At 41.7% G+C, this 57,101-nt stretch carries 61 protein-coding genes and 1 pseudogene (2 of these 62 running past the window's edge); 16 read left to right on the plus strand and 46 right to left on the minus strand.

Annotated elements, in window-relative coordinates; genetic code table 11:
* The 7 genes from EJL04_RS04650 to EJL04_RS04675 all read left to right on the plus strand — a co-directional run.
* Positions 1-67 carry the final stretch of a hypothetical protein gene (locus EJL04_RS04650; RefSeq protein ID WP_125104213.1) on the plus strand. It extends 131 nt beyond the left edge of the window, so only the last 67 of its 198 coding nucleotides appear in the window; the start codon falls outside the window, past its left edge; it ends in the stop codon at positions 65-67.
* Positions 64-186 carry a hypothetical protein gene (locus EJL04_RS16695; protein ID WP_262898532.1) on the plus strand — a complete coding sequence of 41 codons (123 nt, stop codon included), beginning with the start codon at positions 64-66 and terminating at the stop codon, positions 184-186. Before EJL04_RS04650 ends, EJL04_RS16695 begins: the two co-directional genes overlap by 4 nt.
* A gap of 20 nt (positions 187-206) precedes the next feature.
* Complete coding sequence (locus EJL04_RS04655; RefSeq protein WP_125104214.1) at positions 207-1,388, plus strand: hypothetical protein; 1,182 nt, start codon at positions 207-209, stop codon at positions 1,386-1,388.
* Positions 1,389-1,400: 12 nt separating this feature from the next.
* Entirely contained in the window at positions 1,401-1,610 is a 210-nt protein-coding gene (locus EJL04_RS04660; RefSeq protein WP_125104215.1) for a hypothetical protein, read from the plus strand.
* Positions 1,611-1,706: 96 nt separating this feature from the next.
* Positions 1,707-2,186, plus strand: coding sequence for a DUF7659 family protein (locus EJL04_RS04665; RefSeq protein ID WP_125104216.1), 480 nt, complete (start codon positions 1,707-1,709; stop codon positions 2,184-2,186).
* A gap of 214 nt (positions 2,187-2,400) precedes the next feature.
* Complete coding sequence (locus tag EJL04_RS04670; protein ID WP_125104217.1) at positions 2,401-2,724, plus strand: hypothetical protein; 324 nt, start codon at positions 2,401-2,403, stop codon at positions 2,722-2,724.
* A 351-nt stretch (positions 2,725-3,075) separates the two neighbouring features.
* Positions 3,076-3,300, plus strand: a complete 225-nt coding sequence (locus EJL04_RS04675) for a hypothetical protein (protein WP_125104218.1) — start codon at positions 3,076-3,078, stop codon at positions 3,298-3,300.
* Here the strand turns inward: EJL04_RS04675 and EJL04_RS04680 are convergent.
* The 24 genes from EJL04_RS04680 to EJL04_RS04800 form a co-directional block, all read right to left on the minus strand.
* The gene (locus EJL04_RS04680; protein WP_125104219.1) at positions 3,280-5,115 is read right to left on the minus strand and encodes a toxin glutamine deamidase domain-containing protein; all 1,836 of its coding nucleotides are present in this window, start codon (positions 5,113-5,115) and stop codon (positions 3,280-3,282) included. The two genes, EJL04_RS04675 and EJL04_RS04680, sit on opposite strands and share 21 nt — an antisense overlap.
* Before the next feature lie 220 nt (positions 5,116-5,335).
* Positions 5,336-6,724 carry a phage portal protein gene (locus tag EJL04_RS04690; RefSeq protein WP_125104221.1) on the minus strand — a complete coding sequence of 463 codons (1,389 nt, stop codon included), beginning with the start codon at positions 6,722-6,724 and terminating at the stop codon, positions 5,336-5,338.
* 31 nt (positions 6,725-6,755) lie between these two features.
* Complete coding sequence (locus EJL04_RS04695) at positions 6,756-8,351, minus strand: hypothetical protein (protein WP_241209938.1); 1,596 nt, start codon at positions 8,349-8,351, stop codon at positions 6,756-6,758.
* 100 nt (positions 8,352-8,451) lie between these two features.
* Entirely contained in the window at positions 8,452-9,042 is a 591-nt protein-coding gene (locus EJL04_RS04700; RefSeq protein ID WP_125104222.1) for a hypothetical protein, read from the minus strand.
* Positions 9,039-9,323, minus strand: coding sequence for an S-adenosylmethionine decarboxylase family protein (locus tag EJL04_RS04705; protein WP_125104223.1), 285 nt, complete (start codon positions 9,321-9,323; stop codon positions 9,039-9,041). The genes EJL04_RS04700 and EJL04_RS04705 overlap by 4 nt, the downstream gene beginning before the upstream one ends.
* On the minus strand, positions 9,250-10,815 hold the full coding sequence (locus tag EJL04_RS04710; RefSeq protein ID WP_125104224.1) for a site-specific DNA-methyltransferase: 1,566 nt from the start codon (positions 10,813-10,815) through the stop codon (positions 9,250-9,252). Before EJL04_RS04710 ends, EJL04_RS04705 begins: the two co-directional genes overlap by 74 nt.
* An 84-nt stretch (positions 10,816-10,899) precedes the next feature.
* A complete protein-coding gene (locus tag EJL04_RS04715; protein ID WP_241209939.1) occupies positions 10,900-11,214 on the minus strand; it encodes an endonuclease domain-containing protein in 315 nt (104 codons plus the stop codon).
* Positions 11,215-11,400: 186 nt separating this feature from the next.
* Positions 11,401-11,766, minus strand: coding sequence for a hypothetical protein (locus EJL04_RS04720; RefSeq protein ID WP_125104226.1), 366 nt, complete (start codon positions 11,764-11,766; stop codon positions 11,401-11,403).
* Between the two features lie 183 nt (positions 11,767-11,949).
* Complete coding sequence (locus EJL04_RS04725; protein WP_125104227.1) at positions 11,950-12,147, minus strand: hypothetical protein; 198 nt, start codon at positions 12,145-12,147, stop codon at positions 11,950-11,952.
* A 1-nt stretch (position 12,148) separates the two neighbouring features.
* Positions 12,149-12,700 carry a hypothetical protein gene (locus EJL04_RS04730; protein WP_125104228.1) on the minus strand — a complete coding sequence of 184 codons (552 nt, stop codon included), beginning with the start codon at positions 12,698-12,700 and terminating at the stop codon, positions 12,149-12,151.
* Between the two features lie 34 nt (positions 12,701-12,734).
* Positions 12,735-14,549: a bifunctional DNA primase/helicase gene (locus tag EJL04_RS04735; RefSeq protein WP_125104229.1), complete on the minus strand. Its 1,815-nt coding sequence runs from the start codon at positions 14,547-14,549 to the stop codon at positions 12,735-12,737.
* Positions 14,546-14,731, minus strand: coding sequence for a hypothetical protein (locus tag EJL04_RS04740; protein ID WP_125104230.1), 186 nt, complete (start codon positions 14,729-14,731; stop codon positions 14,546-14,548). Before EJL04_RS04740 ends, EJL04_RS04735 begins: the two co-directional genes overlap by 4 nt.
* A complete protein-coding gene (locus EJL04_RS04745) occupies positions 14,728-15,714 on the minus strand; it encodes a Lin1244/Lin1753 domain-containing protein (protein ID WP_125104231.1) in 987 nt (328 codons plus the stop codon). The genes EJL04_RS04740 and EJL04_RS04745 overlap by 4 nt, the downstream gene beginning before the upstream one ends.
* A gap of 13 nt (positions 15,715-15,727) precedes the next feature.
* Positions 15,728-17,101, minus strand: coding sequence for a putative quorum-sensing-regulated virulence factor (locus EJL04_RS04750; protein WP_125104232.1), 1,374 nt, complete (start codon positions 17,099-17,101; stop codon positions 15,728-15,730).
* A 163-nt stretch (positions 17,102-17,264) separates the two neighbouring features.
* Positions 17,265-18,206, minus strand: a complete 942-nt coding sequence (locus tag EJL04_RS04755; protein WP_125104233.1) for a YqaJ viral recombinase family nuclease — start codon at positions 18,204-18,206, stop codon at positions 17,265-17,267.
* Complete coding sequence (locus EJL04_RS04760) at positions 18,199-18,546, minus strand: hypothetical protein (protein WP_125104234.1); 348 nt, start codon at positions 18,544-18,546, stop codon at positions 18,199-18,201. Before EJL04_RS04760 ends, EJL04_RS04755 begins: the two co-directional genes overlap by 8 nt.
* Positions 18,547-18,574: 28 nt before the next feature.
* Positions 18,575-19,168 carry a hypothetical protein gene (locus EJL04_RS04765; protein ID WP_125104235.1) on the minus strand — a complete coding sequence of 198 codons (594 nt, stop codon included), beginning with the start codon at positions 19,166-19,168 and terminating at the stop codon, positions 18,575-18,577.
* An 8-nt stretch (positions 19,169-19,176) separates the two neighbouring features.
* Positions 19,177-20,100: a hypothetical protein gene (locus EJL04_RS04770; RefSeq protein ID WP_125104236.1), complete on the minus strand. Its 924-nt coding sequence runs from the start codon at positions 20,098-20,100 to the stop codon at positions 19,177-19,179.
* 43 nt (positions 20,101-20,143) lie between these two features.
* Positions 20,144-20,377 (minus strand): helix-turn-helix domain-containing protein, encoded by a 234-nt coding sequence (locus EJL04_RS04775; RefSeq protein WP_125104237.1) that lies wholly within the window; start codon positions 20,375-20,377, stop codon positions 20,144-20,146.
* A 5-nt stretch (positions 20,378-20,382) separates the two neighbouring features.
* Positions 20,383-20,673, minus strand: a complete 291-nt coding sequence (locus EJL04_RS04780) for a helix-turn-helix domain-containing protein (RefSeq protein WP_125104238.1) — start codon at positions 20,671-20,673, stop codon at positions 20,383-20,385.
* Between the two features lie 3 nt (positions 20,674-20,676).
* Positions 20,677-20,970: a hypothetical protein gene (locus EJL04_RS04785; protein ID WP_125104239.1), complete on the minus strand. Its 294-nt coding sequence runs from the start codon at positions 20,968-20,970 to the stop codon at positions 20,677-20,679.
* A 3-nt stretch (positions 20,971-20,973) separates the two neighbouring features.
* Positions 20,974-21,213: a hypothetical protein gene (locus EJL04_RS04790; RefSeq protein ID WP_125104240.1), complete on the minus strand. Its 240-nt coding sequence runs from the start codon at positions 21,211-21,213 to the stop codon at positions 20,974-20,976.
* Positions 21,200-21,559: a hypothetical protein gene (locus EJL04_RS04795; RefSeq protein ID WP_125104241.1), complete on the minus strand. Its 360-nt coding sequence runs from the start codon at positions 21,557-21,559 to the stop codon at positions 21,200-21,202. Before EJL04_RS04795 ends, EJL04_RS04790 begins: the two co-directional genes overlap by 14 nt.
* Before the next feature lie 4 nt (positions 21,560-21,563).
* A complete protein-coding gene (locus tag EJL04_RS04800) occupies positions 21,564-21,770 on the minus strand; it encodes a hypothetical protein (protein ID WP_125104242.1) in 207 nt (68 codons plus the stop codon).
* A gap of 178 nt (positions 21,771-21,948) precedes the next feature.
* Between EJL04_RS04800 and EJL04_RS04805 the strand changes: the two genes are divergently transcribed.
* Genes EJL04_RS04805 through EJL04_RS04815 form a run of 3 tightly spaced genes read left to right on the plus strand, consistent with a single transcriptional unit; the run spans position 21,949 to position 23,175 of the window.
* Positions 21,949-22,383, plus strand: a complete 435-nt coding sequence (locus tag EJL04_RS04805) for a helix-turn-helix domain-containing protein (RefSeq protein ID WP_125104243.1) — start codon at positions 21,949-21,951, stop codon at positions 22,381-22,383.
* 55 nt (positions 22,384-22,438) lie between these two features.
* Positions 22,439-22,915 (plus strand): hypothetical protein, encoded by a 477-nt coding sequence (locus EJL04_RS04810; RefSeq protein WP_125104244.1) that lies wholly within the window; start codon positions 22,439-22,441, stop codon positions 22,913-22,915.
* Complete coding sequence (locus tag EJL04_RS04815; RefSeq protein ID WP_125104245.1) at positions 22,888-23,175, plus strand: hypothetical protein; 288 nt, start codon at positions 22,888-22,890, stop codon at positions 23,173-23,175. The genes EJL04_RS04810 and EJL04_RS04815 overlap by 28 nt, the downstream gene beginning before the upstream one ends.
* 19 nt (positions 23,176-23,194) lie before the next feature.
* Here EJL04_RS04815 and EJL04_RS04820 read toward each other — a convergent pair whose 3' ends face one another.
* The 5 genes from EJL04_RS04820 to EJL04_RS04840 all read right to left on the minus strand — a co-directional run bounded on the left by EJL04_RS04820 (position 23,195) and on the right by EJL04_RS04840 (position 27,854).
* Complete coding sequence (locus EJL04_RS04820) at positions 23,195-24,370, minus strand: site-specific integrase (protein ID WP_125104246.1); 1,176 nt, start codon at positions 24,368-24,370, stop codon at positions 23,195-23,197.
* 213 nt (positions 24,371-24,583) lie between these two features.
* Positions 24,584-26,035: a tRNA uridine-5-carboxymethylaminomethyl(34) synthesis GTPase MnmE gene (gene mnmE, locus EJL04_RS04825; protein ID WP_125104247.1), complete on the minus strand. Its 1,452-nt coding sequence runs from the start codon at positions 26,033-26,035 to the stop codon at positions 24,584-24,586.
* 181 nt (positions 26,036-26,216) lie between these two features.
* Positions 26,217-26,675, minus strand: coding sequence for a DUF4293 domain-containing protein (locus EJL04_RS04830; RefSeq protein ID WP_021855320.1), 459 nt, complete (start codon positions 26,673-26,675; stop codon positions 26,217-26,219).
* The gene (locus tag EJL04_RS04835; protein WP_021855321.1) at positions 26,672-27,010 is read right to left on the minus strand and encodes a DNA-directed RNA polymerase subunit omega; all 339 of its coding nucleotides are present in this window, start codon (positions 27,008-27,010) and stop codon (positions 26,672-26,674) included. Before EJL04_RS04835 ends, EJL04_RS04830 begins: the two co-directional genes overlap by 4 nt.
* 16 nt (positions 27,011-27,026) lie before the next feature.
* Positions 27,027-27,854, minus strand: a complete 828-nt coding sequence (locus EJL04_RS04840; RefSeq protein WP_021855322.1) for an outer membrane protein assembly factor BamD — start codon at positions 27,852-27,854, stop codon at positions 27,027-27,029.
* A 167-nt stretch (positions 27,855-28,021) separates the two neighbouring features.
* Between EJL04_RS04840 and uvrB the strand changes: the two genes are divergently transcribed.
* The 5 genes from uvrB to EJL04_RS04870 all read left to right on the plus strand — a co-directional run bounded on the left by uvrB (position 28,022) and on the right by EJL04_RS04870 (position 35,967).
* A complete protein-coding gene (uvrB, locus tag EJL04_RS04845; RefSeq protein WP_125104248.1) occupies positions 28,022-30,058 on the plus strand; it encodes an excinuclease ABC subunit UvrB in 2,037 nt (678 codons plus the stop codon).
* A gap of 132 nt (positions 30,059-30,190) precedes the next feature.
* A complete protein-coding gene (locus EJL04_RS04850) occupies positions 30,191-30,832 on the plus strand; it encodes a DUF4468 domain-containing protein (RefSeq protein WP_021855324.1) in 642 nt (213 codons plus the stop codon).
* Between the two features lie 257 nt (positions 30,833-31,089).
* Positions 31,090-33,423 carry a putative porin gene (locus tag EJL04_RS04860; protein WP_125104250.1) on the plus strand — a complete coding sequence of 778 codons (2,334 nt, stop codon included), beginning with the start codon at positions 31,090-31,092 and terminating at the stop codon, positions 33,421-33,423.
* Positions 33,424-33,517: 94 nt separating this feature from the next.
* Positions 33,518-34,723 (plus strand): pyridoxal phosphate-dependent aminotransferase, encoded by a 1,206-nt coding sequence (locus EJL04_RS04865; RefSeq protein ID WP_021855327.1) that lies wholly within the window; start codon positions 33,518-33,520, stop codon positions 34,721-34,723.
* Positions 34,720-35,967, plus strand: a complete 1,248-nt coding sequence (locus EJL04_RS04870) for an ABC transporter permease (RefSeq protein WP_021855328.1) — start codon at positions 34,720-34,722, stop codon at positions 35,965-35,967. The genes EJL04_RS04865 and EJL04_RS04870 overlap by 4 nt, the downstream gene beginning before the upstream one ends.
* A 469-nt stretch (positions 35,968-36,436) precedes the next feature.
* Here EJL04_RS04870 and EJL04_RS04875 read toward each other — a convergent pair.
* The 13 genes and pseudogenes from EJL04_RS04875 to pyrB form a co-directional block, all read right to left on the minus strand.
* A pseudogene (locus tag EJL04_RS04875) lies at positions 36,437-37,595 on the minus strand (IS256 family transposase).
* Between the two features lie 250 nt (positions 37,596-37,845).
* The gene (locus EJL04_RS04880; RefSeq protein ID WP_125104251.1) at positions 37,846-38,667 is read right to left on the minus strand and encodes a carboxylesterase family protein; all 822 of its coding nucleotides are present in this window, start codon (positions 38,665-38,667) and stop codon (positions 37,846-37,848) included.
* Positions 38,668-38,687: 20 nt separating this feature from the next.
* Positions 38,688-39,569, minus strand: a complete 882-nt coding sequence (locus EJL04_RS04885; protein ID WP_021854330.1) for a nucleoside phosphorylase — start codon at positions 39,567-39,569, stop codon at positions 38,688-38,690.
* Positions 39,570-39,588: 19 nt separating this feature from the next.
* Complete coding sequence (locus EJL04_RS04890; RefSeq protein ID WP_125104252.1) at positions 39,589-40,797, minus strand: hypothetical protein; 1,209 nt, start codon at positions 40,795-40,797, stop codon at positions 39,589-39,591.
* Between the two features lie 147 nt (positions 40,798-40,944).
* A complete protein-coding gene (locus tag EJL04_RS04895; protein WP_021854332.1) occupies positions 40,945-41,679 on the minus strand; it encodes a PP-loop family protein in 735 nt (244 codons plus the stop codon).
* A gap of 31 nt (positions 41,680-41,710) precedes the next feature.
* Positions 41,711-42,079: a DMT family protein gene (locus EJL04_RS04900; protein WP_021854333.1), complete on the minus strand. Its 369-nt coding sequence runs from the start codon at positions 42,077-42,079 to the stop codon at positions 41,711-41,713.
* Positions 42,079-44,436 carry a bifunctional dihydroorotate dehydrogenase B NAD binding subunit/NADPH-dependent glutamate synthase gene (locus tag EJL04_RS04905; protein ID WP_125104253.1) on the minus strand — a complete coding sequence of 786 codons (2,358 nt, stop codon included), beginning with the start codon at positions 44,434-44,436 and terminating at the stop codon, positions 42,079-42,081. The genes EJL04_RS04900 and EJL04_RS04905 overlap by 1 nt, the downstream gene beginning before the upstream one ends.
* Before the next feature lie 104 nt (positions 44,437-44,540).
* A complete protein-coding gene (gene serS / locus EJL04_RS04910) occupies positions 44,541-45,830 on the minus strand; it encodes a serine--tRNA ligase (RefSeq protein ID WP_125104254.1) in 1,290 nt (429 codons plus the stop codon).
* Between the two features lie 142 nt (positions 45,831-45,972).
* A complete protein-coding gene (gene rpmA, locus EJL04_RS04915; RefSeq protein ID WP_021854336.1) occupies positions 45,973-46,236 on the minus strand; it encodes a 50S ribosomal protein L27 in 264 nt (87 codons plus the stop codon).
* Positions 46,237-46,255: 19 nt separating this feature from the next.
* A complete protein-coding gene (gene rplU, locus EJL04_RS04920) occupies positions 46,256-46,573 on the minus strand; it encodes a 50S ribosomal protein L21 (RefSeq protein ID WP_021854337.1) in 318 nt (105 codons plus the stop codon).
* Positions 46,574-46,916: 343 nt separating this feature from the next.
* Complete coding sequence (gene glyA, locus EJL04_RS04925) at positions 46,917-48,197, minus strand: serine hydroxymethyltransferase (RefSeq protein ID WP_021854338.1); 1,281 nt, start codon at positions 48,195-48,197, stop codon at positions 46,917-46,919.
* Positions 48,198-48,293: 96 nt separating this feature from the next.
* Positions 48,294-48,749, minus strand: a complete 456-nt coding sequence (gene pyrI, locus EJL04_RS04930) for an aspartate carbamoyltransferase regulatory subunit (protein ID WP_021854339.1) — start codon at positions 48,747-48,749, stop codon at positions 48,294-48,296.
* A gap of 26 nt (positions 48,750-48,775) precedes the next feature.
* Positions 48,776-49,723, minus strand: coding sequence for an aspartate carbamoyltransferase (gene pyrB / locus EJL04_RS04935; protein WP_125104255.1), 948 nt, complete (start codon positions 49,721-49,723; stop codon positions 48,776-48,778).
* 112 nt (positions 49,724-49,835) lie between these two features.
* Between pyrB and EJL04_RS04940 the strand changes: the two genes are divergently transcribed.
* Positions 49,836-52,136: a transglycosylase domain-containing protein gene (locus tag EJL04_RS04940; protein ID WP_125104256.1), complete on the plus strand. Its 2,301-nt coding sequence runs from the start codon at positions 49,836-49,838 to the stop codon at positions 52,134-52,136.
* A gap of 303 nt (positions 52,137-52,439) precedes the next feature.
* Here EJL04_RS04940 and EJL04_RS04945 read toward each other — a convergent pair whose 3' ends face one another.
* The 4 genes from EJL04_RS04945 to EJL04_RS04960 all read right to left on the minus strand — a co-directional run.
* A complete protein-coding gene (locus tag EJL04_RS04945) occupies positions 52,440-54,986 on the minus strand; it encodes a carboxypeptidase-like regulatory domain-containing protein (protein ID WP_164511722.1) in 2,547 nt (848 codons plus the stop codon).
* A gap of 60 nt (positions 54,987-55,046) precedes the next feature.
* Positions 55,047-55,862, minus strand: coding sequence for a GLPGLI family protein (locus EJL04_RS04950; RefSeq protein WP_125104258.1), 816 nt, complete (start codon positions 55,860-55,862; stop codon positions 55,047-55,049).
* 168 nt (positions 55,863-56,030) lie between these two features.
* On the minus strand, positions 56,031-56,828 hold the full coding sequence (locus EJL04_RS04955) for a GLPGLI family protein (protein WP_125104259.1): 798 nt from the start codon (positions 56,826-56,828) through the stop codon (positions 56,031-56,033).
* A gap of 129 nt (positions 56,829-56,957) precedes the next feature.
* Positions 56,958-57,101: the final stretch of a hypothetical protein gene (locus EJL04_RS04960; protein ID WP_125104260.1), read on the minus strand. Its footprint extends 279 nt past the window's final position; the window shows 144 of its 423 coding nt (coding positions 280-423); the start codon falls outside the window, past its right edge — the gene reads right to left on this strand; its stop codon occupies positions 56,958-56,960.

Below are 57,101 nucleotides of genomic sequence, written 5' to 3' on the forward strand. Positions count from 1 at the left end.
CCCTAAGACCGCCCTGTTATTTGACTACGTTCTGTCTCAGGACTTGGCAGAGGAGGTTCAGTTATGAGTGAAAGAAGCACGATCATAGAGGCGGCTTACCTCTCAGGCTTCGAGCCAAGCTCTGAGAGCCTGACCCCTGATGAACTCTTTGAAGAAGCAGAAGAGTTTTTATCGAATATTCAATAACCATATAAATTTTCAAAATTATGACAGCAACAACAGACTTACAGAAAGGTTTGAACGAGGTAGTAATGAACAAAGTTCACAGAATGATAGACGGCAAGGCTGCGGGTGTTAAGGCTACAATGGAACGCCTTATCAATGAGGGCAAAATCGCTCAGGATTATATCGCACCTATCGGCGTGAACCTGAAAGCGAAGAGCCACACGCCCGTTATCACGTTCTCGGGCGGTCAGCCGACAGACGGCTTCACAGAGGTTGAAGAGATAAGTTCACAGCCTCTGACGATGAACATGCCTGACGGTCAGTTTTCTCTCCACGACAACGCAATCGGACAGCTCGCCGAGCGCATGGGTATACCGCAGCGTTATCTCAGAGGGCTTGCAAGCGGCGAGCCCTGGGCAATAGCCCTCGCTGCACATCTTCTGAACCAACATAGCGATTGGACGCAGCGCAGCCGTGTTCTTGTCAGAACCGTAGGGCAGCAAGTGAGGGGCGTTCTCTCTGACAGTTATCGCCGCCTGAACTCAGTTGAAATTCTCACGGCGTTTGTTCAGGAGGCAGCGGGTCAGGGCGCAGTCATTTCTGACGCTTATATGAACGACACAAAGGTATGGGCGGAGACAATTCTTCCGACACCGATTGAGATACCGACCGTGAAGAACGGAACTGTTACAATCTTTGCGGGCGCACGCTTCTCAACCTCTGACTACGGGGACGGGGCTGTTGATATGAGAGCCTTTCTCCTGAACGGGGCTTGCCTTAACGGTATGGTCAGGGAGAGCGTTATGAAGCAAGTTCACTTGGGTTCAAAGCTGCCTGACAATCTGCAGCTATCTAACAAGACTTATGAACTCGACACGAAGACAACCGTCTCGGCTGTCAAAGACCTCACAAAGGGTCTGTTCAGCAAGGACAATCTCATGCAAAAGGCGATTGAGATACAGGGGGCTTCGGAGATTGATGTTGACTTCGACCACGAACTGAAACGCCTGACAAGCAGCGGCGGTCTTCTGAAACAAGAGAGCAAGGAGGTCGAAAAGATATTGATGCGCAACGACCCCGAGGACGGCGTTCAGGGCGGGGCAACCCTTTGGAAGCTCACTCAGGCGATAACGGCTCACGCCCGTGAACTCACGCCTGAAAGAAGCCGTGAGCTGCATGAACTCTCAGGACAGTTGATGAACCGAGTAAAGTTGAACAAATAAATCAAAGACACAATGGAGACAATGAACAGCAATCAAGAGAACCTGTATCAAGAAGTTCTGAAAGTTCTTCAAGCGAGAACAAACGACCCGTCAGTCATCATGACAGCCCTCGGACGGGCGATGTTGATAATTCTTCAAGCCGCTCAGAAGTTCTACGGAGACCCTAAAGGCGTGAAAGAGACAGCAGAAAAGGCTTTCAATGACATTCTGCGAGAGTTATAAGAATGAACAACAAAAGCCCGTCAGAGAGCCACAGAAAGCCCCTGACGGGCTTCACAAGTCGAAAGGCAATAAATTAATCAAAACAAAGTTTATATTATGAGCACAGAGAAATTTGAAGTTCGTCAGGATTGGGACAATGACGGCATGTTGGTCTATAAGAACGCAAAGACCCTGAAACGCTACCATGAGTTGTGTGAAGAGCGTGACAAGACAGACGCTAAGAAATACCGCTGTTTCTACGCTTTCTCAAAAGAACAGTTTGAACAGGGTCAGAAGTCTATCAGGCTGAAACCCAACGAGCGGCTTGTCTCTTTCGGCGGCGGGGGCTACGGCACTCAGGACGGCATAAACAAGATGTTCGCCCACCTGAATGAGGTTCAGAACCGCATCAGAACAGAGTGTGACCCTCAGGAGGTTTACTGCTACGAGTTCAACAATTATGAGAGTTTCATCGCCTTTGACGGGGATGTGGACGCTATCCGTCTCATAGCAGCGATATGGGGTCAAGAAGCCGCCTCACGCATCAAACGCTTCTCGCCGTTCTATTCACTCAAAACTCTTTTCGGGGAAAAGTAGTTTTAATTGTTAAAAATTTTAATTTTCTCGTAGATAACGGGTGGTTATCTCTGAGAAAACCCAAGTTTTCTGCGAGAAAATGCGCTACCTGCGCGCGTATAAAGGAGAGCAAAGAAAAGGAGAGAAAAAGTACTAACGTACTCTGCGATTTCGCCCTCTTGAATTGAAGTTAAATTTTCGCCTCAGACAGTCAGGCGAGCAAAACGAAAAACAAATGACAGACAACAGACAGACAACAGGCGGGGAAGAGAAAGACAAAGCCCGCTGCGGGTTCATCTACCGAGTGACATTCAAAGAGCCGCCCGAACAGACGGGGGAACGGGACTTCTTCTTCACGTCTCTCTCGGCTATCTATGAGCGTTTCAGCCCTGAACAAATCGGGTGCAAGGTCAGCCGCCTTTGGAACATCGGCGTTTCAGACGGCAACCCATACACGGGGGCGAAAACAACCGTGACCCGTGAGCCGCTTCACACGAAAAGACAAAATAAAGCCCGTACAGCGTGTTTTATCTCGTCAGATGATAAACTACACCAATGACGAGAGAAAAGCCGTCAGCGGGGCTAAAAACGGGCAAATCGGGCTTGTTTCAGGTTTGAGCGTATCTGCACTTGCAGCCTGAACGCCCGTTTTGACCCTCCGAGACAATAAATCGGGCTTTTTGCCGTTATCTCAGCAAAAGGGCTTATCTTTGCCCCGTGACCTGATAAAATCAGAACTTAGTTTCGATTTCAGGGTTAAAAGACGATTGCGGCTCTCTGTCGGGCGATAATTTTCTAAGTGAATAATTACACCAAAGAGAAAACCAAAGCCCGTGTGCGTCAAATTCGAGAAAAATAACTTATAACGGGATATTCTACGAGAAAACCCGTGTTTAATCAGAGAAAACGTATGAAAATACCAAAAATCGTAAAACAGACAGCCGAAGAAAACGGCTGCAACAGCGTGAATTTTGTCGGGGTTCTTGATGGCTTTCAGGTGTTCGGCTGTTCAAATATCGGCAAGAATGGAATTGCCGTCCCTCAGGGGTTGCCAACGCTCATTCTCCTGAAAGACGGCAAAACAAAATTTGTGAGTGGCGAAGAGGGCTTAGAATTAGCGGGACGCTTTCAATAACCTTGAAGCGAACTTCGGATTGATTATTTTATCGTCAATTCTGAGAACCCCAATTTGCTCTTTAATCATCAAAGCCAACGAATCATTGAAAGACTTACCACGGCGGGCTGTCTGAGGGTCAAACCAAAGCAGTTCGCCGTTCTTCTGTCTCTCAACAATGAAAACATGGGCGTTACCCGTCTTCCATGCGCAATAAACCTCATACCGCCCATGAGCTGCTGTCTGCGCCTCTATGAACGCATTCTTTGCTGTTACCGTGTCTTCTGTCAGGCGATGAGACCAAGCGTAATCTGCGGCTTTCCCGTCAGCGGTCAAATATCTGTCAGTCCACTCTATGCCGTTGCGGGCACAGAATTGTGAAAAATCTCTCATGTTCTTATACCCGTCCGCTATCGGGTTCGGTACGGCTTCAACTGGAAAACCTCTGCGCCTTAATTCATAAGCCATTGTGCAAGTCTGACAATTATCATGATAGCCCGCCTCTTTTGAATTAGCCTCAGGAAAGTGTGGGTTTGCGTGACCTCTGTCAGCATCTGTGAAATTCATTATCTTGCCTTGCATCACGGGGAGAGCTTGGTCTAAATCTCTGATGTTCTTCAAGACCTCAGGCGTGAAGTCAGCGTGCTTCTTGTTATATCTCATGGCGGCTTCATATTCAGCATAAGTTTCATACGGCGTTTTCATGGCGTACAAGTTCTTGTAACCTTTTGGCAAGTATTTCTCGTTGTCGCTGATGAAATAAGGCACAGACGTGCTTCTTTTCGCCCTCTCTTTATTGTCTTTTAGCCAATCTTTGAACTCCTGAGGTACGTCCGTGACCGTGTTCACGCTTTCTTTCAGAGGTTCTTCGCCTTTGAGCTGCCTTTCGTTGTCATGCATCATTTCTTCCTCTGTCTTCAAAATTGTTTCAGCGTGACAGCGGCAATGAGGGTGCCACCCCGTGAACTTGAAGTCCTTTGGGTAGCAGCCCTGACCCTTGACAGCCTTGCTCCCAACGGGTGCGCTCAGTTCATCGCAGATGTCTGTAAATTTGTGAGGTTTCCCGTCAGCCCCTAAAAGTGTGTGGTTATTGCTCACAACAACACGAATACCGACAACAAAGTCAAGGTCTTGCCAACGGGCAAAGTCAGCCGAGCGATATGCGATGTTCGTCTCTGTGGCGACGAGGCGGCGGGCGTTCTTATATGAGCTTCGGTACACGCCACGCCCAGGGTGGTAAGCAGCCGCACGCTTGGACAAGACCAACTGCCCGTGTTCGTCTCTGACACGGCGAAAGAGCATGTCAGGGTGTTGAAGAAACAGTTGCAAGTCCTTTTGAAGACGTTCAGCCGCCTTGCCGCTTCTCAGACCGATATCAAGCCCAAGTTCGATTTCCTCTTTGAACTGATTTGTATATTTCCAAACTCTGTCAGAGAGGTTCAACCCCTGAACCTTGCGGGCGAGAAATGCGTCACGGGCTTCTTCGTTGTTCTTGAAGTATCGGCGATATTGGGCGTTTGAGAGCTTGCCCACGTTATCGCCGAAGACCTGACGGCACAGCTCGTTGTTCTTGTTGTTGGCGAGCGTCCATTCATGGTTCACGCCGTTCACTATGACAGCCGACAACCCGCTTTTTAGGCTCTCTAAGAGACTTTCGAGCCTTTTGCGTGTAATTGGATAGTCTGAGAAAGAAAAGAGCCGTGTCGGGTCTAAATCACGAATAGAAAGCCCAAGGGCAGCGGCTTCCTTGACCGCCGCCCTGTATATAGCGTCAACCTGACGCTCGTAGGCTGTCAGGTTGCGCAGATGCTGTTTGTCGTATTTATTGAGTGCCATTGTCTCTCAGAATAAATTTATCACATTGAAAGTCATTCAGAAATTTGCACCACCGCCCGTGTTCTGTCTTTTCATCATGAGGGCAGCGGCACAAAATCAAATGACCGTCAAGAGCCTTGCTGTGCCAATCATAACTGTGACGGCAGTCACGGCAGCGGTATTTCGGCTGCTCAGGCTTCTTTCTGTTCGGGGGTCTTCTTGTTGGTGTCATGCTCTCACGTTATTCAGTCGGTTCAAACACGTCCACCGTCTTCTGATCCTGAATTTCTTTCAGGGTGGTGTCCACATCGTCACTCTCGCCGAGACGTTCAATGCTCTCACGTTGTGACATGATAGGCTCGCCACCGTTCACAGACATGAGGTAGTTCGCCAAGTCTTGTTTGTCTGTGATGGCGAAAGGCGTGACAACGGTCTCAACGGGGAGAGCGTCAATGTCGGCTGCGTAAGCCTCTCCAAGAGCAATCTTCAAGAACGCTTTCACGACATTTATTTCACGGTCAAAGAACTCAATCAAACGACCGCTTTCGTCTTTGACTTTGAGCTGCGCATCAATGAACATTTGCTTGCGGCTCTCACCTGAGAGGGCTTGCTGCGACATCTTCTCGTATGACCAATCAGGCAACTGCAGCTGAGTGAAGAAAAGATTTCTCAGGGTGTCAACATGGTATTTCAGGCTTTCAGTCGCCTGTTGCCATGTAACGTATTGAGCCGTTGAGCCTTTCGGATATTGCATAACGCTCTTCGCCTCTTCATTTGAACTTTTCTCATCGCCGAACTGAATAATATCATCGGCGAGAACAACGAAGATAGGCTTTGAGTTCTCACGGAGATAATTTCCGTTTCTTGACAGCGACCACTCAATCTCATAGACGGTCTTTGACGTATCCTCCCATATCGGGGTCGGTCTCCACATATAGATGCACGGTATCTTTAACAAAGTTATCTGTTCATCTTCAATGACAGCCCATTCGCCGCTCTCTGTTGACCATTTGATGTGGCGGGTCGCCATATAACAGTCAAAGTACTGAACGGTCTTCTTGCCGCTCTTACGGGTGTAAGCCACTGACATGGCTATCATGTCGCCGTATTCATCAAAGAGCGGGTAAAGGTCATCGCCGAGCATAGGGGAGAAGTTGCGGCAGCGGAATTTCAGGTTTGAAGAGAAACCGTAGGTCGTGTGCTTCTGTTCAACGGCGTACCATAGCGTCATAACTTCACATCCCGCAAAGAGCATGTTGCAGCGTTCGATGTTCACGCTGTCAATGCGGTTCTTGTCAAATATCTTTTCAAGATAGTTTGCCACTTCTTTCTGACGGTCATTCTCAGGGCTGTAAACACGTTTCACGGGTATGCCCGTAACAAGTTCTGTCATGCGCTTCACGGCGAGCCGCTGCAAGTCACACGTCACACGGGTTACCTCCTGAATGCCGCTGTCCGTGACAATATCAGGGTATTTGGCTTTGTTCATAACAGGGTGCTTTGTCGGGTCAAATTCTTGAATGAGACCAAAGCGACCACGCCACAATGGGACGTTGATAGTCTTCTCTTTCAGAAAGGCTATTTTCTGAGCCTCTGTCCTGAGTGAGGCAAGGATTTCTTCGATAGTCATTTTCTTTGATGATTTATTTGTTAAACTTGAATTATCTGTGTACCATACGGGCGATACGGTTCAGGTCAATACGGCGGCTTCCTCTGAGCGGATAGAACGTGTTCGCGAAAGCGTCAAATTTATCGGGGCTTCGTCCGAGCCTCTTCTTGATGTCTTCTTTCGGCTCAATGTATATGCGCCCGTCTGACCTGAAAGACCATTTTATTTCTGTCGCCTCTTCATCAAACTGAGGGTCAGGCGGCAGCATGGCACCCGTCTCATTCTTCGGGTTCAGCCAATCACGCACAGCCCAAAAGAGATACGCCCTCATGTTCAGGAACTCATACTGACCCGTTGTGTCGGTCAGGTTCTTGCCGTTGAAGCCTTTCGCTCCCTCTGAGTATTTGCAACTGATGATGTAATGAGAGTTCTCACGCCGTTCATTCTCAACACAACGGGAGAACACGCCCGCACCCTCGCCGATTGTGTCAATGCTGACGTACATTTCAATCTCATGTCGGCGGCGGTCTGTGATAGCCCCCGCAATCTTCATGTGGTCAGCCGAGCCGCCGCTGTTGTGTGTCTTAAACTCAGAAGCCCAACAGCCCTGACGCTCAACAAAACAAGTGCAGTCTCGTCCCATGCCCGCAACGTCAACGCCCATGATCCGTGGCTCTGTTGTGACGGGTTGCCGCCCGTGAGCCTCTTTCCAACGCTGATGTGCGATTTCCAACCACTGTTCAGGGATAAGAACGTCTTCGCCCACTTTGGGGAACTTGCCCAAGACTTTCTTTCTGAACAGGTCTTCGGGGCGATACCACACGCCGTCAAACTGAAAATCGTCAAACTCTGCCGTGGCTTCTTCTTCTCTGATTTCAGTACACCAGTTCGCCAACTTGTCTTGAACCCACTCATAGTCAACCTGACCCGCAATGACGGTCTTTTTCTGAACGATGTTCGGGGCTGTCAGACTGTTCAGGCGGTATTTGTGCCAACGGTCTCCTTTCTGAGAGCGGGCAGCGTAGCCGACTGTTGTGTTGGGGTTGAAGACAATCAAGATGCGTGAGTCGCCTTGCAAGTTACCCTCAATAGCCCCAAACGTATCATCGCCGATACCCGTTGCCTCGGTAACAACAAACATTGTATGAACGGCGTGAAAGCCTGACCACGCTTCATGATTGTTCTCGTCAGCCTTGAAGCCCGTCAGAAACCATTCATCGCTTTCTGTTCTGATGTCATAAGCGTTCAAACGCCCTGGCAGTTGTATGCCTCTTGCCTTTGCTCTGTTATAAAGGCGGCTAATCTCAGGCATCATGATGTTCTTTACCTGACGGTCGGTCGGGGCTGTCAGAGCCACTTTCGTGTTCTCAACCAACTCTGCGCCCCCGTTCTTTGTGCGCCTCCAACGGGGCGTGAGATAAAGAAACGATATGGCAGCACAAGCGGCGACAAAGTCTTTGCCACGGGCTGTGCCTGAGGCAACGGACGTGCGCCTGTTGTGTTGAACGCTTGACAGAATTTCTTGCTGCTCGGGGTCAAGGTTCACGCCAAAGGCTTCACGGACAAATTTATTCCAATCTGCCCGCCATGAGTTTATGACCTCAAAACTGAGTTTCTTGATAATTTCTTTCCGTTGTTTCTTTGCCATAGTTATTTTCTCCGAATTTTGAGTATGTCGGCGGTACGCTTTTGAATGGGATAAGTGAACCACTCAGAATACTTACGCCGACAGAGAGCCGCAATCGGGCTTATTCGTCTTCCTTGACCTCTTCCGCCTCTTGCTCGGCTTCATCTATCATGCCGCTCTCAATGAGATAGGCGGCAAATGAGCCGTTGGCGTTGATGTCTTTCTTTTCAGGGGCGTACAAGCCGAGGAGCTTGCGGCGTTCTTCAAGCTGCTTTCGTATCTCGGCGATATAAGAAGCATCGCCGAGGCAGACAACCTCTGTTTCCGTTCTTTCTGTCTGATACGTCCTGATAGATGTCTGCCCCGTCTCAGCGTCACGGGAGGGAGAGCCTTTCTGTTTGCGTTGTGTCTTGTTATAGTCTGTCTTTGACTTCTCCCACTGTTCCCACAGCTCCCGACAGGTGTCATCAATGCGGGCGAGTTCAAGCGTGACGAGTTCATCCGTGTCTTCAAGGCGGCTCTCACGCCATTCATCCAAGAGCGTCTGAACGTCATTCTTGACGGTCTGCAGGGAATAGGTTGAGAGGTCAAGACGCTTCATTACCTCTTCCCTGATTTTGCGGTAGCTGTAGCCACGCTTGTAGAGGTTTGAGACGATTTCAAGACGGGCGAGCTTTACCTGATTTTTCTTTTTGTCTTGTGCTTTGCTCATTGTTTCAAATCTTTGGTTAGTTCGATAAATTTCATATAGAAATCAGGGTTGCAACTTGACAATTCTATATAGCTCTTGCCAAATTCAGGGAACGTATGTACCGCAAAATGGCTCTCTGTGAGTAACCATAAAGCAGTATAACCCTGTGGGGTGAAATGATGGTCTGTGAAGCATAGAATGTTAAACCCTGACTGTTTCAGGTATTCATCAAACAGTTGCCTCAGTTGTTGCGGATTCGTTTCCGCAATCCACTCTGAATAATTCCAAATCTTCGCTTGCATAGTCAATCTTTTTGAAATTGTTTTTTATATCCTTGGTATTTCCCTTATAAAAGACAAGAATGTTTTGGTGCATTTTTGCAACCTTCCTGCTTTCCATGTATCTGCCTGCACGCATTGCAGTACTTGCTCCTGTCTCGACAAGAATAATCTCGTTGTAGAGAGGCATACCCGCCTCTTTGAATATCCGCTTGATGTCGCCACAGAAGTCATAATAGAAGCCCGTTTTCTTGTCCCGCACATCGCCAACAACAATCACAGCAAATCGGTTCTGTTTCAGACAGCCGACAGCCGCCGTGAAAGCGTTCTTCAAAATCTGAATGAAGTCTTCATAACTTCCCTGATTGCTTGCGTCATTCGGGAGGTCTGAATAAACTTCAAGGTCAAAATAAGGCGGGCAGGAGAACAGGAGGTCTTGGCTCTCAGGCTCAATGTGCTTTGACACGTTCTGACCATCATCGCAGATGTATCGTGCGGTCATATCAGCAACACGCTCGTTGTTAAGTTGTGCCTGTTCAGGGCGCAATTCAATTCCTGTAAATTCGTTCCCGAGATAAGCTGATACATAGCCAAAAACACTATCTCCTGCAAAACAGTCAAATGTCTTGCAATATTCTTGTCCGAACCAACGGCAGACGATTTCAGCCATAACGGGGTCAAGAAGAGAAACACCAGCTGAAAGAACTTTGCTTGCTTCATGTTCTTTTACCTCATCAGGAACATACTTTTCAAGATATTCTTTGAACGTGATTCCCAATTCCTCACGGTGCTGTCGTGTACGCTGATACAGGTCTTTATACTTTATCTCAGGAGAAGTTATCAAAGTATCATTCCTGCTTTCTCCAAAATCTCCGATTAGTTCACGCCACTTCTTCTTGCGGTCTTGCCAATATCCCTTGCGGGTATCAAGAATTGAGAAAGGCGGTACGATGAAGCGGTCAAAGAGGCTGCTTTCGGGTGCGCTGTTCTGCTTCTCTGAGCCTGAGCCGCTTCCGTTCTGAGCGTTCAGGGCGTTTTCAGCGTCAGGGAACTCAATGCCCCAATCCACCAACTCTTCATTGTCCCACTGTGCGGTCAGGCTGTCCGTGTCCCATTCTCCGTAGCCGATGTTGTCCTTGATGATGAACTCACGCTGCTCTGCGTCTGACAGCTCCGAAGCCTTGATGATGATTGCGGTCGGGCTGTCACGCCAACGCAGCCAATGTGTCAGGAGGGCTTGCTGTTCGCCCTCTGTCTTCTTCTTCACGTCATTGAGAGAGAAAAGGCGGCTTTTCAGCTCGTCTTCTGAGAGGTCAGAAATGGCGGTCAAAGCCCTGAAACGCATATTGCCGCCGAGGGCAACCATCATGTTGTCAACGACAATCGGTCTGAGTTCAAGCATTTTCGGGAGTGCAAGAACGCTGTTGACAAGTTTCTGAAACTTCTCATTTGTGATTGTTCTCGGGTTCGCCTCATTCACTTGAACCTGAGAAAGTTTTACAGTTTCTGTTTTCATGTCTTTATCTGTTTGAATTATTATACCTTATCCGTTTGCAAAAATACTCAAAATGATTATAATATAATCACATAAAGCCCAAAATCAAGCCTTTTCGGGGTCAAAAACGCCTGAAATTGCAGTTTTGAGCAAGTTCAGGGTCTTCAAGCGGTACAGCTCGTCAGGCGTTGTTCTGAACACCCGCCACCCCATGAGGGTAGCCGTATTGTATTTCTCCATGTCTTTCATAAAGCCGACAGAAGAGGTGTGCCGCCCGCCCGTCCATACGCCGCCCTCAACTTCAAGGGCGATTTTGTGGTCAGGTATGGCATAATCAAAACGCCATTTCCTGACGGGGTGGAACTTGAACTCTTTGACACACACAACATGGAGGTCGGTCTTGCAAATGGTCGTGAACACGTCAGTTAATTTTGGCGAATTTGACCGCTGTCGGCTTTTCTTTGTTGATTGCTGTAATTTATCACTCGTCATTGGAAAGTCTTTTGTGGGGGCGCAATCGGCTTTTGGGACAAAAGAACGGGGATTTAACTCCCCGCCCTTGAATTTCTGTCAGTCTCAGAAGAGGCTGCGCCCGCCTGATGATTATCAGAACGGCAGATCGTCCATGTTCTCACATACAGAAGCCCCGTCCAACTGACCCTGAATTTGCTGCGCCTGAGATTGAAGCGGGTGCATACCGCCGAGGATAGGGATTGCCTTGCGCTCTTCTTCTGTCATTTTCTCAACAACGTCCTTGGCGAGTGAGACCTTGACAACGTGAGTGTCCCCGTAGCGGCTCTCATTCATTTCTATCGCCGCCATGTTCAGGTAACAACCTTTCTCGCCGAGAAACATTCCGCTCTCGTCAATGTCAATAACGAGGCAACGTCTTGTGGCTGTCTTGCCTTTGAGGTTTGTCACAAAAGCCCCCTTTATTTTCAGGAGGTTTGCTTTAATGCTGTAATTTCCCATTTTATTTATGTTTTGAATTATGGTTTAACTTCCGATTTCGTTAGAAAGTTCAGAACATTTGCGTTCACGGTTTTCTCTCTTCTCTCTGTCTTTTCCCCTGAGGATTGTCCCTTGCCCTTGTTTGAGGGTTAGAGACCCTTTGCGGGGTTTTTGTCCGTGTCTGCGGGGTCAGTCTGTGTTTTGTCATTTTGAACCCTCCTGAGCGTTGTTTTCCCCTGTCTCTGAAACTGTCTGTTCGTAGTCAAGGAGAATGTCCGTGCAGTTGCCCTCTTCATCACGTTTGAAGCGGACACGGGAAACTCTGATGCCGCCTTTCACAAATTGTCTGTCAGAATCCGAGAGAAAATTTCTCACTTCTTCTACTGTCACTTGTCTTTCCATATCATTCTTCGATTAAGTGTTGATAAGTCTTGTCGTTAAGAAGCCCCTCCATTTTCATTACCTTTCTGAGCATTTCTAAATCCTCTTCTGTCAGGGGCTTGTCGTTTGAGGTCTCAGAGGGGCTTTCAGGGTAAAGTCTGTGCTTTTGGCAATAAGCATGAATAATTGTCTTTTTGATGTCTTCAAGTTCTTTTTCAAAATTCGCCTTATGCCATTCATACAGCCCTTTCAATTCTGCATAGTCAACCTGAGTGAGTTCAAGAGAGATTTCAGAGCGGGATTCTTGTCTGTAACTCATTTTCGAGCTATCTGTGACCTTGCTGTAACATTGCGTGAACAGAGTTATAAAGACCCGATTACGCCCGACATTGAACGTATAACGGCTTTTCTTTTCTTCATCGTTCAGTTGCCCCAAGTCAATGCCGTTAGCGGCACAGAGACGTTCTAAGAGCCTCTGAGCGTTTTCTGCTTCTCCTCCGCAGCCTCTTTCTGCGAGAGCCTTTAGCTTTTTCAGTTTGTCTTTCAGGCTCTCAAATTCTGTCTTACTTTCCATTTTGTCTGTCTGTTTTGGTTAAATTTATATTTCGTCAGAACGGGCATTCGTCAAGCGGTTGAGCCGTGAAGTCAAAGACCGCTGCTTCCTCCGCCTCTTTCGCCCGTCTGTTCATTTCCTCTTGAAGATGGTTTGAGTTGTCCCATACGGGTTCAACCCCCGCCGTGTATGGGCTGTAACGCCCGTTGTTCAGGTTGTATTTGAAGAGAGCCGTTCCGCACTCTCCGAGGTGCCTGAATTTCACCTTTTGAACGTGAACCTCCACCGTGTTGTCAATTCTGTTTCTGTGAACGACAATACCGAAGTCTGTTTTGTTATAGAAGTGCGCCGAGCCGCTGATGTCATAAAGGGTGGGGGCTTCGATAACCCCGTCTTTGTTCTTTGACTGTTTTGTCGGGTGCGCCATGAGAATGACCATAACGTCATTGCGCTGTGCAAAGTTCGTCAGACGGTCAAGCTGCTTTGATATGTACTTTGTTTCGTTGTGTCCGTCACTCTCGTCCTCCAAGCGGTTGTACGGGTCAATGACAAGACATTTTATGCCACGCCGTCTGACAAGAAAGCGGGCTTTTTCAAGAATTGTGTCGAGCCTGTAATCTTCCTTTGGGCTGATAAAGAAAAAGTTCGTGTTCAGATATTCTTTTATCTGACGGTAAGCGGGGAGCGTCAGGTGTTGACGGTCAAAGTGCTGTCCCGTGAACTTCTCAATCAGTTTTGAAGCGTGGTATTCGAGCGGAGCGTTCTCAGGGCTGAAATACGCGAATTTCCACCCGTAGCGCATGTTGAGCCTCTCGGCTATTTGGTCAATGAACTCAGACTTACCCGAGCCAGGAATACCCGTCACGACACAGATGCGTTTCGTCTCAAATGAAATAAGGCGGTCAAGGTTTTCAAGCCCTATCGTTGCGCCTTTCTGCATACCGTGTTCAAAGAGAGCGTCAAGGTTCGCCTCGAAGTCAGAGACCGTGAAGACCCCCTCCAACTTGACCTCGGGAGCTTCTGAGAGACATTTTTTCAGAGCCGCCGCCCCGTATTTCATCAAGACCTCGTTAGCGTCTTTGCAGTCCTGACCGTAGTCAAGTACTCGGCAGCGTTCAGCACCGAAGCGTCTCAAAAGCTCGTCTTTCAGGAGAACGCCCTTTGTGTCTGTGTCAGAGGCTATGTAGATTGTCTCTTTGTCGTCAAAATACTCTTCGATGAAATCGTCAAGGTATTCAAGGTTTGCGTTAGCCCCGTTCGGAACGCTGACAACGTTATGAAAGCCAATCTCGTAGAATGAGAGAGCGTCCATTTCGCCCTCTGTCACAATACACTCTTTCTGACCCTTGATCGCGTCAATGTTGTATGGGATAAGCTGCGCCCCTGAAACGAGCTTGAACTTCTTGTCGCCCGTGCGGTATTTCGTGTTGACGAGCTGACCGTTCAGGAAGTAGTTAAACTGAACCGTGTTCGATTGAGCGTTGTTCTGCGGCATCCATTCCATGCCCTCTGAGACTTTCAGAGCGTTCAGGGTCGCTGCGCTTATTCCTCTTCCCTCAAACCACTTCAAGGCTCTCTCGCTGACAGCCGTCAAAGCGTGCTGAGGGGGCTTCTTGTAGACAGGCTTCTGACGCTTTATCGGAGCGTAGTTATGCCACGGGCGTTCTTCTCGCTCCCAAGGTTCTTTTGTTTCAAGAGACCCGCCCCAACCGCAATAATGACAATTCCAAAGACCTTTGTCAAGGTCAACAGAAAGACTTTTGTCGCGTCTGTCATGCCTTTGGTTGTGACATTTCGGGCAATAGGTCTTGACCTTTCCCGATGTGCGCCCGTAGGGGATATTTATGCCGAAGTCTGAATAACTTTTCATTTTGATAATTCCTTTCTGTGTTTTTGATAACCCTTTTTGAAGCCCTCAATAAAAGCCTCGCTGCAGAGCCTTGAAAAGACTTCTGAACAGGGGAAATGATTACACTTTGAGCAAGAACGGCTGAGACCGTTTGCCCTCCTTGCCTTTTCTTCAAGGCTGATGTCCGTTTTCTTCTGTTTCATTGCAAAATCCATGTATGTGAAGCAGCGTCCCATGAATAACGCTCAGACGGGCGGGGTGCTGCCGTCATTGGGATATTAGCCCGCCCCGTGCCGTATGTGCGCCGCCCTGAGCCGTCTATGTATTCTCCAACGCCCAACTGAACCTGAGAGCCGTCAGCGGCTTGTACGGGCTTCTGTGCCGTGTTTGAACCGCCACCCCTCTTGTTGTCGTAGTTGCCCTCAGAGACCTTGACCCAGTTTTTCTCATTCTCAAAGACCCAATCAAAATTGGCAACCCAACCCATTTTGTCAGTGCTGCGCCCCGTGAGAAAGTCAGAAGCCTGAACACGCTGAAAAAGGCGCATCACGTAATCTGTCAGTTCTTCACGCTTCACGCCGAACTCTTGAAAGCGGGTCTTCATTTTCTGTTTTCTCGCCTCTGTGACTTTCAGAACCTTTGGGCATGAGAGACAGACAGAGTTCCACATGGCGACTATATCCTGATAAGGATATTTCTCTTTGCTCTCCTCTCCTTTACTCTTCTCTCCTTTGGCGGGTTTTATCTCTTTTAACGGCTCTTTATCAGGGGTTTTCTCGGAGATAACATTTTCAGGCTGTTGTTTTTCTTCTTTGAAAACAGGCTTTTGAGGCAATTCCGTTCGGCGGGTTCTGTAAACCTCTGTGAGATTGTTGACAAAATTCTCTATCCAAATAACACGGTTCTTTTCCCATAGCTCTTTGTCAATTTTGCCGAGGTTGATAAGAACCCCGATTATTTCTGTCGCTGTCTGAGCGTTGACCCGTGTCTTTGCAAGAAGATACTCCCAATTTGAAGAAACAGAACAGTCATAGAAATGCCCCTCGCTCTCCCCGAGAACTTCAAGAACCTTGAACCAAAAAGCATAACCGTCATTCCCGAAGCGGGCTTCAAGAATGTAGATCGTGCGCCCGCATTTCACATAATGCGGGTAATAGTCAACTGTTGTTCGTTTTGGTCTTGCCATAATGTTGTCTTGATTAAAGGGTTGCCATGATTGATTTTTTCAGTTTCACGTTTCGGCTGTTCCACTCAAAAGCCCGTATCATCCATTTGCGGTAGTCAAGAGGGATATTGCTTATCTTTTCCCCCTTATATTTGCCGAAAGGCATAACCTGAATAGGCTGCGCCGCCTGAGCGTCAATAGCCTGAGTGTCCTCACGGGTGTACTGACCGATGTCTGCGATTGGTATGCCTGAGAGCAGCCGCCCGCCTGAACCGAACAAACGCCACATTCTGCCTTTCTCAAAGGTCAGGTCTTCAACACGCCCGAAACGCTGAACGTTGCCGCCGAGGTCAACTATCAGAGCATCTTTCTTCTGAGGGTCAATACGGGTGGCTCGTCCGATGATTTGATAATAGAGGGCGATAGAAGCCGTAGAAACGCCTAAAACAATGCAATCGATACCTGTATAGTCAAAGCCCGTTGAAAGCACTCTCACGTTAAATATGACCCGTATTTCGCCCTTTCTGAAACGCTCAATGATTGAAGCCCTCTCACGCTTATCCATATCGCCGTATATGACAGCCGAGTTCGGGTAATGCTCTGAGAGACTTATAGCGTCCTGAACTGAGGGGGCAAAGGCGAGAATGTGCTGCCGTTCAGGGTGAGCGTCAAGAGCGTTGACAATCGTCTGTGTGCCGCCGTTCTCTTCAAAAGCCCTTTGAACGCTGTCCTCCGTATACTCGCTTTTTGAACTGTTGAAGACAAGTTGGCTGTCGTCAAACTGTGAAGCCTCATAAGTCAGGGGAGACCAAAAGCCAAGGCGCACCATTTCTGAGACCTGACCGACATGAATAATGTCTTTGAAGAAATTTCCCTTTTTGCTTCTTGATGTCAGCATGACGAGCTTTGAATAATTCTGTCCGAATTGGTCTCTGCCCGTCTGCAGCTTGACAGGTGTCGCCGTTATGCCGAGAACGTGAGTGATGCCGCTCTCTTTGAGAAACGTGCCGAGCATACTGTCAGCCTCACGGGGGAAGAGGTGTGCCTCGTCTATCAGCATTTTTGTGAAGCCGAGAGCCTTGAACTTCGCCCCGAGCGTCTTGATTGAACCTATCGTTGCGTAGGTTATCTGAGCGATTTCCTTGCTCCCGAAACTTGCGCTGTATATACCCGCATTTGCGAACCCGTCACAGAGGTTCACATACTTCAAATAGTTCTGTTCCAATAACTCTTTTGAGGGTTGAAGAACAATCATTTTATCGTTCGTGTTCTTCGCGACAAAGGCTGTCAGAATTGATTTTCCCCATGCTGTCGGGAGAACAATCAAAGAGGGCTTCGGCTTCTTCTCTTGAAAGAAACTGATAGCCTTTTCTATCGGTTCAACCTGATTTGAACGTAACTGTATCATTTTGTATCTTTGTCTATCTGAGAAAACCCCGCTGACAGGGCTAACCACGCATAACAGCTTGCGTTGAGAGACCTTTCGGCTGCTCTCACCCCTGAGCGGAGTTTTATATGTTATTTGTTCTTTCTGTTCATCTGTCTGTTTCGGTTATTCGATTACATTGTAATCACTTCAAGAGAAAACGCCTTGCGCCCTGAACCGTCTTAGCATACTCTTTGAAGAGGTCGGGGTGGTCAGCCTTGAAAGCCTTGTCATCAAACTTCTCTGAGGGCTTGGGGCTTTTCCATGTCGCGATTGTATCGCCGCCGTAGCTCAGGGCTTCTGCGTCTCCGAAGCCGAGCTTTATCTTCTCTTCGAGCTCGGTCTTGCGGTCAGAGAGTTCTGCGAGCTGCTGCTTCACGTCTTTCAGGTCTGAATAAGCCTGAAAAATCTCGTCAGTTGTCTCAATGACCTTGCCGCCCGTGTGCTTGTTGAACTTCAATAGAATGTCCTTGGCGTTCTGCGGGTCAGGTTCTTTGTCCCCCTGAATGTAGTCAATCCAAAAGCGGTCAACCTCTTCACAGAGCCATTTGAAGAAGTCAGGAACAAAGGTCAGGTTCTTGTAGCCGAACTCACGCCCTGAACAAAGCCATGCAAGTGAAGCCTCTTGAAGTTCCGCAACTCCGAGCTGATACTGAACCTGACAGAACCAGTGCTTTGGGAGGTCTTCGGGGTCAATGCTCATTTGTGTTGTCTTACACTCCAAGATACCCTTGTTATGAGCGTTATGGGGGAGACCGTTGAGCCAATACGTGCGGTCAGGGCTAACACGCATGTACGGCTTCTCTGTGTTTATTATCATCCAATCAATGGCAGAACGCTTGATTATCTCGCAGCCCGTTTCATCTTTGAAGAACTGAGCAACTGCGTCTTCAAGATAATGACCCGCTTTCATCGCGAAGTTCTCTTGTTTTGCGGAGTCAAGACCTTTCTTGCGTCTCCATAACTGATAAGGTGTTTCCCATGGGTTCAGCCCTATGATTGTCGCAACCTCTGATGAACCGATACCGCTCTCGCGATATTTCAACCACTCTGTGCGGTCTTTCGGTCTGATAACCTGATTACTCATGGTCAGCCTCCTTTCCCTCTTCTGAACTGTTCTCTGACTTCTTGTCGCTCTTCTTCAACAGACGGTCGGAAATCTTTATGAGACCCGTCTTTGCTTCACGGCGTATGACGTGAAGCAAGACCTTATGCAAGCCTTTCTTAGGGGCATTGTCGCTCAGAACATACTGAAAAGCGTCAACGAGATAGCCCATGAGACCCTTTGTGAGGATGTAAAGGTCAGAAGAATTTTTTTCTTCCGTCTCTTCTGTCTTCTGAACCGCAACAAGTGCGATTGCTCTGTTCTCCTTGTCTTCTTCGACCCATGCTTTGAGGTCTGCGATGATTTTTTCAATATCTTTCATTTTGCTGTTATTTTGAGGGTTTAACTTGTTATTTCTTAATCATGTTGAAGTCAGCCCAAAGGCTGATGAATTGTTTGCCGCAATACGTGGCGAGAGCTTCGCTCTTAAAGCAAAGGCGAGAACCGATGCCCGCACCCGTAGTCGAGGGGGCGCAATTCGAGCCCGCACAAGCGAAGCCCGCACAGTCTCCTGAATAGTCGCCTGTTGATATGAGGTGTCGGTCGGCTTTCCACTCGTCACTCTTCTCTGACAGTTCTTCTTCCGTCCATAGCGTGAACCAAGGATACCAACGCCACTCGTCTTCTGTGAACTGTGGCTCCCATCCCTCATTCAGGGCGGCGGCGATGATGCGGAGCTTCATGTATGCGAGAATGTCTCTGTTCTCCTCTGCAACCTCGGGGTCACGCAGATTTGTGTTCTGATAAGCGAGAACAAAGGGGTGGTCTTCGCCCAACTCACGGCAAGCGTCCTCAAAGGTCTTCACACGTTCTATAATCGGGCGATTTGCGGCTGTCTGTGCCTCTGTTTCTTTCAATTCGGGTAAGAGAGCGAGAAGAACTTTTTTGACGCTCTCATCGGCTGTTTTCAAAGCAGCCTTTGCGTTTTCAATCTTGATTTCCATAAATGCTGTTATTTTTTAGTTGGTGTCTTTGATGTCTTCTTTGAGTTCTCGGAAGCGGGCTGTTTTATTTCGCCCGTCTCAGGGTCAACACCCTCAGGGGCTTTTGCGCCCGTTGCCTGAGCGATAGCGGCAGCGGCTCTGTCTTGTGCGTTGTTTGTCTTCTTCACTGCGTCAGCCTGTTTCTTGGCTTCAATGGCGGGCTTCACGAAACACTCTTCAACGGTTGTCGTTCCCTCCTTGATTGCGTTGGCTGTCGCTCTGAGTTCGAAGATTTTCTGTTTGTCAATCTCCTGAACGCTCTTCACGCCGAGGTAGAAGAAAAGCTGCTCCTCCTTAACGCCCAATTTGGCGAAATACTGAATGACGTTCTGACGGCTTGTTTCAAGGTCAATAGACTGACCGAGCGCAACCTTTTTCACGTTATTGATGATGCGCTTTGTGACTGCCTTTGGGATAACCGTCAGTACGGCGTTTCTCAGGGCGATAGAAGCGGCGGCGTTGCCCGTCATAACTTGCATATCCTGACTGAACGTGTAGCCGCTCTTTGTGAGGATACTTCTCTTGACCTCTTTGCAGACCGCAACGTTGGTTTCAAGGTCGTGACAAACAGCCTGAGCCGTTATCATACGCCCGTCATTGCCGATGATGCGGGTCGCAACCCTGAGGTTCGTCCATGCGTTGGCGATAATCTCAGCCATGCGAACGGAAAGACCCTCAATGACGCTGTCGTTGCCGTTCTTGTCTTTGCGTCTCAGAACGTAGAAACAGTCTTCGGCGGTCTCTTGATCCATAGTCGCGAGCGTCTCAATGGTGTTCAAAACTCTGTTGATGTCACGGGGGTAGGCGTGTGCCGTGGCAACCTGTGCGTCAATGTCAGCTCGGTTGAGAGCTTGGAGCATATCAGCCTGTTTTACTTCGATGATTTCTTCCATTTTGTTTGTTATTTTATGCCCTCTTTATGCTTCGGGCGTTGCTTCATTTCTTCGGGCTTAAAAAATATCTTGCGTATCTGACCGTGAGACCCGTCACACGGCTGACGCTTTTCTCCATTGTCTTCTTGATGTTCAGACCCTCTTTTTTAAGGTCACTTATACGAGAGGCGAGGCGATAACAGCCAAAGTCCCTCAGGGCTTCAAGGGGTGTTATAGAACCGCCTGAAAGAAGACGTTCACGGATAAGCCTCAGGTGGCTGTTTATTCTCTCTCCCATAGACTTTATCTTTTGTGGGTTGAACAGTATGTTGCTGCCTTGCAGTTTATCTCTTTCTCGGTCTGAACTCTGTTGTCGCACATCCATGCTTCAAGGTCAGACTTTTTGAAATAAAGTTTGCGGTTCTTCTTGAAGTGCGGTATCTGCCGCCCTGATGTCAGGCGATAGAGGTGCGCTGTGCTGAACCCCGTGAACAGGGCTGCTTCGTTCAGGTCAAGAACCGTCTTTGCGCTTATCAGAGCCAACTCGCCGATACGGTCGAGCTTCTCGTTCATTTCTTCAAGTGTTACGCTCATAAGTCAATCGTCCCATTCGGGTTCATAAAGTTCATAATCCTCAACCTCGCCCGTTCCGTCACAGACAGAACACGTTTCTTTTTCGCCCTGGCAATAGCGCAGCCCTTTCTCAATGGCTTCGGTCTCGTCAGCGGGCAGAGCGTTGAACTCTTTCTCCGTCACTTCTGTTTCTCTGTTCTCTTCAAGGTCGTAGCGATACCATACATAGCCCTGACCTTGACAGGCGGCACACTCAATCATTCGTGGCTCGGGAGAACAGACGGGGCAGTTGGGGTGTCCGTGACATACTTCACACATACGCTATTCCTCCTCGTCAATCAGTTTTGAGAGGTCAGGCAAGAACCCCTTTTCATTCAACCTTGCGAAACAGAAGCCTGTCACAAGTGTGCTTGCCAACGCCCCCGCTTTCATAAAGAAAAACTGAATGAGGGTCAAAGGGTTCTTTGGGTCTTCCTCGCCGATGAGAACTATGAAAGAGAACGTGAACCATGTGGCGAGGGCGATTAACAACGCCCATTTGAAAACTTTAGATTTCTTCATCTTCTTTATGCTTTAATGCTATTAAACCGAGCTTGATTACCTCCTGATACTTTGTCAGAAGCCTAATCAGGCGTTTGTTCTCACTCCTGTACATTCTGTTAGCGTCTTCAAGAGCCTTGATGTACTTTGCGTCTGAACGCCCCTCACGCTTGACTGAGGTCTCAACGTCCATTTTGGCGAGTTCATGGAAAAAGTCTTTGTCGGTTGTTGAGAGCGTCACAGACTTCTCATGCCGCTTCACGGTCTCTAACTTACCGTTCTCACGCTGCGCTCGGCGTTCCCAATATGCCTCCATGTACTTCTTGTTGTACTGATACTTCGCCTTGTTTGCTTCTTTGCTTGCCATACGCTTACACCTCCTCAGTTTTCAGGCTTTCTTCAACACGTTTCAGGATAACGTAAATCGTCCCCATGCTGTGAACGTTGTACTTGCCCATGAGGTGCTGAATGACCATCATTTTGCTCTGACCCTTGACCGCCATCAGGCTGTTGTAGTCATCGTAAATTGCCCTGTCACGTGCTTCACGCTCTTTTTGGCAATCCGTTTTGAAAATCATTTCTGCCATAATTCTTGTTAAAATTTCGATTTTACTTATCAGTTTATTTCCGATTTTAATTCTTATTTCATATCTTTGTGCGGTTATTTAACCGTAACTGTGTGCAAATATAAACTAAGTTTCGCTTTTAGAAGAATTTTCCGAAATAAAATTGCGATTTTTAACTTTAATTAAGCGTATGACGGCGATACAGAGAATAAGAAAAGCCATTAATTGGCTGCTCTACAAAGGCGTAGCAGAGAACGACCGAGAACTCTCTGAGATAATGGGTTACACAAAGTCTTCATTCTCTCAGATTGTGAACGGGCGTGTGCCTTTATCAGACAAGTTTGCAAAGAAACTCTGCCGACTTGATGAAAATATAAACGAAGTTTGGATTTTGACAGGCGAGGGAGAAATGTTCAAGAATGAGCCTGAAACTAACCTGAACAGTGAAAACGGCGTGACAATTCAGAAAGACGTGTGGGCTGTTCTTCAACAACAGGCACAGAGCCTTGCAACAAAGGATAGGCAAATTGATGAACTGATGAACCTTTTGAAAGAGCAGATCGCCGAGAATAAAAAAGCGGTTGCCCGTCAGGAATACAATGCCGCCTCTGCCGCTGCCGTGTAGTCAAGTTCTGTGGGGTTGAACAGAAAATACCAAAATATTAAAGAGGTCAAAAGATATGAACGAAAGATTAGAAGAAATAATCAGATATAAGACAGGGGGAAAGAAAATACCGTTTGCCGAGCTTATGGGGTGGTCGCCACAATATCTGTCAAAGATGTTGAGAGGCGAGAATTTCGGTGTGCAGCCAATTCTGACAGTTCTTGAAAAGCTGCCTGAGATAAACGCCCGTTGGTTTCTCTTCGGCACGGGAGAAATGCTTGAAATCGGCAAGCTGTTCTCTCTTCAACGTGAGACGATGAACCACATTCAGGCTCTTTTAGACCTTGACAAGTATATACCTTATATGTCAGGAGAAGAGGTCAGAGAGTTTGAAAACGCCGTCAGAGAGGGAAGAAAACCCGTGTTCACGCCTGACGCTGAGAGCCGTTGGCAAGAACGCCTGACAGAGCGTGAGAAAGAAATAAATGAAAGGTTCAGAGCCGCTAACTTAATATCAGAAGAACAATGCAGACAGAAGACAGTCAAAAAGTAATAAAGCGTTTCTTTGAGGCTCTGCGCTATCTCAAAGATGAAAAGATAATCAGGGGAAAACAGACGTTCACACGGGCGCATGAAATAAACCGTTGGAACATGAACACGTTAGAGAAAGACCCCTCACGGGACATCTTTCAGGCGGCGTGGCTCACATACCTTGTCAATGACTACGGCGTTTCAGCCACATGGCTCTTGACAGGGCGAGGAGATATACTTTTATATAAGAAAGACAAAAGCGGCACAGAGGGAAAGAAATAACCCTTTGCGCCGCTCTATGTCATTTATCCCCGTCAGGCTTTTCAGTCAGGGGAGGGAGGATAGTCGGTATGTTTGAAACAGCCGCCTGTTTGTTCTTGTCAAGAACCTTGGCGTATATCTGAGTTGTGTTCAGTTCACGATGTCCCAACAATTTTGAGACCGTGTAAATGTCCGTTCCGAGGTCAAGCATCATGACCGCAAACGTATGACGGGCGCAATGAAAAGTTATCTCTTTCTTTATGCCCGCCCTGAGCACCCACCGCTTTATTGCCTCATTCGTGCAAGACGGGCTGTGAATGTCTGTGAAGACAGGTTCGTTTGGCTTTCCTCTCTCTCCCATAAGTTCAGCCGCCTGAGGTGTTATGTCGAGGTATTCCTGACCGCCCGTTTTCTTCTGACGGAAGATGATGCGGGTAAAGCCTGACTGTTCTTGAACCTCTGCCCATGTCATTTTCAAGATGTCTGACCGCCTGAGACCCGTTAGACACGAGAACAGAAAAGCCCGTTTGATTTTCGGGTATTCACATTCTGTCTCGGCGAGCTTCTTCACTTCATCTATTGTAAGGTACATGCGCGTGCCTTCCTCAGCCTTGAAATTCTCAACGCCACGCATTGGATTGTTCCTGATAATTCTTTCATCAAATGCCTGATTGAGACACGCCCGCAGCTTGTTGAAATAACTCAGTTTTGAGTTTCTTGAAAGTTTATGGTCTTTAATGCGGTCTCGGTAGTCATTGCCCCACGCACACGCTTCATTCTCTAAATACTCTTTGAAGCCCTGAACCCATTCTGTCGTTATTTCTGCAAACGTGATTTTTCGGTTCGGCTCATACTTTTCAAGATGTTTCAGACACGAACGCCAGTTTCCCCAATTCGATTTGTTATCAGGGGCGTGAAAACGCTTCTCACATAACTTTTCATAATAGTCGAAGAACAGCGTTTCCTCGGCGTAATCACTCTTGAAGCCGAACTCCCCGTTTCTGAGTTCGACAACACGCTTCGCCCTTATAGCCTCGGCAAGCTGCAGCGTCTCTTTGTTCTTCTTCTTGTCTTCACGGGTCTTTTCAGGAACGAGGTAGAGGCGCAGATACTCATAAGACCTTTTGCCGTTCAGATAAATGTCAAGGTAGAGAGAGGTCAAGCCGTTGGGCGTTTTCCTCTGTCTGAGCCTGATTGGTTCTTTTGATTTCTCCATATCGCTGTCGTTTTGGTTTGTTGCTCTCTGTTGTTGTTTTTGTTGCTCTGAGATTGAGAGCAACAAAGGAACAACAAAATAACGACAAAACGGGTGTAATTATTGCGAAATAACAAAACTTTTTTCATAAACCACAAAACCTTGATTTATAAAGCCTTGTTTCTCAATAGTTACACCCGTTTTATACCTGACTTGATTTGTTAAAATATAAACTTACTTTCCGATGCAGAAATGTTTGAAGATGTTGCTTAATACTTCATCTGTGGTTATTTCGCCACCTACAATTTCTGTTAGGTGAAAAAGACATTGGCGAAGGTCCTCACTTATCAAATCACCAGAAAGTTGGGTATTAAGGCCCTCTTGGACACGGTGGATAGATGAAAGGGCATGACTGAGTGCCTCATAGTGGCGTAGGTTGCTTACAACAACACTATTTTGAGACATGTCAGGTGTAATCGTAAACTCAATTAGTTGTTGTTGTAAATCATAAAGCCCATCTTTGTTTTTAGCAGATAGAGGTATAGTAACATATTTTGATGGAATGCCATCTGATATTGACATATATGAGCAGTCCGCAGTATCTTTATTTGTTATATTGTTTTCCAATGATTTCTTTATATTTTCATTAAGTAAATCAAACTTATTGAGTATAATTACAAGGTGCTTGTCTTTACATCTTGGTATAATTTGCTCAGACAGTTGCTTATATTGCTTTTCTGCACAAGTAGCATCTATGACCCATAGAACTATATTTGCTTGTTCTAATTTTTGGAAACTACGTTTGATGCCAAGGGATTCAATAGCATCCGTTGTCTCACGTATGCCAGCTGTATCAATAAAGCGGAATGTTATTCCTTCAAGGTTTATAGTATCTTCAATAACATCGCGTGTAGTACCATGGATATCACTTACTATGGCACGTTCTTCATTTAGTAAGGCATTCAATAATGTTGATTTTCCTGCATTTGTTTCTCCAACGATAGCTACAGGAACTCCATTTTTTATGGCATTGCCCATATTGAAAGAATTTGTTAGTAGACTTATTACCTTTTCTATTTGATTAGCTATATCTTTAAGTTCTGAACGGTCTGCAAATTCTAATTCTTCATGATCGCTGAAGTCAAGTTCAAGTTCCATTAGAGATGTAAGTTGAAGTAATTTATCACGTAAGAGTGATAATTCTTTACTGATGCCTCCACGCATTTGATTTATTGCCATGTGGTGTGTAGCTGCTGATGTTGCAGAAATTAAATCTGCAACAGCTTCTGCCTGACTTAGGTCCATCTTCCCGTTAAGAAAGGCTCTTTGTGTATATTCACCAGGGCCGGCTGAGCGGCATCCATTTTTGATTAATAATTGCATAATGTTTTGCAATATATATGATGACCCATGACATGATATTTCTACTGAATTTTCTCCTGTATATGAATGCGGTGCTCTGAAAATACTTACAAGAACTTCGTCAATGATTTCTTTTTCGTTATTTTTTATTAGGCCATAGGTTATGGTATTCGCAGCCTTTTTACTTAATGGCATACACTTTTTTCCCACTGGATAAAAAATCTTATCAGTGATGCTTATAGCATCTTGTCCTGATATTCGTATTATGCCTATAGCTCCACCATTCGCTGTTGCAATTGCGCATATTGTATCTTGTATATCCATTTTATATAGCCTCAATGTTGTAGGATAATTTAATGTTTGATTTATAAATAAAAAGTAGAAATATATAAAGACTTTAAAACTTAGTGTTATTGAATATGTATCATATAAATATGGCTGCCTCATTACTTATCTTTGAGACAGCCATTATATTATTGATAATATATTACTGGTATCATATCATCTATCTGATTCTATCTGCAGCTCTGACTAATGCTTCATCTGCGAGTATAGCTCTTCTTGCCATTAAATATAAAATAACAGCTATAAGTGGAAGTATTGATGTAAAGGAAATTTTGTAATGTCCTATAGATTCCGTTAAATTTATTGCAAACACAGCGTAAACTGCATACCATCCTAAGATTAATAATATGTTAAATATACAGAATCGACTTTGTACAATTCTGTTGTGATACATAAAAATTGCAATCAGCGAAATCGGACATGTAATCAGTAAAGTTGCAAAAAGGACCCATACAGAATAATTATGACTTCCATTCGGCATCGTAATCCACAAATTAAACATTGTAGATGTGGAATTTATATTTCCATCTGCAACAAAATGTCCTAACGGCAAGCATAGACAGATTATATTTAAAATTAATGCTGCCAAAAGGAATAAAGTTTGTTTCCTTTGTATCATTGCATATCTTTTAAATTGTCTTTTTGACCGTCACGCCAATATATATTGCCATCAATGAATTCTTGAGTAGCTAACAATGTCGGTTTAGGGAGTTTTTCATAATATCTTGATATTTCTATTTGCTCTCTATTTTCAAAAACCTCTTCTAAACTATCATTGTATGAAGCAAATTCTGCTAGCTTCTTACTTAAATCTTGTTTTATTTCTACAGAAATTTGGTTTGCACGTTTTGAGATTATAGCAACACTTTCATAAATGTTGCCTGTCTCATCACATAAATCCATAATGTTTCTGGTTACGGTGTTTGATGGTGCTTTTGATTTTTTGTAGTCCATATTCTTTATGTTATATTTATTTCTCTTTGGTATATTTCTTACAAGATGATATGTATTTTTCTGCTAATGCCTTATTCTTTGAGTCTGGATATTCATTAATGAATCCATAACATTCGTCTTCTGCATCTCGATAGCGGTCTATTTTCTTTGATTCAACGCTTTGTTCTGCCAATTCGAATTTACTTTTCATTATTAAAACAGCAAAGTCTTCGCGCAAAGAACTGTATGGATAATCATTGATTGCGTTTTGTGCCGTTATAATACATGCTTCATAATTACTTCCTCCACTTGTACAATTACCAAAATATGTACCTAAATTATAATATAATTGTGCAGAATATAATTCTTTTTTTACAAGTTTATCCTGTAATTCGAAAAGGCGTTTCTGTGCTTTACCTTTTAAAGAGGCTTCTGGATATATATCCAAGTATTCTTGAAAAGCAGCAATTGAATTTACAGTCTGTGTTTGATCTAATCTTGGTTCCGGTGTACTCATAAACAGGCTTTCGCCAATGTAGAATGAGGCCATTTCTGAATAAATACCTTTGGGATATGTCTTATAGTATTTTTTAAAAGTCATTGCAGCACTTTCATAGTCCTTGTCACAAAATTGTGCCATTGCAAGCATATATAGACTTTCTTCAGCATTGTCTGTTCCTTTTTGAATTGTTACAAGTTCTTCAAGCAAAGTAATTGCCTGTGTATATTTGCCATACGCAAAACACTCTTTTGCATATTCATACTTATAATTATAGTCTTGTGACTTATAAACTTGATTGAATTCGTGTGCACATCCAGAAAACAACACGACAGCAAATATGGAGATGATAATATTATTCTTCATAATTCAATATTTGGCTTGCAAAAGTACATATTATTCTATTAAGTAACAAAGTTTTGAACTTATTTTTAAGAAAAAATATCTTTATTAGGTGATTTCTTTGTAATATTTGTATTTTTGCATCTTGAATTGTTATGTATTTATAATATTCTTATTGTGTTTATTGTTATATGAAAGGTTTTAAGCTTACCTCAAATTATAAGCCGACAGGGGATCAACCTGAAGCTATTAAGCAATTAACAGAGGGGGTACTTAATGGTGAAAAGTCACAAGTGTTACTTGGAGTAACTGGATCGGGTAAAACTTTCACGGTTGCAAATGTTATCGCCAATGTAAATAAACCAACGTTAATTTTAAGCCATAATAAGACACTTGCAGCTCAGCTTTACAGTGAAATGAAATCTTTTTTCCCTGATAATGCGGTGGAGTATTATGTATCATACTATGATTATTATCAGCCTGAAGCATATTTACCACAGACGGATACATATATTGAAAAAGATCTTGCTATTAATGAGGAAATAGACCGTTTACGTTTATCTGCTGTTTCTGCATTGCTGTCAGGAAGGAAAGACGTTATTGTCGTATCGTCAGTCTCCTGTATTTATGGTATGGGCGGACCTGTTGAAATGGCAAAAAGTATAATATCTTTAAAGCGAGGCCAGATTTTAGATCGCAATGACTTCTTGCGTAGCCTCGTAGGAGCTTTGTATGTTCGAAATGACATAGAACTCAAGAGAGGCAATTTTAGGGTTAAAGGAGATACTGTTGATGTATTTATGGCTTATAGTAATTATGTTCTTAGAATTTCATTTTGGGATGATGAGGTTGATAGTATTGAGGAAATAGATTCAATTGATTTTCATCGAATTGCTTCTTTTGATAATTATCAAATTTATCCTGCCAATATTTTTGTAACATCAAAAGAGCAAACTGAACTTGCTATACGTAAAATACAAGATGATTTGTTAAAGCAAATATATTACTTTAATGAATTGGGGGATAATATTAAAGCTCAGCGTATTAAGGAACGTGTGGAGTATGATATGGAAATGATAAAAGAATTGGGCCATTGTTCGGGGATAGAAAATTATTCACGATATTTTGATGGACGTGAAGCAGGACAAAAACCATATTGTCTTTTGGATTTTTTCCCGTCAGATTATCTGATGGTGATAGATGAGAGTCATGTGAGTGTTCCTCAAATTAGTGCTATGTATGGTGGCGATAGGGCGAGAAAGACTAATCTGGTTGAATATGGATTCCGTCTGCCGGCAGCATTTGATAATCGTCCATTAAAGTTTGAAGAGTTTCACTCTATGATACATCAGGTAATTTATGTTTCTGCAACTCCTGCAGATTATGAATTGGAGGAAGCCGGAGGGGTTGTTGTTGAGCAGGTTATACGTCCAACAGGATTGTTGGATCCGGAAATAGAAGTAAGACCAAGTGAAAATCAGATTGATGATCTCATGGAAGAGATTGTTATACGTAATGGGAAAAATGAACGTACGTTGGTTACTACATTGACAAAGCGTATGGCTGAAGAGTTGACTGAATATTTGCTTAATCACGATGTTAAAGCTAATTATATACACAGTGATGTCGCTACTTTGGATAGAGTGAAAATTATGAATGATTTACGTGAAGGCGTTTTTGACGTTCTTGTTGGAGTGAACTTATTGCGTGAAGGGCTTGATTTGCCTGAAGTCTCGCTTGTCGCGATACTGGATGCGGATAAAGAAGGTTTTTTGCGTTCACACAGATCGTTGACTCAAACTGCAGGGCGAGCGGCGAGGAATGTAAATGGTAAAGTAATTATGTATGCTGACCATATTACTGCAAGTATGCAGATGACGATAGATGAAACTGCAAGGCGTCGCGAAAAGCAGTTGAAATATAACGAAGAGCATAATATTACTCCTAAACAAATTGTTAAGGTAATAAATCATGATACATTGGGATCTGCTAGTATTATTGATATGCCAGTTGCAAACAAAAAGTATGAGGCTTATATTGAAGAAGACCATGTCGCATTTGCTGCGGATCCTATTGTAACCAAGATGAATAAAGATCAGTTGTTAAAAACAATTGCAAATACACAAAGGATGATGAAAAAAGCGGCAAAAGATCTTGACTTTATACAGGCTGCACAATTTCGAGATGAATTAATTCGTCTGCAAAATATACTTGATGGTAAATATTGATAATTATAAAAACATTATGTAGTAATTTATATCGGTGCTTATTTGTTGCTATTCTAATTCTAGTTGTTAAATTATGCTTATTGTTGCGCCTATAACTTTTAATTTATTAATTTTGCAAAAATATATATTCGTATGAAACTGATTTTTATCCTTTCTATGTATTTGATTCCAATGATTGGTTTGGCACAGAGTGTTTGGGAAGCACCTAATGCCGAGGATCATAAAGTCACAACAAGTACATTTATTGATAATAAAGAGAATTCGGAAGCTAAATATTTAAAAGGAGCAGTTCCTGAGGTTGATGGAAAAGTTGAATGGCGCTTAGATATTGATGTCCCAAAGAAAAATGCTCAGGATATATACGATATAATATTTGATTGTTTTACGAGTTTAACTAAAACAGAAAATCAACTTGAAGGTAGTCGTATTTCACTTATCAATAAAAAGGACCATATTGTAGTTGCTAGTATGAAAGAGTGGCTCGTTTTTACAGATAAATTATTGTCTTTAGACAGAACGAAATTTAATTATACTTTAATCGCATATTGTAAAGATAACCATCTTACGGTTACAATGGGACGTATATTATATGTTTATGATGAAGAACGCGTTAGAGGTGGATATGTGTATAAAGCAGAAGAATGGATTAATGATGAAAATGCATTAAATCGTAAACAGACACGTTTGTTGCCTGGTTCTGCAAAATTTAGAAGAAAGACCATTGATCGTAAAGATTATATTTTTAATACAATTAAAGAAAATGTTTTGAAATAAGCTTATTTTTGATATTTTTATTTAAAAGCAATGATTGTAAATACAGATGATAATAACAAGAAATTTAATTCTTGTGGGAAATATGGAAGTCGAGGTGAACGCTTTATGTTTCTTCGTAATATATTAAATATTATTTTCATGTTGGGAGCATTGATTGGTATGGTAATTTATTTTAAAGTAGATCATCAAATTGGCACAATCGTAATATTGTCTTCCATGTTATTTAAAATTGTTGAATGTGTTTTTCGCTTCATAAAATGAGTAAAAGGCTATTAATAGGGATAACGTATATATTATTTTGTTTATCGGTCTATTCACAAGACTATAATCAGTTAACGGATACGGGCGAGTTTACACAGGCGGGATCAAATAAAAGTTCAAAAAGTGATACACTTTCATCTGGGAATAAAGAAATTCCAAAAGGATTGAAAGTTTGGACTATTGATGAACGTTTTGGGGAACGTACGGCTGCTGTACCAGATACAATGCAGCATATGTATATGAACTCAATTTTTACAACAGGCCTGCGTGGAGAATACAATACTACAGGAAACTTAGGAGCGCCACGTATTAGTCGTATTTATATAGATAGAGATGAAACGTCCCAGTTTGTATTCACACAACCATATGATTATTTCTTGACGCCTGTCAACAAATTCCTTTTTACGAACACTCTTTCGCCGATTACCAATATTTCTTATGATGAATGTGGTGATAGAACAAATGGTGAAGATCATTTTAAGGCAATTTTTGGTGTTAATGCAGGTAAAAAGTTAGGCGTAGGTTTTAAGTTTGATTATATCTATGGCCGTGGATATTATCAAAATCAGAGCACGTCGCATTTTAATTATACTATGTATGGCTCATATCTAGGTGACAGATATGATGCTCATATTTTATTATCAACTAATCACCAGAAAGTGACGGAAAATGGTGGTATAACTGATGATAGGTACATAACACATCCTGAAGCATTTGATGATAATTTTAGGGAGAGTGAAATACCTACCGTTTTAGAACAAAATTGGAATCGTAATGATAATCAACATATATTTTTCACACACCGCTATAATTTGGGATTTAATAGAAAAGTAAAAATGACAGAAGAAGAGATTGCTGCACGAAAGTTCGCAATAGCTTCTCAAAAGGAGAATGAAACAAATAAGGCAAAAGAAGAGGCACGGAAGAAAGCTATTAAGGAAGGACGTGAATTTGATGAAAATGCATATGATGAGAAAAAGACATTTTCAGGGCGTCCTGACAATGCTATAATAGCAGGTGATGAACCTGCCGATACGACTAATACAGCAAGCGATAGAATAGTTCTTGATAAGACAGCCGCAGATAGTTTGCTTAACGTTCATATAGACAATAAAAATGTTGCTAATGTGGATACTGCATGGATGAAGGATGAATACGTGCCAGTTACAAGCTTTATACATACTTTAAAGTTTGATAATTATCGTCGTATATATCAAGCATATAGAACTCCTGAAAATTATTATGCAAATACATTCCCTGTTAATGAGAAGTTTGAAGGGGATTCAATTTATGACAAGACTAACCATTATTCATTAAAAAATACATTTGCTATAGCATTGCTGGAAGGTTTTAATAAATGGGCAAAAGCAGGACTAAGGGCTTTTGTTACATCAGATTTACGGCATTTTAGTTTGCCTGATTCTTTAGGCGGAACAAGTAGCTATAACGAACATAATTTGAGTGTTGGTGGTCAATTAATAAAAAAACAAGGAACAACGTTGCATTATGATGTTACAGCTGAAGCATGGCTTGCAGGAGAAGACGCCGGACAATTGAAAGTTGATGCAAACGCAGATCTTAATTTTCGTCTGTTTAATGATACTATAACTCTAGCTGCACGGATGTTTTTTTATCGCCTTAACCCAACATTTTATTATAGACATTATCATTCAAAACATTTTTGGTGGGATAATGATGGTCTTAGTAAAGAAATACGTACCCGTATAGAAGGTGTCTTTTCTTTAAGGCGTACTCATACTACATTGCGTGTAGCTGTTGATGATTTAAAAGATTATACATATTTGAGTCAGAGTTATACAATTACTGATAATTTTAATCGGGCAGGGAATGTGGTTTCTGTAAAGCAATGCTCTGGGAATATAAATCTATTCACTTTGCAATTGTCACAGGATTTTAAATTTGGCCCTCTTAATTGGGAAAATCAGATAACATATCAGAAATCAAGTAACGAAGAAGTTTTGCCTGTTCCTCTGTTAAATATATACACTAATTTATATTTTAAGTTTAAGGTCGCTCGTGTGTTAAGTGTTGATCTCGGGGCTGATTTGCGTTATTTTACAAAGTATAAAGCGTTGGATTATAGTCCGGCATTAGGTCAATATACCGTACAGGACAATGGTGAGAATAATGTTGAAATAGGGAATTATCCTTATGTAAATGTATACGCCAATTTACATCTAAAGCATACGCGATTTTTCATTATGATGAGCCATGTTAATGCAAGTGCAGGTGAATATTTCCTCGTTCCTCATTATCCTTTGAATGGAAGAGTGCTACGTTTTGGTGTGTCATGGAACTTTTTCAACTGATAGTAATCTTGCAACATTGACTGATGAAATAAATTTTATTGTTGATTAGTCTTTTATTAAAGTTTATATTAATTTTGTTAGAAAATATCAAATTATGCCTCAAATATCAGTACGTGGATTAGAAATGCCGGAGTCGCCAATAAGAAAATTAGCTCCGTTAGCGACAGCTGCTAAAAATCGCGGAATAAAAGTATATCATCTTAATATAGGACAGCCAGATCTGCCTACACCCAAAGTTGCTATTGACGCTATACGTAATATTGATAGAGAAATTCTTGAATATTCACCATCACAAGGATATCTTGGATACAGAAAGAAGCTTGTGAATTATTATAAAAAGTACAACATTAATGTAAGTCCTGATGATATTATAATAACTTGTGGGGGAAGTGAAGCTGTTCTTTTTGCTTTCATGTCGTGTCTAAATCCAGGAGATGAGATAATTGTTCCTGAACCTGCATATGCTAATTATATGGCTTTTGCTATTTCTGCTGGAGCAAAAATAAGGACTATTGCAACAACTATAGATGAAGGATTTTCTTTACCAAAAGTTGAGAAATTTGAAGAGTTGATAAATGATCGTACACGTGCAATACTTATTTGTAACCCCAATAATCCTACAGGATATTTGTATACAAGACGTGAAATGAACCAGATTAGAGATTTGGTTAAGAAGTATGACTTGTATCTTTTTTCTGATGAAGTTTATCGTGAATATATATATACAGGTTCGCCTTATATCAGTGCATGTCATCTTGAAGGTATTGAGCAAAATGTAGTTCTTATTGACTCTGTTAGTAAAAGATATAGCGAGTGTGGAATACGTATTGGAGCCTTGATAACTAAAAATTTGGATGTACGTCAAGCCGTGATGAAATTTTGTCAAGCCCGTTTGTCACCGCCATTAATCGGACAAATAGCAGCAGAAGCATCTCTTGATGTGCCAGAAGAATATTCACGTAGCGTATATGACGAATATGTGGAACGTCGTAAATGTCTTATAGATGGCCTTAATCGTATACCAGGTGTTTATTCACCTATACCCATGGGGGCTTTCTATACTGTTGCAAAACTACCTGTAGATGATAGTGAAAAGTTTTGCCGTTGGTGTTTGGAAACATTTAATTATGAAGGTGAAACTGTCATGATGGCTCCAGCGTCAGGATTTTATACAACACCTGGAGCCGGATATAATCAAGTACGTATAGCATATGTGTTAAAAAAAGAAGATTTAATACGTGCGCTTTTTATATTACGAAAAGCGCTTGAAACTTATCCGGGGAGGGTTGATGAAGAATGAATTTACCATTATATATAGCAAAGCGTATTTATTCAGACAATAACGCTCAGCAAAAAGTTAGTAAGCCGGCAATCCATATCGCAACAGCAGGTGTTGCCGTAGGGTTAGCCGTAATGATAATTTCTGTATGTATTGTTTTAGGTTTTAAGCATACTATACGTGATAAAGTTATAGGCTTTGGTTCCCATATTACTGTTGCGAACTTTATGACGCTACATGGCTATGAACAGAAGCCTATTGCTATGCCTGATAGTATGATGAATGTATTGAAATCCATTAATGGAGTTAAGCACGTACAACGTTATGCAATTAAACAAGGCATATTGAAGACAGACAGCGATTTTCTGGGAATAGCTTTTAAGGGCATTGCTTCAGAATACGATACTGCTTTTATCCACAATAATATGATAAGTGGTACTATTCCTGCATTTAGTGACAATAAAAGCCATAATAAGATTGTTATATCTAAGATTATGGCGGATATGCTCAAGATAAATACTGGTGATAAGGTGTTTGCATATTTTATTGATAATGATGATGTCAGAATGAGACGATTTACTGTATCAGGAGTTTATCAAACAAACCTTACACAATATGATAAAACAATCTGTTTTACCGATCTTTATACTGCATCCCGTCTTAATGGATGGGACACAGGACAAGTTACAGGTGCAGAACTTATTGTGAATGATTTCAATAAGATTAATAATGTCGAAAATATTCTTATTTCTAAAGTAAATAGAACTACTGATACTTATGGAGAAGCCTATTCTTCAGAAACAATTCAAGAGGCGAATCCACAAATTTTTTCATGGCTTGATCTTTTAGATTTAAATGTTTGGATAATACTGGCACTTATGCTATGTGTTGCTGGATTTACAATGATTTCAGGATTACTCATAATAATTCTTGAACGTACAAGTATGATAGGTATTTTAAAAGCTCTTGGTGCAAAGAATACGATAATCCGTAAAACTTTTTTATGGTTTGCTATTTTTATTATAGGGAAAGGTATGATTATTGGAAATATTATTGGTTTTGGACTAGTTTTATTACAAAAACTGACAGGTATTGTTTCTCTAGATCCTTCAACTTATTATGTTAAGACCGTACCAGTTGAAATTAATTTACCTTTAATTATATTACTTAATGTTGCCACTTTACTTATAAGTGTTTTTGTGCTTATAGCACCAAGCTTTCTTGTTTCACGTGTACATCCAGCAAAGTCAATGAGATATGAATAAAATCTAAATATAAATGATTAAGATAAGGCTTCATTATTATGTTTGTAAGTGATTTAATTAATAAAAGAAATTTCCCTAAATTCTAATTAGTCGCCCCTTAAAAAGGTTATTATCTACTGGTATTCAGTAATTTAATCAATAAAAGTCTTTGATGAATCTGCAAGTTTTCTTATCTTTAGGGTAATAAACTTGCAGATTTTATGATTAAAAAAAGTGTAGTGTTTCACTGAGTGTGTCTGATGCAAGTTTGCCTTAGAAGTGATGATGCAAAGTTAACAGACAATTTTGTATTTCATATCAAAAAAGTGAATTTTATGTTGTATCTGGACGAGGAACGGGTTCTGCAGAGGAGCACCCCGTCAGCAACATGGCTAGGCCTATACTGATAGCAAGAACTATCCTGGAGTCGTCATGGTGGCGACTCCTTTTTTGCTTTCAGGCAGGCTTTTCTGCTAAAAGAACTATTCCATTAGTCCGGAAACAGAGTCTTGTCGCAGGTTATGTTGGGTAGCAGCCGGTCAAAAGCCTTGTGTTCCATGGCGACACTACCCATGAGCGTCAGTACAGATTCTTCGTTAGGCATGGCTGTACGCATTCTGGTCACTCTCCTGAAGTCCCGGTTGAGGCGCTCAATCCAATTAGTGGTATATATCATGGACTGAATCTCCGGAGCATAGTTCAAGTAAGTCATGTATGCCTTGTAGTCGGCGTTGTTACGCATGAGTTTGAATGCCCGGTAGTCTTTACCCCACCTCTCACACATATCCTGCCATTTCTTCCATGCCCATCTCAATGGTGTAATCGCGCTGTCCGGTACGGAAGATATCACGCAGGTCAGAAGCCAAAGCACCCTTGTCTCCATGACTGACCTTGGCAAACATATTGCGTTTGAGATGGGTTACGCATCTCTGAAGCGGAGTACCGGGGAATTTCTCTCCCACAACGACATCAAGACCCTTAATACCGTCTGCAACCATGAGCCCAATCTTTTGGACGCCCCTTTCTTTTAAAGTGTCAAAGATATCACTCCATCCTGTTGCGCTCTCTGTAGGAATATTGAATATAGCCAGCACATCACGGCGGCCTTCCTCTGTAACGGCCAATGCGACATAGAACGCTTCACTGGATACCGAACGTTTACGGTGAATCTTAATATGCACACAGTCTACGAACATGACCGGGTAGTAACTCTCAAGACTGCGCTCCAGCCAGGCGTTTACCTGGGTACGAACGCTGTCTACCATCCGGCTGATGCTGGACTTGGAATAGTGCTGGCCGTAAATCTGCTCAAAGACATCTCCGACCTGTTCCTGCGTCAGCCCTTTGGTATATAAGACTCCAGCCAACCGGTCACATTCCTCTTCCTGATTGCGAAGAATGGCAAGTATCCGGGGATGAAAGTTGCCATAACGGTCGCGGGGAATACGGAATTCCAATTTTCTTCCTTGGCCATAGGCATGTCCAAAACGATAGCCATTGCCCATATTTTGAGGATTTTCATGCAGAAACTCACTCCGTTCTGCTACCATCATGCTTTCAGGCATGATTTCCATCAGGTCGTGTAGACCATTTTCTTTCTCTGCATGCTTGCGCATGAGCTCAGAAATTTGTAGTTTCGTGAAGTGCATAGTTTGTATATTTAGTGGTTTGGTCACTCCTAAATTACAAACTTCGGGGCTGACACGCAAGGGGCGGCCCTTTTTTACTGACTATCAGACACACTTTTTGAGATGGTATCACGTTCTTCTGGTAGCAGCGGCTTATAACTTCAAAAGAACCATGAAAGCTCTTTGTTGCATGCATCAAAAAATATGCGAGATACTGTGTTTGAACAATATCTCGCAAAAAGGGCTTTTTTAGGGACGTCAAGGGCATTTTCTAATAAATGGTTTTGTCATATACAACTTCAGGGTCTGGTGAACCTGATATCATATCTTGATATGCTTTTGATAAATCAGACTTTACAATATCAATGTCATTATTAACAGGTCGGTCTTTATCTAAAATAGAATGTGAGAAGAGCCATTCATATGTTTTATTCATATATAATATTCGTGCTAATGCCCCGTGTGAAGCACCTTTTAGCCAGTCAAATTTAAGTCTTTTGTCATTATTTGTTTGTTTTAATTCGTCGACAACGACTTTTGATTCTTTTATTGATACTGCTCTGTCAGCAGTACCATGTATTATCCATAATGGTACCTTTCCTAAACCAGTTTTGTCTTTGAGCGTACATCCACCGCAAAGCGCCATAGCTGCAGCAACTTTATTTGGATAAGTTCCGGTAAAATCAAGCGTTCCGTATCCACCAAGACTCATTCCAATTACATATACGCGTGTAGAGTCCATTGAATAATTATTTTTTGTCCATTCTAAAACTTGATTTATTTTGTACGGATTCCATGAACCGCCAGGGTTTTGTGGAACAATAACTAATGCATCAATTTGTCTGCCTTTAACTATTGCATCTAATGGTCCATATCGCCTTACTTTATTAAGGTCATTTCCACATAAACTTTGGCCGTGTAAGAAAATTATTACTGGTGTATTCTCAAGCGTATAATAATAGTCGAGTGGGGTATATACCCAGAAATTATATCCTCCGGGTATTGAATCTTTTACAGGTCGAATAAAGTCGTATTGTGCTAATAAATATTGACTATAGCACAGCATCATACAGACTAATAATAATTGTTTCATTTTTGAATGTAATGCATATATCATATGCGATTAAGAACAATTTTTATTAAATCATCAATTTGATTTTTATAACCAGTATTTGCTTCTTTTGCAACACGATTAGCAATAACCATGCAGCATGTTGTTGCTTTATGTCCCATAAGGCGAGCGAGTCCTGCAAGAGCGGAACTTTCCATTTCAAAGTTTGTTATTTTTAAGCCATTATATTCAAACTTTTCTATCTTTTCATTTTGTTTTGGATCAGTCAATGGAATGCGTAATTGACGACCTTGTGGCCCAAAGAAACCACCGCAGGCAATAGTTACACCTCTAACCATATCCTTATCAGCTATGCGTTCAACAAGCTCAGAATCTGCATCTATTATATACGGAGCAGGTGCACACATATTTCCTGTCCAACCAAGATGATTTAAAAGTGCTCTTTCCATTGCAAGATCACACACGGCATTACGCCCTTCATAGAAGTTTAAGAGTCCATCAAATCCAATTGATTTTTCTGAACAAATAAAAGTTCCAACAGGTGTGTATGGTTGTAAACCTCCGCATGTACCTATTCTAACAATATCTAACTGTCGTATTTTTTCTTTTTCTGTACGTGTATTGAAATCAATATTTGCAAGTGCATCGATTTCGTTCATTACAATGTCAATGTTGTCACAGCCAATACCTGTTGATGTGACCATTATTCGTTTGCCATTATATGTTCCGGTTATTGTATGAAATTCCCTACTTTCAATATTACATTCTTTTGTGTCAAAATGTGAAGCTACTAATTCAACTCTTCCTGGATCTCCAACAAGAATAACCTTATCTGCAAGGTCCTCGGGTCTTACATGAAGATGAAATACACTACCATCTGGATTAATTATTAATTCAGACTCTTCAAAATATCGTTTTCCCATATATTTTTCCTCCTATATTTTATTGTTCATTAATTGCAATGTTTTCAGTATTTCTTATTTCTTTTTCTAATGTTTGGGTATATTTGTGAAGTTTCTCAAGCTGGTATTCTATATCTCTAATTTCTTTACCTAATGCTTTATTCTTATTTGTCGTATATCTTTTCCTATATGTTTCAAGTTGTAATTCTGTATATTTTATTTTTTGTTTCATTTCGCATAATTGCAAAAAACGTTTTTGATTTGCTACTGATTTAAAGTCTGTAGGACTAGTATATACTGTATTATCATTTACGATAAATGAGATATTCTTGTTTTCACTTTCCGTTTTCCGCTTAATAAGTTTGGACAGCCTATTTCTAGCATCTTTAAGTTTTTTTGCATCTGTCCATGTCGCTTGTATACTTTTGATATCTGCAAGATCTTTCAATTTGTTATCATCCATATTAACGTCATCGTATATAGTACGTGATGTTGACGGAACAAATGTATATATACAAACCTTACCTTCAGGTTGTCTTCTGTCTGTAACAAGCCATCCAATAGAATCAAATTCGTTTATTATGCAATAATAATCATTTCCTGTTGAGTTGTATGGAAGACCTATATTCTCTGGTTTGTAGAAACGGGCAGAATCTGCATCATACATAGTTACATATATGTCATAGCCACCTAAATTATCTTTGCTTTTACCTGCGAAATATAAAGTTATTCCGTCTGACATCATATATGGGTTATTTATATCAGTAAATTCATCATCAAAATCTGTTATACGTCTTATATCGTTCCACTTTCCGTTAAGTTTATCTGCTGTATAAAGTCGTAAATGGCCTGTTTCATCTTTTTTTGAGAAATATACTTTATTTCCAAATTCATTCATATATGTGTACGATTGCGCTTGGTCGGATACTTTCCAAAAGTTGTTATAAGAATTCACGCTCCCAGATTCTTTGGTCAATGGTATTTTGTTCAAAAAATTATTTTTATCAGCAATAATACTATCAATTATCATTATCTGTTCTGTTGAAGGTAGCATCGTTTCGTATAACATCTGTGCCTGATCTTCTGATGTTATTTTTGTTGTGGCTGCCTTTTTTGTGGTTCTTGATTTTTGCGCGAAGACATTAAATGATACATTTGTTGCCAAAATAATCAGTATAAAATATATGAAACGTTTATTTGACATTACTTTAACTAGTTTTTTAAGGTTATTATTTATTTTGATAAACATATTGTTTGGAATCCTTTTTGTATGAGTACAATGCTTTTACGAGATATATAGTACACCTCGATATGCAAAGATAGCGTAATTTGTTTGAAAGTGGAAAGGATAAATGTCTTTTTTGAATGGCGAAATTTTCGTTTAACTAAAATTAGGCTATTCTTCAATGAGTTTTCCATTCTTTTCTAATGCGTTCCAAATGGAATATCTTGCCTCATTATTCATTTTTTCAACTTCATTAAACAACAAACAGATATCATTTCTATGTGAATCAGTTTCATATGGACATAATTTAATCTGTTTTTTATAGTTATTGTTTATTGCATATTGCTTGATATCTTTTTCTTCTTCTAGACATAAAGGACGAATTATTGTGATTGGCATTTTTCTCATTTTTAGGCGTACTGGCATGGTTGAAAAACTGCCTTGAAAATATAAATTCATCATAGTTGTATGAATTATGTCATCCATGTGATGTCCTAAAGCTATTTTATTGCATCCAAGTTCTTGAGCTATTGTGAACAACTGCTTGCGGCGATTCCATGAACATAGAAAACATGGTGATTTCCTTTTATCTGTCATGGCATTAAATCCTGTAGTCACAACATTAAACTTTATACCTCTACTTTCCGTGAAGTTTTTAAGATAGGATATATCTGATTCGTATTTTATGTTTGACATTCTTATATGAAGTGCTTCGGCTGCAAATGAAGGCTTATTAATTCTTAGTCTTCTACTGATTAAGTCTACTAGGCATAGGGAATCTTTACCACCAGATATTCCAATCAAAATCTTATCATTATCACAAATAAGATTATAATCATAAATCGCTTTTTGAAAGCGACTTATGATTTTTCTTTCAAGCTTTTCGTTATCAGATAAAATAGGCATGATATATCGTTCTTATGATTAGAAATATTTGTTATTTCATAAAAACAAGATATACTGCACATATTATTAGTAAAAATGCAAGTACATGATTCCAATGCAGTGTTTGACCCTGAAACAGAATATTTGCTATTACGGCGAATACACCTAAACTTATACATTCTTGAATAACTTTAAGTTGTATAAGATTAAAGGGGCCTCCGTTGTCTTGGAATCCGATGCGATTTGCTGGAACTTGACAGCAATATTCAAAGAATGCAATACCCCATGAAAAAAGAATAACTCCTATCATGGGCCATTTTGCTGATATTCCTGATGCTTGAAGTTTTAAATGCCCATACCAAGCAAGTGTCATAAACACATTGCTTAGTATGAGTAATATGATTGTATATAATCCATTCATTATTTATTTTCTTTCATGAGTTGTTTGTCCATGTTGTGAGCTGCGCGTCGTCCGTCACCCATTGCCAATATTACAGTAGCTCCACCTCTGACAATATCACCTCCTGCATAAATCTCTGGGCGCGAGCTTTGCATCTCATCATTTACAACTATGGTATTTTTGCGTCCGAGAGTTAAATCTTTAATAGATTTCGGTACTAACGGGTTTGGTGATACACCTATAGCTACTATGACTTGGTCAACGTCTATTGTGATTGTTTTACCTTCAATAGGTACAGGACTTCTTCTTCCTGACGCATCAGGCTCTCCTAAAGTCATAACTTGTAACACAGCCTGCTTTACAGCACCATTTTCATCCGATATATATTCTATCGGATTATGTAGGCACATAAAATTAATTCCCTCTTCTTTTGCATGTTTGACTTCCTCTAATCTTGCTGGCATTTCTGTTTCCGAACGTCTGTATACTAATGTAACGTCTGCTCCTAAACGTTTAGCTGTTCTACATGAATCCATTGCAGTATTTCCACCACCTACAACTAGTACATGTTTGCCAATATTTAGAGGTGTGTCGGTCGTTGGGTTGGCTGCATCCATTAGGTTTACACGTGTCAGGTATTCATTAGATGACATAATATTTATCAGATTTTCACCGGGTATGTTCATAAAATTAGGCAAACCGGCTCCAGAGCAGACGAAGATGCCTTTAAAACCATTACTCTCAAGCTGTTCTATACTGATAGTTTTTCCTATAATGCAGTCTGTTTGGAAATGAACTCCCATTTTTCGTAGGTTGTCAATTTCTACATCGACGATCTTGTTTGGAAGACGGAATTCTGGTATACCATATTTAAGCACTCCACCTATTTCATGTAATGCTTCAAATACATACACCTCATATCCCTTTTTTATCATGTCCCCTGCAAAGCTTAGTCCAGCAGGACCAGAGCCGACAACAGCAATCTTAATACCGTTGGAAGAACTTATTTCTGGTAATGAGATCTGTCCACTTTCACGTTCATAATCTGCAGCAAAACGTTCAAGGTATCCAATTGCAACAGCAGGTTCATTCATCTTGAGATGTATACATTGGCTTTCACACTGCTTTTCCTGTGGACAAACACGTCCACATACAGCGGGTAGGGCAGAGGTGTTTTTAAGTACTTTAGCAGCGGCTAAGAACTGGCCTCGTTCAATATTCTTGATGAATGACGGAATATTGATATTAACCGGACAGCCTTCTATACATGTTGGTTTGGCACAGTCAAGGCATCTTTTAGCCTCTGTCATAGCCATCTCCTTTGTCAAACCCTTATTAACTTCTTCATATCTTGTGGTAGAGCGATAAGAAGGATCTAATTCTGGCATTATTACTCGTTTAATGGCAGTCCGCTCTTTGGGTTTCATCGTTGCACGCAGAGCTTTACGCCATTCTGAGTTTCTGTCTGTCAAAACGTCTATAGGTTCGTCTGTAATTTGGTCGTTTACACTAATTAGGTGCTCTTCTTTATCCTCATTGCTTTGTTTTGTCGCATTTAGGTGCTCTTCAAAATGTTCTAGTTCTTCTTGTTCTGCACGTTTGAATGTCCCCATGCGTTTAAACATTTCATCCCAGTCAACTAATGCTCCGTCAAATTCAGGACCGTCAATGCAAACAAACTTTGTCTTTCCACCAATAGTAAGTCGACATGCACCACACATTCCAGTACCATCGACCATGATTGTATTTAGGGATACATCTGTTGGGATATTGTATTTCTGTGTTAGCATGCAACTAAACTTCATCATAATAGGAGGTCCGATAGCAAAAACTTTATCAATATGTTCTTGATTTATAAGTTTTTCAATACCGACTGTTACGACTCCTTTTTCCCCATAAGACCCGTCATCTGTCATTATTATAGTTTCATCACTATTCTCTCGGACTTCATTTTCAAGTATAATTAAATCTTTGTTTCGTCCTGCAATTACAGATAAAACTCTATTGCCTGCTGCTTTTAATGCTTTTATAATAGGAAGCATTGGAGCAACTCCAACTCCGCCTCCTGCACATATTACGGTTCCAAATTTTTTTATGTCTGTAGGATTTCCAAGTGGTCCAACAACGTCTGTGATATAATCTCCGACGTTCAGATTACACATCTTAATTGATGACAGACCTACTTTTTGCACAACCATTGTAATGGTTCCTTTTTCTATGTCTGCATCTGCAATTGTGAGCGGCATACGTTCGCCATTTTCGCCAATTCTTACGATCACAAAATTACCGGCTTTCCGGCTTTTTGCAATCAGTGGCGCTTCTACTTCAAAGAGAAATACTTTCTCTGAGAATTGTTCCTTACGGATAATCTTGTTCATTGTTGTTTTATGGTGTAGTATTTAATAATTAAGGTGTTATATAATTTATGGTTTATGGTAGCAAACCATAAACCATAAATTTAGGTTTTGCAATAGACTTGTATTTAAAAGTTATTATTGTCAAGCATATCGAATCCGCAGTATGGTATAAGCGCTTTGGGAACTTTAATACCTTCTGGTGTTTGATTGTTTTCAATTATTGTAGCTACAATGCGAGGTAAAGCTAATGCAGAGCCATTTAATGTGTGGCACAGTTCTGTTTTTTTCGTTTCAGAATTGCGATAGCGGCATTTTAGACGATTAGCCTGATAACTTTCGAAGTTGCTGACAGATGAAACTTCGAGCCATTTCTTTTGTGCAGTGCTATAGACTTCAAAGTCATAGCAAATAGCTGATGTAAAACTCATGTCGCCTCCACAAAGACGTAAAATGTGATATGGCAATTCTAGTTTCTGACACAATCCTTCAACATGTGCAAGCATTTCATTAAGTGATTCATAAGAATGTTCTGGCTTATCTATGCGGACAATTTCAACCTTATCAAATTGATGTAATCTGTTAAGTCCTCTCACGTCTTTACCATATGAACCAGCCTCACGTCTGAAACATGCAGAATATGCACATCTTTTGATTGGAAGATCTTTCTCGTCCAATATGACGTTTCTGAATATATTGGTTACAGGAACTTCTGCTGTAGGAATAAGATAAAGATTGTCCATATTGCAATGATACATTTGACCTTCCTTGTCTGGTAACTGGCCTGTTCCGTATCCAGATGCTTCATTTACTACATATGGAGGTTGTATTTCCAAGTATCCGCTTTTACGTGCTTCTTCAAGAAAAAATGCTTCGAGCGCTCTTTGAAAACGTGCCATCTTTCCTATATATATAGGGAATCCGGCTCCTGTAATTTTTACACCTAAATCGAAGTTTATTAAATTGAATTTTTTGCATAGATCCCAATGGCATAAAGCATCTTCTGGAAGGTCGGGTATTTGTCCGCCTTCTTTTACGATAACATTATCTGATGCATCTTTACCTTCCGGAACATCGTCGTTTGGAATGTTGGGGATTGTACAGAGTAGTTCTGTCAGTTTTTCTTGGGTTTTATCTAATTGATGCTCAAGATTTTTGGCACTTTCTTTTAGCTTGGATACATTTTCTTTAATCGCATTGGCTTCGTCTGTTTTCTTTTCTTTCATTAGAGAGCCAATTTGTGCTGACAACAATTTGCATTCCTGCAGATTTTTGTCAAGCTTTTGCTGGGTTTCACGTCTGGTCTTATCCAATGCTAAGACATTGTCAATAGCCTCTTTGGCACCATTAAAGTGTTTTTTCTCAAGCCCTTTAATTACACGTTCAGTTTCTTCACTGATGAGTTTTAGTGTAAGCATACAAATTTATATTTTATAATAACAGATGCAAATTTACAAAAAAAATTTTTTGTAGCGACTAAAAAAAGCAAAAATCCCGATTCTCGTGTGAGAAAAGGGATTCTTGTGTTTGTTTGGAATAAATAATTAAAAATTCTTTTGTTTAAGCTTCTGCTTCAGGTATTACAGATACAACACTCTTGTCTCTGCGGCCCTTGTGGAAATTAACCACGCCGTCAACCAAAGCATAAAGAGTATCATCTTTACCAATACCTACGTTCTTGCCAGGGTTGTGCTTAGTACCACGCTGACGAACAATAATGTTACCAGCAATTACTTTCTGACCACCCCAAATCTTAACGCCTAATCTTTGAGAAGCTGACTCACGTCCGTTCTTAGAACTACCTACACCTTTTTTATGTGCCATTTCTTGTTCCTCCTAAAATTTAAGCGATTACTTCTTTGATTTGTACTTCAGTGAATTGAGCACGATGTCCGTTCTTCTTACGGTAATCTTTTCTGCGCTTCATCTTGAAAACGATGACTTTGTCACCTTTTACAAGAGGATTTACAACTTCACATACTACCTTTGCACCGTCTACGGTTGGTGCACCTACCTGTACTGAACCTTCTTTGTCGACAAGCAGTACCTTGTCGAATTCAACAGCCTGGCCTTCTTTCACATCTTTCATGTGGTGAACGAACAGTTTCTTGCCCTGTTCTGCCTTAAACTGCTGACCGTTAATTTCTACAATTGCGTACATTTTATTATGTTAAACGGTTTTTTCCGTAAGGCGTATGACATCGTGTCATAGCTTGTTTGAGCCTATACGGACTAAATCGGCTGCAAAATTATAACAAATAATTTAAACTTCCAAATTTTTTGTGTTTGTTGGTTTGGTTGTTGTAATAAAAATATTTAAAAATCCTTTCTTGGTCTATCATTGTGCGATTTTACATCTTGCTTTGTTCTGTATTTGGGTAGTCTTATCGTTTTAGTGTTATATATGGATATTATTTATCTATTTGTCGTCAATGTAAATATAAATAATATGGCATGCCTCAGGTAATGTAGGCATGCCATAATAATATATTACTTTCTGTTTATTAATATGCAAAAAGTGGGTATTTTGACATTGTTTCATTCACTCTTTGACGCACTGAAGAAATTACGTTTTCATCTTCAGGACTGTTCAGAACTTCTTCAATAAGGTCTGCGATAAGAACCATGAGGTCTTCTTTTGCTCCTCTTGTTGTTATAGCAGGAGTGCCAAGACGTATTCCTGATGTTTGGAATGCACTGCGTGTATCATACGGAACCATATTCTTATTTACGGTTATATCAGCAGCAACTAATGCACTTTCTGCAACTTTTCCTGTAAGATCAGGATATTTAGAACGCAGGTCAACGAGCATAGAGTGGTTGTCTGTTCCTCCACTTACGATAGTAAAGCCGCGTTTAATGAGTTCGTCAGCAAGTACAGTCGCATTTTTCTTAACTTGCATAGCCCATTCTTTAAATTCTGGTTGTAGTGCTTCATTAAATGCTACTGCTTTTGCTGCTATTACATGCTCCAGCGGTCCGCCCTGTGTACCAGGGAATACAGCACTGTTAAGAAGCTGACTCATCATCTTGATTTGACCTTTAGGTGTCTTCTTACCCCATGGATTCTCAAAGTCTTTACCCATAAGGATAATACCGCCTCTTGGGCCACGTAGTGTTTTGTGAGTTGTAGATGTTACAATATGTGCATATTTAACAGGATTATCCAAAAGACCAGCGGCAATAAGACCTGCAGGATGAGCCATGTCAACCATTAAAATTGCTCCTACTTTGTCTGCAATTTCACGCATGCGTTTGTAATCCCATTCGCGGCTATATGCTGAACCACCGCCAATGATTAATTTGGGCTTATGCTCGATTGCCAGTTTTTCCATCTCGTCATAGTCAACGCGACCAGTTTCTTTGTCGAGATTGTATCCTACAGCATTATATAATATACCTGATGTGTTTACACTTGAGCCATGAGACAAGTGACCTCCATGGGCAAGGTTAAGCCCAAGGAACGTATCTCCTGGATTTAATACAGTTAAAAGAACAGCAGCATTTGCCTGTGCTCCAGAGTGAGGCTGAACATTTGCGAATTCTGCACCAAAAAGTTTTTTTACGCGTTCGATAGCCAGTGTTTCAACTTCGTCTACCACACCGCAACCGCCATAATAGCGTTTTCCTGGAAGGCCTTCTGCATACTTGTTTGTCAAGTATGAGCCCATAGCCTGCATAACTTCATCACTTACAAAGTTCTCTGAGGCAATGAGTTCCATTCCCTTTAACTGTCTTTGATGTTCTCTTTCGATGAGGTCGAAAATTACTTGATCTCTTTCCATACGATAGATTTTAATATGAATGTTGTGTTTAGGTTATTAATAGTTATGCAAAAATATAAAAAAATATCGATGCATGCAAGATAATTATTCTATAACTTATACGAGTTTAACCTTATTAATATCTTGTTCCTTGTCGCAATAATGACATTTAATAATGCCATTTTCTTTATCTATTACATGGAACACGGTTTTCATCGGTTCATTATTTGTAATACACTTAGGATTATTGCATTTGATGATTCCTTGAAGTTCGTTGGGTGTAACGACTTTTTTCTTCTCAACAACCTCATAGTTGCGTATGATGTTGAGAACGACATTTGGAGCAACAACAGAAAGTCTTGAGATTTCTTCATCTGTGAAGAATTTGTCCTCGACTTTGATAATTCCTTTATGTCCGATTTTCTTTGACAGATAATTATAGCCTATAGTAACTACAGTTTTCAAATTCTGAAGTCCTAAAATATTGGCCACTTCGTATGTCTTTTCTGAAGGTATATGGTCAATGACGGTACCATTTTCTATTGCTGCTACCAATCTTTCTTTCTTGCTCATTGTTTACTGGCTTAATAAAGTTCTGCTTATTTAATAATAGTAGGGTCGTTAATGATTTCATCCATAGACAAGCCTAGTACGTCGCATATGATAGCCTCACGTGCATAAAGGCCGTTTTGTGCCTGCTGGATATAATATGCATGCGGATTTGTGTCAACCTCATATTCTATTTCGTTAACACGTGGAAGCGGATGCAATATTTTCATGTTATCCCTTGCGTTATTGAGCATGTCGTTTTTTAGAATGTAAACATTTTTTACTTTCTCATATTCCATTAAGTCAGAGAATCTTTCTTTCTGTACTCGTGTCATATATAGAATATCGGCCTCGTTTATTATTTTTTCGTTGAATGCCGTATGTTCCACATATTTTATATTATGTTCTTTACAATAAATTTTATATTCATTAGGCATTGCAAGTTCCTTAGGTGCAATGAAATGGAACGTTGGATTGAAGTGTCTCATTGCCATGATAAGAGAGTGAACAGTTCTTCCGTATTTCAAATCACCAACGAGACATATATTCAGATTTTCAAGTGTGCCTTGCGTCTTGTATATTGAGTATAAATCAAGCATACATTGTGAGGGGTGTTGGTGTGCACCGTCTCCAGCATTAATAATTGGTATTGGGGCAACTTCACTTGCATACTGTGCAGCACCTTCAATATAGTGGCGCATTACAATCGCATCGGCGTAGTTGGATACCATTAATATCGTATCCTTTAATGTTTCTCCTTTAGTCGCGCTTGTTACTTTCGCGTCACTAAATCCTATAACACGTGCTCCAAGTCTATTTGCTGCAGTTTCAAAACTTAGGCGAGTACGTGTAGAAGGTTCAAAGAAAAGCGTAGCTACAACCTTGCCTTTTAGAATTTCTCTGTTAGGATGTTTTTCAAACTCTTGTGCCAACTTTATCATGTAAAGAATTTTCTCCTTTGATAAATCAGCAATAGTTACAAAATTATGTTTTCCCATTAATGTAGTGTTTCTAATTCGACCGCTAAGTTAAGCATTATTTTTAATTTATGATTGATATTTCAAAAGAAAAATAGTATTTTTGCAGCTAATTAGTTTTTTATTATAAATAATGAGAAAAACATTTGTGCGTATCCTTTGGGGAACGCTTTGTGCGGTTATAGTATTTTTGGCTGTTAGTTTTACTTCCATATGGTTTGGATGGATTGGTTATATGCCAGATTTGGAAGATTTGCAAAACCCTATTAGCCGATATGCCTCTCAGGTTTATTCTGTAGACGGCAAGATTCTTGGTACATATAATATGAATCGTGAAAATAGGGTACATGTTGATTATGATGGTATTTCGCCTTATCTGGTTCAGGCTTTGGTCGCTACAGAAGACGAACGATTTTACGATCATTCCGGCATAGATTTTATCGCATTAACTCGTGCTGTTGTAAAACGTGGAATTTTAGGACAGAAAAGCGCAGGTGGCGGTTCAACAATAACCCAGCAACTTGCAAAGCAACTCTATTCAGCTACAGCTAAAAGCACACTTGAACGTTTGTTGCAGAAGCCAATAGAATGGGTTATTGCTGTGAAACTTGAGCGTTTTTATACAAAAGAAGAAATAATAACAATGTACCTTAATTATTTCGACTTTCTTCATAATGCCGTAGGCATCAAGACCGCTGCTGATGTTTATTTTGACAAGGATCCTAAAAATCTTACATTGACAGAGTCTGCCACACTTATTGGCTTGTGTAAGAATCCTTCTTATTTTAATCCTGTAAGATATCCTGAAAGATGTACAGATCGCCGTAATGTTGTTCTGGGGCAAATGTTGAAAGCTGGATATCTTACAAATGAAGAATATCAAAAAGCTCATGATGAGCCTTTGGCTCTTAATTTTCATCGTGTTGACCATAAGGATGGTATTGCAACTTATTTTAGGGAGTTTTTAAGACAATACATTATGGCTCAAAAACCAACGTTGGAAAATTATCCATCTTGGAATAGGGTTCAGTTTACAATTGATTCTTTGGCATGGGAGACTGATCCTTTGTATGGCTGGTGTAATAAGAATCATAAGAAGAATGGTGAACCTTATAATGTGTATACAGATGGTTTGAAGATTTTTACAACAATAGATTCCAGAATGCAGAAGTATGCTGAGGAGGCCGTATTGAAGCATGTGGGGAATTATCTTCAGCCGGCTTTTACGAAAGAGAACAGAACAAAGCCAAACGCTCCGTTTACTAATGCTCTTACTGCTGCTGAGGTAAAAGGAATTCTGAACAGGTCAATAAGACAGAGCGAGAGATATAGGGCTATGAAAGAGCAAGGTGCTACGGAAAGTGAAATACAAAAAGCATTTAGAACACCTGTTGAGATGTCCGTATTCACGTATCATGGTGATGTAGATACAGTGATGACACCGCTCGATTCAATTCGTTATATAAAATCATTCTTGCGTTCTGGTTTTGTCAGTATGGATCCGCATAATGGTGCTGTCAAGGCTTATGTGGGAGGCGTAGATTTTACTCATTTTACTTATGATATGGCTACACAGGGACGCAGGCAGGTGGGATCAACGATAAAGCCGTTCCTTTATGCTTTAAGTATGTCTAACGGTATGTCGCCTTGTGATGTTGCACCCAATGTTCAGAGATCTTATGGCAACTGGACACCAAGAAATGGCAGTCGGTCAAGATATGGACAAATGGTAACTCTGAAATGGGGACTTGCACAGTCGAACAACTGGATATCTGCGTATTTGATGAGTCGTATTAATCCTCAGGATTTTTTGCGTATATTGCGTGATTTCGGTATAAACACTTATGGCGTATATCCGTCTATTGTACTTTGTCTTGGCCCTAATGAAGCCTCTGTATGTGAGATGGTAAGTGCTTACACTACGTTTGCAAATCATGGAATACATTGTTCGCCTATGTTTGTTTCAAAGATAGAGGACAACGAAGGCAACGTAATAGCTACGTTCCAGCCACGTATGAATGAGGTGATAAGCGAAGAGAGTGCTTATAAAATGCTCGAGATGCTTAAGGCTGTGATGGATGGTGGTACAGGTAGCCGAATGAGATATAAGTATAAGGTTGAGTGTGATATGGGAGGCAAGACTGGTACCACCAACCGTAATGCCGATGCTTGGTTTATGGGTTTCACGCCATCTTTGGTAAGCGGCTGTTGGGTTGGCGGTGAAGATCGTGACATTCATTTCGACTCTACCAGAATGGGACAGGGCGCTAATATGGCTTTGCCTATCTGGGCGTATTACATGAAGAAGGTGTTTGCCGACCGTTCTCTGGGATACGATCCTAACGAGAAGTTTGATATACCTGAAGATTTCAACCCCTGTGTTTCAGAGTTTGATGACTATAGCGCAGGAGGTATTGAAGAGGTGTTCGAATAGCAATTAATTATTATCCGATAGTTCGTTATTATTGAGCAATACAAAAATAAGAGGGTGGGGCTGATTGTTTAGCCTCACCCTCTTATCTTTTCAGATACCATCACATTTACTTCAAATCAGTCATTAGTTCATATACATTTTTACCTTTTTGCGCATCCATATTTTCAGCCGCATTTCTATTTTCTATTAGCGAAAAATAGTACTAAAATCCGTTTTATATAAAGCAAAAATACAGTTTCAATTCTGATGACGATTCTGTTCTTTTAGCCAGCAAGGCTATGAATTTTTACGGTCATTCTGTCACTACAAACTGAAACGTACCTTGAACAATATTTCTCGTGGACGTAGACGGGTGGATGTATATATGCGTTGTGTGTCTGTGAAATATCGGCGCTCAAACAGATCTTTACCAAACAGGTTATGACAAGCTGCGCCTATCTCAATGTGTCGTGTCTTGTATGTTATCGAAAGGTCGGAAAACAATGTTGTCGACACCGATTCGTCGTTGCTGTGATACATCTCGTTGTCAAACTCAATAATCCAGTTGCCAGGCATGATATATGTGCGCAGTTTATGGGTAAAATAACATAATGTTTCGTCATAACCGTCTGTACTCTCCTGATTGGTCTGATGGTTACGGTTTAGTGAAGACGTCAAGTCGGCAGAAAGCCAATATAGAGGCTTAATAGAGATGTTGAGCTTTATCTCGCTGCTTTCCATTCTGAATGGCTGCACATAGTCATTTATGAGCATGCTGTAGTTGTTCCATGTCTGACGTGCAGATAATTTAAGTAACAGACCGGCCCAGTCGAAGTTCTTACTTGCCGAGCCGTTAAGCGTAATCATGCTTACGGACGAGCGTTGGTCTGACGGAGTGCTGCAATAAACATTATCTACAAGTTCACCCTTATACATCAACATGTTGCCCATACGGCTGTAAACTACTCCGCCATTGGCAAAAAATCCGCTTATCACGTTTTTGTATCTTGCAGCGGCATTCAATACAAAAGCGTCAATATAGTCAAGCTGTCCGTTGCCGCGACGCGCTGTTATATAGTCGGTGAACACCAGCGTCGGCATGGATGTCAGTGCGTCCTGCGGCATCCATGAATATGATCCGCCTGCAGTAAGTTGCCATCGAGCCGTTGGCTCATAGCTGAAATAGAGTGATGGGTCTGCCGTAAACTTATGTGCCGACAGCGAATTAAGACTGCGATAGCGCCAGTTTATCGGCACATTAAGACTGATACTTACGTCGTGTGTCTTGATGCTTATGTCGGGAGATACGTAAACCCTATATTCATCATATTTATCGGTGGCTGTGTTCACTGCGTTTTCTACATCAATGTTCTGTCGTTTCAGGTCAAATCCTACGGTATATGTAATATTCAGCAACCACAATCTGTGTCTGAAGTTTGTATAAGTTTTCCAGTCTAACTGACCTATGTTGAGTGTCTCTGCCGATCCGTCTGATATGAGCAGCGTTCCGGGCTTATAATGATAAGCGGCAGCTGAACTTAACGAAAAACTGTTTCCTCCTGAAAAATTCTTAATGAAACGCAGATTGTCTGCCACATATCTTTCACGCGGTCTTACGCTCTGCTGCGTTGTCTGTCCGTTAAGTACAGATGTACCGAGGCTGCGGTTAAAGTCAGCATATCCTTTAAGGGTGTTTACAAGATATAGCCTGTCTTTATTCACTTTATACATCAGCTCGCCTTCATATTCGTTACGGTATGCCCGTGCGTCGTTGTCCTGTGTTATCACGGCTCCGCTGCCTAAGTCGGTATAAACAGTCTGCGACTGCTGCCGCTCCAGACTCTTGTCGAACAGCCCCGTAAGTTGAAGTCGCAGGTCGTTGTCTGCCGCCGTCTTAAACAGCCAGTTGGTGGCAAGTATATGTGTGTTGTTAAACATGGTTCGGCTTTCGTCAAGTCCTGTTCTGCCCAGACCAATACCCGAAAGCAGTCCGCCCGCAGTCAGCACGCTCTCTTCGAGCGATGCCAATGAGCCAACTTCGCTGCTTATGTCCTTGCCTGTATTGTTGCATTTATACATTGATATGCTCTGCATCTTGCGCGAAAACAGCATTGCCAATGCCCGACTGTCATACAATGCGTCTGTCTTTCCCTGCAGAGTGGCGCCTCCGGCAAGCGACATCTCGCCCTGCCACATATCTTTCACCTTCTCGTCGAGCACGATGTTAAGCGCAGCCTGGTCACTGAACACTACATTCTTAAGTGTCTTCACTGGCTGATGATTCTCCATCACCTGCACCTTCTTCACCTTGCCGGCATCTATGTTGTTGCTCGCTACGCCATATTTGCTGCCCATGAGGTCCATGCCTTCAATATAAAACTTGTTGATGCTTTTGCCCTGATATGTTATGCTGCCGTCTTTTCCGACCTCCATTCCGGGCATACGTGATATGACGTCGGCTATCGAGCGGTCGTTTTTCTGCCGGAAACTGCTAACCAAATAGTCTATCGTGTCGCCGCGCTGTGTTATCTTGTCTGGTTTCACCTTCACTTCTTTCAGCGCGAAAGCTTCTTCCCTCATGGTTATTGTCCGTCCGTCTTTATATGTCTTTGCAGCCAGCGTCACTGTGGCATAGCCCATACTTCTGAATACGAGCGAGTCGGTTTGTCCGTCTTCTCCTTCATACTTCAGAGTAAAGGCTCCCGTCTTAGCTGTTATGGCGTATGCCCTTATGCGTCCTGTTGTGCCTTTGAGCATAACCGAAACTCCTGGAAGCGGCTTGCCGCCCTCATCCTTAACAACGCCCGTAAATGTCTGGGCATTAAGCAGCAGTGGAATCATAAGTAAAATCAGGACAAATATCTTTTTCATAATTGGGTATAATTTATTTTTCATATAATCATAAGCGGTTTCATTACTGAGGCTGAAAGGTTAAGGCCTGTATGTCTCCATCAGATTCACCGGCTTTTTCCTCAATGCTTCAGTGTTTCCTGTTTCCATATAATGTTTGGTGAACGGAACACCGTTTACCTTTTCCATATAAAGTTTTATGTTGGCAAAATATTCCTTGTAGATGTCTTGCAGCTCCAGAGGAGTACAGTCTACATACTTTTGCTTGTCGACCGCCAACAGCCGCCCGTCGCCTTTTTCTATGGCTGTGCATACAAACGAGAATGTTCTTGTTTCGTCAGCAGCCTTTAGTATCAGTCCAGGCAGGCCGCATAATTTCCACGGGCCGTCAGCTATGGGTATGTCGGCGGTAAACCATACGTGCCATCTACGTCCGCGCAATTCGCCCACAGCGCTTTGGCATCTATAGCTAGCCACGGTGCTGTCGCTCTCTGTCAGAGTCCATTCTATATGTGGCATGTCTTCTACATATTTAAAGAAATCTATCAGTACCCTGTCGACATACACCAGTCTTCCCTGTGACGGAATGTTCTTATAAATGTGATACGCCTGCCCGCTCTGATATGGCTTAACCTGCTTGCGTATCTTCTCTAAGTTTATCTGTCCTGTAGCATTCATGCTGTCAATCAAGGCTTCTTTCATTCTGTTCATCCAACTATAAAAGTGTGACGCACTGTTGCCAATGTCAAGCTTCATCACGTCCTGTTTAGCTTCGTTTTCACCTTCTGCGTTAGCATATCGCGCCTGATATGTTACGCTAAGTCGAACACTGTCGGCTGTGGAGGCAGACAGCGTCATAAACGGCAACAACAAGAATGTAATCATGAATTTTCTCATATCTTAGCTTATTATTTTTATGCAATGCATGAACATATTATCAGCCTCTCTTCATTAAGTTGCAATCCAATTTGTCATGGCATTGTCTCCTTACATGCTTAAAACTTTAAATTTTGTAGCGCGACAGATGTATATCATAACGCAAAAGGCGCAGAGAGAGGGACGTAATCAGTGCGTAAACGGTTTTTCGTCTATTGATATTATCGCGCTCTTCCGTTTACTGCCGGGAATGGGCAGCGAGTTGCCGGTACGGGTGACAAGAAACTGTATTGGGTCGTCGTTATATTTATAATAAATCGTTTTGTATTCATCGTAAGTGCAATCTGTATAATTTCCCGAAGGCATTTCCACAAACATTCCGTTTCCGCTTGTTATAGATGTGCAGCAGAATGAATATATTCCATCGGATTCAACAGCTTTGAGTATGAGTCCCGGCAGTCCGCGCAGTTTCCATGGACCGTCGCTTACCGGAATGTCTGCTGTGAACCATACAGTCCATCGTCTTCCACCTATATTCGTCCATGCCTTGCCACAGCTGTATCCGCATATCGTGGTGTCGCCATCTTCGATATTCCACTGCAGCCGTTTGTCAGCTTCAGTGTATTTCACTCCGTCTAACCCAAACGTATCATAAAACGTTATACTGTCACCACCTGAAGGGCGCTTGCATACATGCCATTGCAAACCTCCTCCGCCAACGTTCTTTGCGTTGTTTATGGCTACCTCGAGTGGCAGATTGCTTTCATTTACCTTTTTCATCTGCTCGTCACGCAGCCTTTGTGCCTCGCTGTAAAAATGAGACATGGTACGTCCTACATCCAATGCCATAACGTCATGGGTCTTATGTCCGTTGCCGTATGTGGCATAAGTTGTATTATATACGATGTGCAGCATAACGCTGTCGGCTGTCTCGGCCGACAGCGCAGCAAAATTCAATAGCAAAAGTAATAAGATGTATTTTCTCATAAAATTAATTATTTAAAGGATATTACGAAATATCTGTCATATAAGTATGTTTTTACGGCTGATAAAAATTCATGTAGACAACAGCTAATCACTGGCATATTTACAATGACCTCATACTTCTGTTGACTGTTAAGAACATATATATTGTTTATTTATGTCATAGTATTCTAGAAAATGCAACTTCGCCTTAGCATTAGCTTTGGGAACAAACCGGTTTATAACTTCTTGCAGAATTGTCTGTCCGTACGTGTCAGGCATATAAGTTAAAGGATC

It is taken from the genome of Prevotella marseillensis, from assembly GCF_900625065.1.
Taxonomy (GTDB): domain Bacteria; phylum Bacteroidota; class Bacteroidia; order Bacteroidales; family Bacteroidaceae; genus Prevotella; species Prevotella rara.

Bases quoted from the DNA above. Each gene is read 5' to 3' on its own strand.
- EJL04_RS16695 (WP_262898532.1), top strand. From the start codon at position 64: ATGAGTGAAAGAAGCACGATCATAGAGGCGGCTTACCTCTCAGGCTTC.
- EJL04_RS04655 (WP_125104214.1), top strand. From the start codon at position 207: ATGACAGCAACAACAGACTTACAGAAAGGTTTGAACGAGGTAGTAATG.
- EJL04_RS04660 (WP_125104215.1), top strand. From the start codon at position 1,401: ATGGAGACAATGAACAGCAATCAAGAGAACCTGTATCAAGAAGTTCTG.
- EJL04_RS04665 (WP_125104216.1), top strand. From the start codon at position 1,707: ATGAGCACAGAGAAATTTGAAGTTCGTCAGGATTGGGACAATGACGGC.
- EJL04_RS04670 (WP_125104217.1), top strand. From the start codon at position 2,401: ATGACAGACAACAGACAGACAACAGGCGGGGAAGAGAAAGACAAAGCC.
- EJL04_RS04675 (WP_125104218.1), top strand. From the start codon at position 3,076: ATGAAAATACCAAAAATCGTAAAACAGACAGCCGAAGAAAACGGCTGC.
- EJL04_RS04680 (WP_125104219.1), bottom strand. From the start codon at position 5,115: ATGGCACTCAATAAATACGACAAACAGCATCTGCGCAACCTGACAGCC.
- EJL04_RS04690 (WP_125104221.1), bottom strand. From the start codon at position 6,724: ATGACTATCGAAGAAATCCTTGCCTCACTCAGGACAGAGGCTCAGAAA.
- EJL04_RS04695 (WP_241209938.1), bottom strand. From the start codon at position 8,351: ATGGCAAAGAAACAACGGAAAGAAATTATCAAGAAACTCAGTTTTGAG.
- EJL04_RS04700 (WP_125104222.1), bottom strand. From the start codon at position 9,042: ATGAGCAAAGCACAAGACAAAAAGAAAAATCAGGTAAAGCTCGCCCGT.
- EJL04_RS04705 (WP_125104223.1), bottom strand. From the start codon at position 9,323: ATGCAAGCGAAGATTTGGAATTATTCAGAGTGGATTGCGGAAACGAAT.
- EJL04_RS04710 (WP_125104224.1), bottom strand. From the start codon at position 10,815: ATGAAAACAGAAACTGTAAAACTTTCTCAGGTTCAAGTGAATGAGGCG.
- EJL04_RS04720 (WP_125104226.1), bottom strand. From the start codon at position 11,766: ATGGGAAATTACAGCATTAAAGCAAACCTCCTGAAAATAAAGGGGGCT.
- EJL04_RS04725 (WP_125104227.1), bottom strand. From the start codon at position 12,147: ATGGAAAGACAAGTGACAGTAGAAGAAGTGAGAAATTTTCTCTCGGAT.
- EJL04_RS04730 (WP_125104228.1), bottom strand. From the start codon at position 12,700: ATGGAAAGTAAGACAGAATTTGAGAGCCTGAAAGACAAACTGAAAAAG.
- EJL04_RS04735 (WP_125104229.1), bottom strand. From the start codon at position 14,549: ATGAAAAGTTATTCAGACTTCGGCATAAATATCCCCTACGGGCGCACA.
- EJL04_RS04740 (WP_125104230.1), bottom strand. From the start codon at position 14,731: ATGAAACAGAAGAAAACGGACATCAGCCTTGAAGAAAAGGCAAGGAGG.
- EJL04_RS04745 (WP_125104231.1), bottom strand. From the start codon at position 15,714: ATGGCAAGACCAAAACGAACAACAGTTGACTATTACCCGCATTATGTG.
- EJL04_RS04750 (WP_125104232.1), bottom strand. From the start codon at position 17,101: ATGATACAGTTACGTTCAAATCAGGTTGAACCGATAGAAAAGGCTATC.
- EJL04_RS04755 (WP_125104233.1), bottom strand. From the start codon at position 18,206: ATGAGTAATCAGGTTATCAGACCGAAAGACCGCACAGAGTGGTTGAAA.
- EJL04_RS04760 (WP_125104234.1), bottom strand. From the start codon at position 18,546: ATGAAAGATATTGAAAAAATCATCGCAGACCTCAAAGCATGGGTCGAA.
- EJL04_RS04765 (WP_125104235.1), bottom strand. From the start codon at position 19,168: ATGGAAATCAAGATTGAAAACGCAAAGGCTGCTTTGAAAACAGCCGAT.
- EJL04_RS04770 (WP_125104236.1), bottom strand. From the start codon at position 20,100: ATGGAAGAAATCATCGAAGTAAAACAGGCTGATATGCTCCAAGCTCTC.
- EJL04_RS04775 (WP_125104237.1), bottom strand. From the start codon at position 20,377: ATGGGAGAGAGAATAAACAGCCACCTGAGGCTTATCCGTGAACGTCTT.
- EJL04_RS04780 (WP_125104238.1), bottom strand. From the start codon at position 20,673: ATGAGCGTAACACTTGAAGAAATGAACGAGAAGCTCGACCGTATCGGC.
- EJL04_RS04785 (WP_125104239.1), bottom strand. From the start codon at position 20,970: ATGTGTGAAGTATGTCACGGACACCCCAACTGCCCCGTCTGTTCTCCC.
- EJL04_RS04790 (WP_125104240.1), bottom strand. From the start codon at position 21,213: ATGAAGAAATCTAAAGTTTTCAAATGGGCGTTGTTAATCGCCCTCGCC.
- EJL04_RS04795 (WP_125104241.1), bottom strand. From the start codon at position 21,559: ATGGCAAGCAAAGAAGCAAACAAGGCGAAGTATCAGTACAACAAGAAG.
- EJL04_RS04800 (WP_125104242.1), bottom strand. From the start codon at position 21,770: ATGATTTTCAAAACGGATTGCCAAAAAGAGCGTGAAGCACGTGACAGG.
- EJL04_RS04805 (WP_125104243.1), top strand. From the start codon at position 21,949: ATGACGGCGATACAGAGAATAAGAAAAGCCATTAATTGGCTGCTCTAC.
- EJL04_RS04810 (WP_125104244.1), top strand. From the start codon at position 22,439: ATGAACGAAAGATTAGAAGAAATAATCAGATATAAGACAGGGGGAAAG.
- EJL04_RS04815 (WP_125104245.1), top strand. From the start codon at position 22,888: ATGCAGACAGAAGACAGTCAAAAAGTAATAAAGCGTTTCTTTGAGGCT.
- EJL04_RS04820 (WP_125104246.1), bottom strand. From the start codon at position 24,370: ATGGAGAAATCAAAAGAACCAATCAGGCTCAGACAGAGGAAAACGCCC.
- mnmE (WP_125104247.1), bottom strand. From the start codon at position 26,035: ATGGATATACAAGATACAATATGCGCAATTGCAACAGCGAATGGTGGA.
- EJL04_RS04830 (WP_021855320.1), bottom strand. From the start codon at position 26,675: ATGATACAAAGGAAACAAACTTTATTCCTTTTGGCAGCATTAATTTTA.
- EJL04_RS04835 (WP_021855321.1), bottom strand. From the start codon at position 27,010: ATGGACTACAAAAAATCAAAAGCACCATCAAACACCGTAACCAGAAAC.
- EJL04_RS04840 (WP_021855322.1), bottom strand. From the start codon at position 27,854: ATGAAGAATAATATTATCATCTCCATATTTGCTGTCGTGTTGTTTTCT.
- uvrB (WP_125104248.1), top strand. From the start codon at position 28,022: ATGAAAGGTTTTAAGCTTACCTCAAATTATAAGCCGACAGGGGATCAA.
- EJL04_RS04850 (WP_021855324.1), top strand. From the start codon at position 30,191: ATGAAACTGATTTTTATCCTTTCTATGTATTTGATTCCAATGATTGGT.
- EJL04_RS04860 (WP_125104250.1), top strand. From the start codon at position 31,090: ATGAGTAAAAGGCTATTAATAGGGATAACGTATATATTATTTTGTTTA.
- EJL04_RS04865 (WP_021855327.1), top strand. From the start codon at position 33,518: ATGCCTCAAATATCAGTACGTGGATTAGAAATGCCGGAGTCGCCAATA.
- EJL04_RS04870 (WP_021855328.1), top strand. From the start codon at position 34,720: ATGAATTTACCATTATATATAGCAAAGCGTATTTATTCAGACAATAAC.
- EJL04_RS04880 (WP_125104251.1), bottom strand. From the start codon at position 38,667: ATGAAACAATTATTATTAGTCTGTATGATGCTGTGCTATAGTCAATAT.
- EJL04_RS04885 (WP_021854330.1), bottom strand. From the start codon at position 39,569: ATGGGAAAACGATATTTTGAAGAGTCTGAATTAATAATTAATCCAGAT.
- EJL04_RS04890 (WP_125104252.1), bottom strand. From the start codon at position 40,797: ATGTTTATCAAAATAAATAATAACCTTAAAAAACTAGTTAAAGTAATG.
- EJL04_RS04895 (WP_021854332.1), bottom strand. From the start codon at position 41,679: ATGCCTATTTTATCTGATAACGAAAAGCTTGAAAGAAAAATCATAAGT.
- EJL04_RS04900 (WP_021854333.1), bottom strand. From the start codon at position 42,079: ATGAATGGATTATATACAATCATATTACTCATACTAAGCAATGTGTTT.
- EJL04_RS04905 (WP_125104253.1), bottom strand. From the start codon at position 44,436: ATGAACAAGATTATCCGTAAGGAACAATTCTCAGAGAAAGTATTTCTC.
- serS (WP_125104254.1), bottom strand. From the start codon at position 45,830: ATGCTTACACTAAAACTCATCAGTGAAGAAACTGAACGTGTAATTAAA.
- rpmA (WP_021854336.1), bottom strand. From the start codon at position 46,236: ATGGCACATAAAAAAGGTGTAGGTAGTTCTAAGAACGGACGTGAGTCA.
- rplU (WP_021854337.1), bottom strand. From the start codon at position 46,573: ATGTACGCAATTGTAGAAATTAACGGTCAGCAGTTTAAGGCAGAACAG.
- glyA (WP_021854338.1), bottom strand. From the start codon at position 48,197: ATGGAAAGAGATCAAGTAATTTTCGACCTCATCGAAAGAGAACATCAA.
- pyrI (WP_021854339.1), bottom strand. From the start codon at position 48,749: ATGAGCAAGAAAGAAAGATTGGTAGCAGCAATAGAAAATGGTACCGTC.
- pyrB (WP_125104255.1), bottom strand. From the start codon at position 49,723: ATGGGAAAACATAATTTTGTAACTATTGCTGATTTATCAAAGGAGAAA.
- EJL04_RS04940 (WP_125104256.1), top strand. From the start codon at position 49,836: ATGAGAAAAACATTTGTGCGTATCCTTTGGGGAACGCTTTGTGCGGTT.
- EJL04_RS04945 (WP_164511722.1), bottom strand. From the start codon at position 54,986: ATGAAAAAGATATTTGTCCTGATTTTACTTATGATTCCACTGCTGCTT.
- EJL04_RS04950 (WP_125104258.1), bottom strand. From the start codon at position 55,862: ATGAGAAAATTCATGATTACATTCTTGTTGTTGCCGTTTATGACGCTG.
- EJL04_RS04955 (WP_125104259.1), bottom strand. From the start codon at position 56,828: ATGAGAAAATACATCTTATTACTTTTGCTATTGAATTTTGCTGCGCTG.